This window comes from Paucibacter sp. B2R-40 (assembly GCF_025717555.1).
Classification (GTDB): domain Bacteria; phylum Pseudomonadota; class Gammaproteobacteria; order Burkholderiales; family Burkholderiaceae_C; genus Paucibacter_A.
Map to the genome: position 1 here is coordinate 115,344 of NZ_JAJIRP010000012.1, position 57,671 is coordinate 173,014.

At 63.1% G+C, this 57,671-nt stretch carries 45 protein-coding genes (2 of these 45 cut by a window edge); 15 read left to right on the forward strand and 30 right to left on the reverse strand.

Annotated elements, in window-relative coordinates; genetic code table 11:
- The 3 genes from recC to LNV09_RS21440 form a co-directional block, all read right to left on the reverse strand.
- Window positions 1-855 carry the 5' end (the start) of an exodeoxyribonuclease V subunit gamma gene (gene recC, locus LNV09_RS21430; protein ID WP_263559090.1) on the reverse strand. The gene continues 2,691 nt to the left of window position 1, outside the view, so only the first 855 of its 3,546 coding nucleotides appear in the window; its start codon is at window positions 853-855; the stop codon falls past the left edge of the window.
- Between the two features lie 95 nt (window positions 856-950).
- The gene (locus LNV09_RS21435) at window positions 951-3,506 is read right to left on the reverse strand and encodes a coiled-coil domain-containing protein (protein WP_263559091.1); all 2,556 of its coding nucleotides are present in this window, start codon (window positions 3,504-3,506) and stop codon (window positions 951-953) included.
- A gap of 92 nt (window positions 3,507-3,598) precedes the next feature.
- Window positions 3,599-5,032, reverse strand: a complete 1,434-nt coding sequence (locus tag LNV09_RS21440; RefSeq protein WP_263559092.1) for a hypothetical protein — start codon at window positions 5,030-5,032, stop codon at window positions 3,599-3,601.
- Between the two features lie 61 nt (window positions 5,033-5,093).
- Here LNV09_RS21440 and alkB point away from each other — a divergent pair, with 61 nt between their 5' ends.
- Window positions 5,094-5,732 carry a DNA oxidative demethylase AlkB gene (gene alkB, locus LNV09_RS21445; protein ID WP_263559093.1) on the forward strand — a complete coding sequence of 213 codons (639 nt, stop codon included), beginning with the start codon at window positions 5,094-5,096 and terminating at the stop codon, window positions 5,730-5,732.
- Between the two features lie 23 nt (window positions 5,733-5,755).
- Here alkB and LNV09_RS21450 read toward each other — a convergent pair whose 3' ends face one another.
- Window positions 5,756-6,895: an ABC transporter substrate-binding protein gene (locus tag LNV09_RS21450; RefSeq protein WP_263559094.1), complete on the reverse strand. Its 1,140-nt coding sequence runs from the start codon at window positions 6,893-6,895 to the stop codon at window positions 5,756-5,758.
- A gap of 133 nt (window positions 6,896-7,028) precedes the next feature.
- Here LNV09_RS21450 and LNV09_RS21455 point away from each other — a divergent pair, with 133 nt between their 5' ends.
- A complete protein-coding gene (locus tag LNV09_RS21455; protein ID WP_263559095.1) occupies window positions 7,029-7,760 on the forward strand; it encodes an SDR family NAD(P)-dependent oxidoreductase in 732 nt (243 codons plus the stop codon).
- Window positions 7,761-7,793: 33 nt separating this feature from the next.
- Here the strand turns inward: LNV09_RS21455 and LNV09_RS21460 are convergent, their stop codons facing one another.
- Window positions 7,794-8,792: a 2-hydroxyacid dehydrogenase gene (locus tag LNV09_RS21460; protein WP_263559096.1), complete on the reverse strand. Its 999-nt coding sequence runs from the start codon at window positions 8,790-8,792 to the stop codon at window positions 7,794-7,796.
- 138 nt (window positions 8,793-8,930) lie between these two features.
- On the opposite strand from LNV09_RS21460, the gene LNV09_RS21465 reads away from it, so the two are divergent.
- The 4 genes from LNV09_RS21465 (at window position 8,931) to LNV09_RS21480 (ending at window position 13,048) form a co-directional block, all read left to right on the forward strand.
- Entirely contained in the window at window positions 8,931-9,923 is a 993-nt protein-coding gene (locus tag LNV09_RS21465; protein WP_263559097.1) for an LLM class flavin-dependent oxidoreductase, read from the forward strand.
- Between the two features lie 523 nt (window positions 9,924-10,446).
- The gene (gene ruvC / locus LNV09_RS21470; RefSeq protein ID WP_263559098.1) at window positions 10,447-10,995 is read left to right on the forward strand and encodes a crossover junction endodeoxyribonuclease RuvC; all 549 of its coding nucleotides are present in this window, start codon (window positions 10,447-10,449) and stop codon (window positions 10,993-10,995) included.
- 12 nt (window positions 10,996-11,007) lie between these two features.
- Entirely contained in the window at window positions 11,008-11,514 is a 507-nt protein-coding gene (locus LNV09_RS21475; protein WP_263559099.1) for a PH domain-containing protein, read from the forward strand.
- A complete protein-coding gene (locus tag LNV09_RS21480; protein ID WP_263559100.1) occupies window positions 11,507-13,048 on the forward strand; it encodes a PH domain-containing protein in 1,542 nt (513 codons plus the stop codon). The genes LNV09_RS21475 and LNV09_RS21480 overlap by 8 nt, the downstream gene beginning before the upstream one ends.
- On the opposite strand, the gene LNV09_RS21485 is transcribed toward LNV09_RS21480, so the two are convergent.
- Both LNV09_RS21485 and LNV09_RS21490 read right to left on the reverse strand, forming a co-directional pair.
- Window positions 13,038-13,544: a PEP-CTERM sorting domain-containing protein gene (locus tag LNV09_RS21485; RefSeq protein WP_263559101.1), complete on the reverse strand. Its 507-nt coding sequence runs from the start codon at window positions 13,542-13,544 to the stop codon at window positions 13,038-13,040. The genes LNV09_RS21480 and LNV09_RS21485 overlap by 11 nt on opposite strands.
- Window positions 13,545-13,580: 36 nt before the next feature.
- Complete coding sequence (locus tag LNV09_RS21490; protein WP_263559102.1) at window positions 13,581-16,601, reverse strand: ExeM/NucH family extracellular endonuclease; 3,021 nt, start codon at window positions 16,599-16,601, stop codon at window positions 13,581-13,583.
- A 484-nt stretch (window positions 16,602-17,085) separates the two neighbouring features.
- Between LNV09_RS21490 and LNV09_RS21495 the strand changes: the two genes are divergently transcribed.
- Together LNV09_RS21495 and LNV09_RS21500 are read left to right on the forward strand one after the other, a co-directional pair.
- Window positions 17,086-18,843, forward strand: coding sequence for an ATP-binding cassette domain-containing protein (locus tag LNV09_RS21495; RefSeq protein ID WP_263559103.1), 1,758 nt, complete (start codon window positions 17,086-17,088; stop codon window positions 18,841-18,843).
- Window positions 18,830-20,587, forward strand: a complete 1,758-nt coding sequence (locus tag LNV09_RS21500) for an ABC transporter ATP-binding protein (RefSeq protein WP_263559104.1) — start codon at window positions 18,830-18,832, stop codon at window positions 20,585-20,587. Before LNV09_RS21495 ends, LNV09_RS21500 begins: the two co-directional genes overlap by 14 nt.
- 16 nt (window positions 20,588-20,603) lie before the next feature.
- Here the strand turns inward: LNV09_RS21500 and LNV09_RS21505 are convergent, their stop codons facing one another.
- From LNV09_RS21505 to mraZ, 18 genes are all read right to left on the reverse strand, one after another.
- Entirely contained in the window at window positions 20,604-20,789 is a 186-nt protein-coding gene (locus tag LNV09_RS21505; RefSeq protein ID WP_263559105.1) for a hypothetical protein, read from the reverse strand.
- Between the two features lie 6 nt (window positions 20,790-20,795).
- Window positions 20,796-21,731: a UDP-3-O-acyl-N-acetylglucosamine deacetylase gene (gene lpxC, locus LNV09_RS21510; RefSeq protein ID WP_263559106.1), complete on the reverse strand. Its 936-nt coding sequence runs from the start codon at window positions 21,729-21,731 to the stop codon at window positions 20,796-20,798.
- Window positions 21,732-21,748: 17 nt separating this feature from the next.
- On the reverse strand, window positions 21,749-23,767 hold the full coding sequence (locus LNV09_RS21515) for a sensor histidine kinase (protein WP_263559107.1): 2,019 nt from the start codon (window positions 23,765-23,767) through the stop codon (window positions 21,749-21,751).
- 162 nt (window positions 23,768-23,929) lie between these two features.
- Window positions 23,930-25,162, reverse strand: a complete 1,233-nt coding sequence (ftsZ, locus tag LNV09_RS21520) for a cell division protein FtsZ (protein WP_263559108.1) — start codon at window positions 25,160-25,162, stop codon at window positions 23,930-23,932.
- A 191-nt stretch (window positions 25,163-25,353) separates the two neighbouring features.
- Window positions 25,354-26,583, reverse strand: coding sequence for a cell division protein FtsA (gene ftsA, locus LNV09_RS21525; protein WP_263559109.1), 1,230 nt, complete (start codon window positions 26,581-26,583; stop codon window positions 25,354-25,356).
- A gap of 12 nt (window positions 26,584-26,595) precedes the next feature.
- A complete protein-coding gene (locus tag LNV09_RS21530) occupies window positions 26,596-27,438 on the reverse strand; it encodes a cell division protein FtsQ/DivIB (RefSeq protein ID WP_263559110.1) in 843 nt (280 codons plus the stop codon).
- A gap of 20 nt (window positions 27,439-27,458) precedes the next feature.
- The gene (locus tag LNV09_RS21535; RefSeq protein ID WP_318023315.1) at window positions 27,459-28,436 is read right to left on the reverse strand and encodes a D-alanine--D-alanine ligase; all 978 of its coding nucleotides are present in this window, start codon (window positions 28,434-28,436) and stop codon (window positions 27,459-27,461) included.
- On the reverse strand, window positions 28,433-29,857 hold the full coding sequence (gene murC, locus LNV09_RS21540; RefSeq protein ID WP_263559111.1) for a UDP-N-acetylmuramate--L-alanine ligase: 1,425 nt from the start codon (window positions 29,855-29,857) through the stop codon (window positions 28,433-28,435). The genes LNV09_RS21535 and murC overlap by 4 nt, the downstream gene beginning before the upstream one ends.
- Window positions 29,854-30,933, reverse strand: coding sequence for an undecaprenyldiphospho-muramoylpentapeptide beta-N-acetylglucosaminyltransferase (gene murG, locus LNV09_RS21545; RefSeq protein ID WP_263559112.1), 1,080 nt, complete (start codon window positions 30,931-30,933; stop codon window positions 29,854-29,856). The genes murC and murG overlap by 4 nt, the downstream gene beginning before the upstream one ends.
- A gap of 145 nt (window positions 30,934-31,078) precedes the next feature.
- Entirely contained in the window at window positions 31,079-32,347 is a 1,269-nt protein-coding gene (gene ftsW, locus LNV09_RS21550; protein ID WP_411969334.1) for a putative lipid II flippase FtsW, read from the reverse strand.
- Complete coding sequence (gene murD / locus LNV09_RS21555) at window positions 32,344-34,137, reverse strand: UDP-N-acetylmuramoyl-L-alanine--D-glutamate ligase (protein WP_263559113.1); 1,794 nt, start codon at window positions 34,135-34,137, stop codon at window positions 32,344-32,346. Before murD ends, ftsW begins: the two co-directional genes overlap by 4 nt.
- Window positions 34,138-34,141: 4 nt before the next feature.
- On the reverse strand, window positions 34,142-35,320 hold the full coding sequence (gene mraY / locus LNV09_RS21560) for a phospho-N-acetylmuramoyl-pentapeptide-transferase (RefSeq protein WP_263559114.1): 1,179 nt from the start codon (window positions 35,318-35,320) through the stop codon (window positions 34,142-34,144).
- The gene (locus LNV09_RS21565) at window positions 35,310-36,731 is read right to left on the reverse strand and encodes a UDP-N-acetylmuramoyl-tripeptide--D-alanyl-D-alanine ligase (RefSeq protein WP_411969335.1); all 1,422 of its coding nucleotides are present in this window, start codon (window positions 36,729-36,731) and stop codon (window positions 35,310-35,312) included. Before LNV09_RS21565 ends, mraY begins: the two co-directional genes overlap by 11 nt.
- A gap of 8 nt (window positions 36,732-36,739) precedes the next feature.
- Window positions 36,740-38,230 carry a UDP-N-acetylmuramoyl-L-alanyl-D-glutamate--2,6-diaminopimelate ligase gene (locus LNV09_RS21570; RefSeq protein ID WP_263559116.1) on the reverse strand — a complete coding sequence of 497 codons (1,491 nt, stop codon included), beginning with the start codon at window positions 38,228-38,230 and terminating at the stop codon, window positions 36,740-36,742.
- Window positions 38,231-38,237: 7 nt separating this feature from the next.
- Window positions 38,238-40,001 carry a peptidoglycan D,D-transpeptidase FtsI family protein gene (locus tag LNV09_RS21575; protein ID WP_263559150.1) on the reverse strand — a complete coding sequence of 588 codons (1,764 nt, stop codon included), beginning with the start codon at window positions 39,999-40,001 and terminating at the stop codon, window positions 38,238-38,240.
- A gap of 68 nt (window positions 40,002-40,069) precedes the next feature.
- Window positions 40,070-40,375, reverse strand: a complete 306-nt coding sequence (ftsL, locus tag LNV09_RS21580; protein WP_263559117.1) for a cell division protein FtsL — start codon at window positions 40,373-40,375, stop codon at window positions 40,070-40,072.
- Window positions 40,376-40,378: 3 nt separating this feature from the next.
- Window positions 40,379-41,362, reverse strand: a complete 984-nt coding sequence (rsmH, locus tag LNV09_RS21585) for a 16S rRNA (cytosine(1402)-N(4))-methyltransferase RsmH (RefSeq protein ID WP_263559118.1) — start codon at window positions 41,360-41,362, stop codon at window positions 40,379-40,381.
- Window positions 41,362-41,790, reverse strand: coding sequence for a division/cell wall cluster transcriptional repressor MraZ (gene mraZ, locus LNV09_RS21590; protein WP_263559151.1), 429 nt, complete (start codon window positions 41,788-41,790; stop codon window positions 41,362-41,364). The genes rsmH and mraZ overlap by 1 nt, the downstream gene beginning before the upstream one ends.
- A 277-nt stretch (window positions 41,791-42,067) precedes the next feature.
- Between mraZ and lplT the strand changes: the two genes are divergently transcribed.
- On the forward strand, window positions 42,068-43,321 hold the full coding sequence (gene lplT, locus LNV09_RS21595) for a lysophospholipid transporter LplT (RefSeq protein ID WP_263559119.1): 1,254 nt from the start codon (window positions 42,068-42,070) through the stop codon (window positions 43,319-43,321).
- Here the strand turns inward: lplT and LNV09_RS21600 are convergent.
- Window positions 43,302-44,552 carry a glycosyltransferase family 4 protein gene (locus LNV09_RS21600; protein WP_263559120.1) on the reverse strand — a complete coding sequence of 417 codons (1,251 nt, stop codon included), beginning with the start codon at window positions 44,550-44,552 and terminating at the stop codon, window positions 43,302-43,304. The two genes, lplT and LNV09_RS21600, sit on opposite strands and share 20 nt — an antisense overlap.
- 109 nt (window positions 44,553-44,661) lie before the next feature.
- Here LNV09_RS21600 and LNV09_RS21605 point away from each other — a divergent pair, with 109 nt between their 5' ends.
- Window positions 44,662-45,360, forward strand: a complete 699-nt coding sequence (locus tag LNV09_RS21605) for a hypothetical protein (protein ID WP_263559121.1) — start codon at window positions 44,662-44,664, stop codon at window positions 45,358-45,360.
- Between the two features lie 8 nt (window positions 45,361-45,368).
- Here the strand turns inward: LNV09_RS21605 and LNV09_RS21610 are convergent, their stop codons facing one another.
- On the reverse strand, window positions 45,369-47,042 hold the full coding sequence (locus LNV09_RS21610) for an aminotransferase class III-fold pyridoxal phosphate-dependent enzyme (RefSeq protein ID WP_263559122.1): 1,674 nt from the start codon (window positions 47,040-47,042) through the stop codon (window positions 45,369-45,371).
- A 62-nt stretch (window positions 47,043-47,104) separates the two neighbouring features.
- On the opposite strand from LNV09_RS21610, the gene asd reads away from it, so the two are divergent.
- Window positions 47,105-47,971: an archaetidylserine decarboxylase gene (asd, locus tag LNV09_RS21615; RefSeq protein ID WP_263559123.1), complete on the forward strand. Its 867-nt coding sequence runs from the start codon at window positions 47,105-47,107 to the stop codon at window positions 47,969-47,971.
- A gap of 1 nt (window position 47,972) precedes the next feature.
- Here asd and LNV09_RS21620 read toward each other — a convergent pair whose 3' ends face one another.
- From LNV09_RS21620 to LNV09_RS21630, 3 genes are all read right to left on the reverse strand, one after another.
- Window positions 47,973-48,599, reverse strand: a complete 627-nt coding sequence (locus LNV09_RS21620) for a LysE family translocator (RefSeq protein ID WP_263559124.1) — start codon at window positions 48,597-48,599, stop codon at window positions 47,973-47,975.
- 54 nt (window positions 48,600-48,653) lie between these two features.
- The gene (locus LNV09_RS21625) at window positions 48,654-52,577 is read right to left on the reverse strand and encodes a two-component regulator propeller domain-containing protein (RefSeq protein WP_263559125.1); all 3,924 of its coding nucleotides are present in this window, start codon (window positions 52,575-52,577) and stop codon (window positions 48,654-48,656) included.
- A gap of 189 nt (window positions 52,578-52,766) precedes the next feature.
- Window positions 52,767-53,657, reverse strand: coding sequence for a LysR family transcriptional regulator (locus LNV09_RS21630; RefSeq protein WP_263559126.1), 891 nt, complete (start codon window positions 53,655-53,657; stop codon window positions 52,767-52,769).
- A 147-nt stretch (window positions 53,658-53,804) separates the two neighbouring features.
- On the opposite strand from LNV09_RS21630, the gene LNV09_RS21635 reads away from it, so the two are divergent.
- The 4 genes from LNV09_RS21635 to groL all read left to right on the forward strand — a co-directional run.
- A complete protein-coding gene (locus LNV09_RS21635; RefSeq protein WP_263559127.1) occupies window positions 53,805-54,350 on the forward strand; it encodes a cupin domain-containing protein in 546 nt (181 codons plus the stop codon).
- On the forward strand, window positions 54,347-55,723 hold the full coding sequence (locus LNV09_RS21640) for an MFS transporter (RefSeq protein WP_263559128.1): 1,377 nt from the start codon (window positions 54,347-54,349) through the stop codon (window positions 55,721-55,723). The genes LNV09_RS21635 and LNV09_RS21640 overlap by 4 nt, the downstream gene beginning before the upstream one ends.
- Before the next feature lie 182 nt (window positions 55,724-55,905).
- The gene (gene groES, locus LNV09_RS21645; protein WP_263534656.1) at window positions 55,906-56,196 is read left to right on the forward strand and encodes a co-chaperone GroES; all 291 of its coding nucleotides are present in this window, start codon (window positions 55,906-55,908) and stop codon (window positions 56,194-56,196) included.
- Window positions 56,197-56,375: 179 nt separating this feature from the next.
- A protein-coding gene (groL, locus tag LNV09_RS21650; protein ID WP_263559129.1) for a chaperonin GroEL crosses the window boundary here: on the forward strand, window positions 56,376-57,671 show its 5' portion. Its footprint extends 360 nt past the window's final position; the window shows 1,296 of its 1,656 coding nt (coding positions 1-1,296); its start codon is at window positions 56,376-56,378; its stop codon lies off the right edge, out of view.

Here is a 57,671-nt window from a genome sequence, read left to right on the forward strand (position 1 = left end):
GCGCCGCTTTGACGCCAGCAACTCGCGCCCATCCATGATGTCGGCCCAGTGATAGCGGCAGGGATTGGGGATCGCCAGCACCACCTGGCAATGCTCGGACAGGGCGGCCAGCGCCTGCAGCGTTTGCATGGGCACATGGCTCATGCCGAACAGAATAACGCGCCGCGCCAGCGGGCTTTCCGTTGCCGCGAGCGGCCCTTGGCCGGCTTGCAGCGCCGCGACAAAGCGCTGGTGCAGTTGCGGCCGTGAGCTGGCCCGCTCGGCGTCACTCAGCGGCGCCTGCAACTCGCGCCAAAGTGCGGCCTGCCACGCCTGATCGGGCGGCAAGGCCTGCGCGCTGCGGGCATCTTCGCCGAGCAAGCGCGGCAACACATCCAGCCCCGCGCCCCAGGCATCCAGCCAGTCGCTGCGATAGACCTGGTATTGGTCAAACAGGTCGGCCAGCGCCGAGGCCAGCTGCAGCCGCCGCTCCATGCCGCCCAGCCGCAAAAAGCCGGCCAAGGGCTCAAACCCGGGTCGGGCCATCAACTCGGGCAAGAGCCGCATCAGCCCCCAGGTCATTGGTAATTTATCCAGCCTGGAGAGCGCCGGCACCGCATCAAAACCCAACAATTGGCGGTAGGAGCGCCAGAGAAAGCGCCCCGGCAACTCGACCCGGGTGGCGGCGCAAATGCCGTTTTGCTCGGCCAGCGTCATCTTCAACCACTCGGCCACGCCATTGCTTTGCACCAGGAAGATCTCTTCCTCCAGCGGGTCCAAAGCTTGGCGGCGCAGCCACTCGAACACGGCTTCGCCGAGCAACTCAGCGCGGTTGCCATGCAGGACCAGCAGCCCCGGGGTGATTGTTGTTGTCATCTATCGAGAAATCCCTGATCGGTCGCTGTAGCGCGAGTGGCCGGCCATGCTTTTGGTCTTGGCTTGGCATTGTGGGGCCAAGCTCGGCCTGAGCTTTAGCCTTTGCGAGGCTTGAGCTTGGCCGGGTCGACTGTCAAGGCACCCAGATCCAGATCCTCGTGGCCGCGCGGCCGGCGCTGCTCGTCAAGCGCCTCTCGCAAGGCCGCGCCCGGCTGCCATGCCGGCTCCGCCGGCGCCGCTTGGCGGGCCGTGCCCGCGACCTGCGCCAACAAGCCCCCCAGATCCAAATTGGCATCGGCCCGGCTGCTTGTCGGCACGGCCATCTTGGGCAGGCTGATGCTGGATAAATCCAAATCGGCGCGCGCAGCGCTGCGCGGCAAATCGACCCGCAAAAAGGGCGCTGCATCGAGCTTGGCCTGCGCCTCAAGTTTGGCTTTGGCCTCGGCTCGGGCTTGTTGCGCCTGGGCCTGGGCTTCAGCTTGAGCTTGAGCCTGCTCTGCCGCTGCTTCCGCTTGAGCCTGCGCGGCAAAGCGAGCCTGCGCCTGGGCGGCGGCTTCGGCGAGATCATGTTGCGCTTGTTGCTCGGCCCTGGCCTGCTGCAATGCGGCCTCGCGCTGCTGCTCAGCTTGGCGCTCCATGGCCAACTGATCAGCCGCTTGTTCGGCCAACTTGGCCCGCAAAGCCTGCATGGCTTGGGCCTCGGCCAAGGCCAGCGCACACGCCTGGGCCTCGGCCTGCTCGCGCCGAGCTTGCTCAGCACGGGCCAGTTCTGCGTCAAGGCATCGCTGCGCTTCACGCTGCTGCTCGACTTGCCTTTGCAGCGCCAATGCCTGCTGCGCCTCTTCGGCTGCCCTGGCCTCGTTGGCCTCGCGCGCTTTTTGCTGCTCGATTTGCTGCTCGAGCTTGGCCTGCGCCTGCGCCAGCGCTTGGGCTTGGGCTTGCGCTTGGGCTTGAGCTTGGGCCTGAGCCAAGGCTTGGGCTTCAGCCAGGGCTTGGGCCCGCAACTCAGCCTCGGCCCGTTCACGCAGCGCTTGCTGCTCGGCCAACAGCTTTTCCGCGTCGCGCCGCTGCGCGGCCAAGCGCTCGCGCTCCAGTTTTTCCGCCGCCTGGCGGGCCGCCTGCTCGGCCTGCCGGGCTTGTGCGGCAGCCTCAGCCCGTGCTTGCGCCTCGGCCTCGGCTGCGGCTTTCTGGCGAGCCGCCGCTTGCTCTGCAAGCAAGCGTTCGGCCTGCTGTTCGGCCTGTTGTTTGGCCTGTTGTTCCGCCAACTGCTGCTCGGCCCGCTCGCGCTTGACTTGCTCTGCGGCCTCGAGAGCGGCTCGCTCGGCGGCGATTTCAGCAGCCTTTTTAGCGGCTTGATTGGCGGCTTGATCGGCAGCTTGATCGGCAGCCTTGAGGGCAGATTGTTCCTTGGCTTTTTCCTGCGCCAACTGCGCAGCCGCACGGGTCGCAGCTACTGCTGCAGCCGCTGCCTTCTTTTGCTCAAGCGCCAGTTTGCTGGCTTGATCTTTCTGGAGAGCTGCCGCCGCACGGGCGGCGGCCTTTTGCGCCGTCAACTGCTGCTTCTCGGCAGCCAGCTGTGCCTGGCGCGCCGCTTTGGCGTCCAGCTCCGCCTGCTTCTTGACTGCCTTGGCTTGAGCCGCCTGCTGCGCGAGCAATTTGGCCCGCTCCTGGGCCGCTTGCCGCGCAGCTGCAGCCTGGGCAGCAGCTTCAGCGGCCTGCTTGATCTTGGCCTCCTTGACTGCCTCCTTGGCGGCCAACTGGGCGGCGGCTTGAGCGGCGGCTTGAGCGGCGGCTTGAGCGGCGAGTTCTGCGGCAGCTCGGGCAGCCTGCTCGCGAGCCTCGCGTTCGGCCGCCGCGACCCGGGCCTGCTCCGCCAGCAGCCGCTGCTGCTGCTGGGCCAATTTCTCTTGCTCGGCAGCCAACTGCTGCGCAGCGGCCTTTGCCGCCTGAAGTTCAGCCACCGCGCGCTCGGCCGCCAGGCGTTGTTCCAGCATGCGAGCGGCAGCGGCTCGCTCCTGTTCGGCAAGCTCGACCGCCTGACGGGCCTGCTCGGCCTGCTCGGCGGCCAAGCGCTCTTTTTCTGCTCGCTCTATTTCGGCGCGCTCTATTTCAGCGCGCTCGGCGGCCGCTCTTGCTGCTGCTTCTCTTGCAGCCTCCATTGCAGCCTCCGCTGCGGCTTCTTTTGCTTCAGCTTCTCGAGCCGCAGCTTCTTGCGCTGCCGCGAGCGCTTGGCGGCGCTCGGCGAGTCGCTCGGCGGCCAATGTGGCCTGCAGGGCAGCCGCTGCAGCTTGGCGTTCCAATTCAAGCAGTTCGTCCGCTTCGCTTGCGGGCCCGGCTTCGATCACGACTTCTTCAAGCAGCTCCGGCCGAACAGGTGCGTTCAGGGCCGGACGGCGTTCGAGCAGGTCTTCGACATCGGTGACGTCATGCATATCCCAGCGTCCCGCGCCGGGCCGCTCGCCGGCGCGCTGAGTGGGGCGCGCCGCTTGGCCGGCGAACGCCTTGTGCGCGGCCGCACCCGACTTGGGCGCGCTGTTGGCGTTCAGCGTCGCCTGCGAGATCGACAGGTCCACCGGCTTGTCGCGCTCGCGCAGCATTTCGGTGAAATCCTGAAGTATCGAATTGGGGTCAAAGCCATCATGCGCCGTCATGCCCGCATTGTGCCCGCCCGGCTCACGCCAATCGCCGCGTAGAAGCCCCTACAAACCCGTGCTGTGGGCCTGCGCCCGATGGTTCGGTACTTTTACCAGCGGCAGCCCTTGTTGGACTTCGCCGCATCCAGCGCCAGCGGCACCACAGCCAACAGACCCAGGGACTCGCCGTAGGCCTTGCGGCAATCTTCCTTGGCGGCCTTCTCCATGTCTTCACTCAGCTTGGACTTGCGCTCGGGCGGCGCCGGCAGCAGTTGCAAGACCCCGCTCGAACCCCGGCTGGACAACTCGCCGCCACGCGGGCGCGGCAGGTTGAGATTCAAAGGCGGCGGTTTCGCCGCCGCGGAGGCCGGCGTCGCCACATCTTGACCCAGGCGCGGCCCGGCTTCAGGTGAGCCCGGGCTGGTCACGGCCGGCAACAGGCTGGGCGCGGCGGCATTGGACATGTGGGAGGAAGATGGCGTGGCCGCCGACACAGCGCCGGGCACTGTGACCGCCGCATCGGCCTTTGCCGGAAGCGGCGCCAGCGCTGTGGCCTGGGCCGGCGGCGTAGGCGCCAAAGCTCTGACTTCATTGGCCACCTGGCGGCTCAATTCCGAGGGTGCGGTCAACTGCTTGCTGCTGGGCTCAGCCACCTGGGCGGGACTTGCGTCAAGCACAGGCGCGGGTGTCACAACAGGCAGGGGTGAAGCAACAGGCGCAGGCAAACTGTCCGGTTTGAATTGTGGCAATGGCGACACTGGCGGCAGCGGGCTGGGCGCGAGCTGCGCTGGGTTCAGCCGGCTCGCTTGGCGTGGCTGCTGCGGCTGCTTGGGCTGATCGGGCTGCTCGGGGGTTGGCACAACGCGTCCTATCGCCTCGGCCTTGGCGCGCGCGATCGCGCTAGCCGGCGCCGCCTCCATCACCATCACCCGCGCCTGCGGCAAGGGCAATGGCTCCAATGGCAACGGCGCGAGCGCCCTTGATGGGCTCAAGCCGGTCATAGGCGCTGGCCTGGCTCGCGTCACGGCATTCTGAGCGGCCGGCGCGGCCATCATCAGCGGCGGGGGGCTGGCTTCGACCTGAGCTTGAGCCGGCACAGCTGTCGTTGCCGCAGCCGCCGTGGGCGCCTCGGCTCGATCGACTGGCGCGACCGACTCGACCCGCTCGGCCCGCCAGTTGCCAAGTTCGGCAGCACCCGGCGTCGTCGGCCGTGGCGTCTTGCGGGCCGGATCTTCCATCGGCCTGACGCTGCCGCCGAAGCGCTGCTGCTTGGCCTGGCCGACCGGTCCACCGCTGAGTTCCGGCAAAGGCGGCCTGAGCTGCGGGGCTGCGCTGCCGGTTTCGTCCCTGTTGCCCACCAAAGTGACGTTGAGCCGGCCCCACACGCCGTCGCCGGGCCGCGCGGTGCCGGTCGCATTGCCAAACATCAGCACCAACCAGATATGCAGCAAGACCGCCAAGGCCAAGCATTGACGCAGCAGGCGGTCGCCTGCCGCGGACGGCGGCCCATGCGGTGCTGGTGGGATGTTGTGCTTGAGGAACAATGTAAGCCGAGCTAAATCCTGAATTAGGCGCAGTCTACTTGGCGGCCACCCACCTGCATCCATGAACGCCGATCTCTTCCCCCTCGACACCGACCTCGCCATTGCCCCCGGCGCTTGGCTGCTGCCGGGCTTTGCCTTGGGCGCAGCGGCGGCGCTGCTGGAGGCCGTGGGCGAGGTGCTGGCCGAGGCGCCGCTGCGCCAACTGCACACGCCGGGCGGCCAGTTGATGCAAGTGGCGATGAGCAATTGCGGCGAACTGGGCTGGGTCTCGGATGCGCGCGGCTATCGCTATCAGGCGCTGGACCCACGCTCCGACCGGTGTTGGCCCTCGATGCCGGCAATGATCAAGCAGTTGGCGACGGAGGCTGCGCAGCGCGCCGGCTTTGCCGATTTCAGACCCGACGCCTGCTTGATCAATCGCTATCTGCCGGGCAATCGCCTGAGCCTGCACCAGGACCGCGACGAGCGTGACTTCAGCCAGCCGATTGTGTCGATCTCGCTCGGTCTGCCCGCCACCTTCTTGTTCGGCGGCCTCACGAGGGCCGACAAGCCCGCCCGGCTGACGCTGCGCCACGGTGATGCGCTGGTCTGGGGCGGGCCGTCGCGGCTGCGCTTTCATGGCGTGCTGCCCTTGGCCGATGGCGAACACCCAGTGTTGGGGCGCCAGCGCATCAACCTGACGCTGCGGCGCGCCGATTGAGTGGACGCGCTGGCCCGGCAGTTTCAGGGCTTGACCTTCAGCGCCACAAAGGACGAGCCGCCGCGCTTGCCTGGCCCGTATTCAAGCACGAAGCCATCCAGGTCGAGCCGCCCCAAAGCGGCCATGCCGTCCCTGATTGATTCACGCGTCAGCGGCGGCTTGCTGCGGCGCAGACCTTCGGTCAGCACGGTGGCGGCGATATAGCCCTCCAGGCTGATCGAGTCAAAGTGCATGTCACCGGTCTCACGCATCGCCTTTTGATAGGCCGCCACCAAGGGAATGGACGCGTCCTGTGCATCGGGCACGACCTGCGCAATCGTCACGCCGCCCAGTTGCTTGCCCAAGGCCCGCCACAAAGGCTCCCGGCCCGCAAACGACAGAGTGTAGAAATGCCCGCTGTAGCCGGTCTGGCGCGCAGCCTTGATAAAGGCCGCGCAAGTCGCATAGCTGCTGACCATGAAGACCGCATCGCTGTGACTGTCCTGGATCAGCTGCCGGACCTCAGACGCGACCTCGGCACTATTGCGCTTCACACTGGCCACGGCCCTGACTTGAATGCCCAGCGGGCTTGTCGCGGCCTTGATCGCCTCCAGACCACTGCGCCCAAACACATCGGCTTGGTAAAGCACGTTGATGCTTTTGACGCCGGCCGCCTGCATCGCACCGGCCAACTTGTTCGCCTCGTCCACATAACTGGCTCTGACATTGAACACATAGGGGTTGGCGGGTTCGCGCAGCATCTCGGCCCCGGTATAGGCGCCGACAAAGGCGATATGGCTGCGTTTGACATAGGGCAGCGCCGCCCAACTGGTGGGTGTGCCGATATAGCCAAACAAGGCCAGCACACGCGCGTCTTCGACAAGCCTGCGCGTATGGGTCTCGGCTCGGCCTTGCTCATAGGCATCATCAAGCAGATCGACGACCAGTTTGGCGCCATGCACGCCGCCGTGGGCATTGGCATGCATCAGGGCGGCCCCGGCACCCGCATGAAAGCGCGCGCCAAGAAAAGCCGCCGGGCCACTCAAGGCCGCCGAGCTGCCGATCCGAATCTCGGCTGAGCCGGGCTCGCTGGGCGCGTTCGGCTCGCGTGCCGCTGCACAAATGGTCCCGCCGCCGATCAAGGCCAGACCTATCGTCAAACACAGGGCAAGGATTTTGAACATCGGGGCTTGTATATTGACGACCGCTAACACCAGTGTCCAGCAGACTTGGACTAGTCTACGACGATTGTGCGCTGTTGACTGCCGGGCCAGGGCGGCTGGAAGACCTAAGACTTTGTCCCTGAACGGAGACGCCATGGACCTCAAACTTGCCGGCTTGCGAGCCGTCGTGACCGGCGGCTCATCCGGCATCGGTGCCGCCATCGTGCGCGTGCTGGCCGAGGAAGGCTGCGACGTCTACTTCTGTGCGCGCGGCCAGGCTAGCGTGCATGCAGCGCAGGCCGATTGCGCGACCTTGCCTGGGCGCGTGCAAGGCGTTTCGCTTGATGTCAGCGATGCCGGCCGGGTTCAGCAATGGTTCTCGGCGCTGGGCGCGTTTGATATCTTCATCCCCAATGTGAGCGCGTTGTCCGCCAACTGGGACGATGCGATCGCGACCGATATACGCGCCACCGTTGCGACGACCGAGGCGGCCATTCCGTTTCTGGCAAGCTCTGCCAACGCCGCCATCACCTATATCGGCTCCAAGGCCGGCTCGCTGGCGGCGCCCAACTCCGCCGCCTATGGCGCCGCCAAGGCCGCAATGGCGCATTACATGAAGTCGCTGGCCTTGCGGCTGCTGCCCTCAATTCGCGTCAACACCGTTTCGCCCGGCGATACCTTGGTCGAAGGCGGGTTTTGGGACAAGGTCCGCGCGCAAGAGCCGGCCACCTATCAACAGGTGCAGCAGAGAAATCCGCTCGGCAGACTGGCCAGCCCGCAAGAGATTGCCCGCGTCGTCGCCTTTGTATCGAGCCCGGCTGCCAGCTTTGTGGCCGGCGCCAATTGGTATGTCGACGGCGGCTCGGTGGCGCATGTGCAGATCTAGGCAAGTCGAAAACACTCGCATGCGGCTCGACGTTCAAATCTTGATTTCGTCGCTCAAGGTCTGGCCGGTGGCGAACTGCGTCACGCTGTGGATGGTGGTTTCGCAAATGGTGCTGATGGCCTCTTCGGTGAAGAAGGCCTGGTGGCCGGTGACGATCACGTTAGGGAATGAAAGCAGGCGCTGGAACACATCGTCCGAGATGATGGTGCTGGACAGGTCGCGGAAGAACAAATCGGCCTCCTGCTCGTACACGTCCAGCCCCAGGCCGCCGAGCCGGCCGCTTTTGAGCGCCTCGATCGCGGCCTCGGTATCGATCAAACCGCCCCGACTGGTGTTGATCAACAAGGCGCCGCGCTTCATGCCAGCCAGTGTTTGCGCATTGATGATGTGCTGCGTTTCCGGGGTCAAAGGGCAGTGCAGCGAAATGATGTCGGCCCGGGCGCCGATTTCACTGGCCGCGACGTAATGCGCGCCCAGATCCAAAAATGCCTGCGAAGGGAATTTGTCATAGCCGATCACCTCGCAGCCAAAGCCCCGCATGATGCCTGCGAACACCAGGCCAATCTTGCCGGTGCCGACCACGGCGACCGTCTTGCCGTGCAGATCAAAACCCATCAGGCCGTCGAGCGCAAAGTTCGAATCGCGGGTGCGGGCGTAGGCACGGTGCACCTTGCGGTTGATCGCCAGCAGCAGCGCCACGGCATGCTCGGCCACCGAGTAAGGCGAATAAGTCACCACCCGCACGACCTTGAGCCCCAAGGCGGCGGCCGCTTTCAAATCGACATTGTTGAAGCCGGTGCAGCGCAGCGCCACCAGCCTGGTGCCTCCGCCGGCGAGCGCCTTGAGCACCTCGGCGTCGGCCTTGTCATTGACGAAGATGCAAACGGCCTCGTGACCCGCCGCCACCGCGACGCAGTCCAAATCCAGCGGCGCATCGAAAAAGTGCAGCTGGTGGCCGGCCTGCGCCATGGTATTGGCCGCGCTCAGAAACTCACGGTCATAGCGCTTGGCGCTGAACACGGCAATCTTCATTTTTTCGCTCTCCAAAGCGGGGCCAACAAGCTTGCCGCAGCGAGCGATCATGGCCTCGACGACCTCGCCACTATGGCATAGCCCAGCCAAGCCGCAGCGGAATCGTGGATTGATTGAAGTCTGCGTAAGATGCAAGTCATGCCACTGCTATCCATACTTGATCTCGCCCCAATCGTCGAAGGCAGCAACGCTGGGGCAGCGCTTGCCAACAGCATCGCCCTGGTCCGCCATGCCGAGCAGTTAGGCTACCGACGCTTTTGGGTCGCCGAACACCACAATATGGACGGCATCGCCAGCTCGGCCACGGCCGTGGTGATCGGCCAGCTGGCGGCCGCGACGCAAACCATTCGGGTCGGCTCCGGCGGCATCATGTTGCCCAACCATGCGCCGCTGGTGATTGCCGAGCAGTTCGGCACGCTGGCCACCTTCTTCCCTGGCCGCATCGACCTGGGCCTGGGCCGCGCGCCCGGCACCGACGGGCCGACCATGCGCGCGCTGCGCCGCCATCTGGACCGCGCGGGCGAAGACCGCTTCCCCGAGGACGTCATCGAACTACAGAGTTATCTAGCCCCGGAGCGCGAAGGTCAAGTCGTACGGGCAGTGCCCGGCCAGGGCACCGAGGTGCCGATCTGGCTGCTCGGCTCCAGCCTCTACAGCGCGCAGCTGGCCGCCTATCTGGGCCTGCCCTTTGCTTTTGCCTCGCACTTCGCGCCGGAGCAGTTGATGCAGGCCTTGGAGCTCTACCGCAGCCATTACCGGCCCAGCGCGCAGCACCCCAAGCCTTACTCGATGATGGGCATCAACATCATCGTTGCCGACACCGACGCCGAGGCCAACTATCTCTTCACCTCGCTGCAGCAGCGCTTTTTGGGCATGCAGCGCGGCAAGCGCGAGCTGTTGCCGCGCCCGGTGGACAGCATGGCGGGTTTGTGGACGGCGCAAGAACAAGCCGGCGTTGAGCGCATGCTGGCCGAGTCGCTGGTCGGCTCGGCCGCCACGGTGGCCGCTGGCCTGCGGGCAACGCAAGCACGCACGGGCGTGGAGGAATTCATCGTCGCCTGCGCGGTGCATGATGCGCAGGCCAGATTGCGTTCTTATCAACTGCTGGCGGAACTGAAGCTCGGCGAATAAGCCAAGAGCCAAACCCATCACACCTTGCCCGCGCCGCCCTGTGGAGCTTGTCCGCGCACCCAGCGTCCGGATTGCTTCGCAGCCAGCAGCGGCCATGCGCGCCACCGGCAAAGCATTGCGCACGAGGGCATACCGAGGGGCGTGTTCCGTTCAATCGAGCCATTTGTTCCGATTCAAATCAAGCACCCATTTCAACGCAGCCAAGGCAGCCGGAGCCGCTTGGCCGCAAGGCTGCGTGAATGAAATTTGCTCCTGGCCCGGCTGCGCGAGAACCTCAGCCATCGTATTTATCCCTTCCAGGCTTTCGCTTCACCCAATGCGCTACCGCCTCAATGGCTCGCCTCGATCCAAGGCCTCCTCGTGAACTGCGACACTCCGAGCTATGAGAATTTTTGGCGTCGACCCTGGATTGCGAACACCTGGTTTTGGCGCGGGCCGGCACTGGCGCAGCTTCACCTTCGCTGCGTGAACATGAGCCTGCACCGAAACCCTTTCCAAACTCAAACCTTGTTGGATCTGAACCTTGCGTATTCTTGGTATTGACCCCGGTCTGCAAACGACGGGTTTTGGCGTGATCGACGCTGACGGCCCGCGCCTGAGCTATGTCGCCAGCGGCACCATCAAGACCAGTGCGGTGGCGACCGGCGATTTGCCGGCGCGGCTCAAAATCATCTTCGACGGCGTGCGCGAGGTGACATCACGCTATCAGCCCCATTGCGCGGCCGTCGAGATCGTCTTCGTCAACGTCAACCCGCAGTCGACCTTGCTGCTCGGCCAGGCACGCGGCGCGGCCATCACGGCCTTGGTTTCAAACGATTTGCCGGTGTCCGAATACACGGCGCTGCAAATGAAGAAAGCCGTGGTCGGCCATGGTCACGCGGCCAAGGAGCAGGTGCAGGCGATGGTGCAGCGGCTCTTGAGCTTGCCCAGCGAGCCCGGCAAGGACGCGGCCGATGCGCTGGGCCTGGCCATCATGCATGCCCATGCTGCGGTGTCCTTCGAAGCGATGAGCCGCAGCACGACCTTGCAGCGCCGTCAGCATGCGCAGTTCAAAGGCGGGCGCACTTACTGAGCATCAACTGTTATGAACAAAGAATCCGTCCAGCCGATCGAGTGCCTACCCGCCTTGCTGCGCTATTGGCGCTGGCGCTATGGCGTGACTGCTGCCGTACCTGGACTTGCTTTGGGTGGCCTGCTGTTGCTGGTCTCGGTCCGGAGCATGGCGTCCGAGTCGGAGCTGCGCATCTGGCTAGGGCCTGCCTGCGCTGGCCTTGTCTTGCTGGGGTTCGTGCTGGGTTGGCGTTATGCCGAGCGGCGCTTTGCGCATTACCGCGCCGCGCTGCATATGGGCGAGGGCATGGTGCTGCGCAGCGGCGTTTGGTGGCGCAGCGAGGTGTGGGTACCTACAGCAAGGCTGCAACATCTGGACGTCAGCCAAGGGCCGCTGGATAGGCGCTGGGGCATGGCGACTTTGAGCCTGCACACGGCCGGCAGCCATGACCAGCACACCCGCATCCAAGGCCTGCCGCTGGCCCAGGCCCATGCCTTGCGGGAGCACTTGATGCCGCGCCAGGCGCTACAGCATGAATGAACCCACGCAGTTGCAGCGCTTGCACCCTTCCTCTTGGTTGTTCGGCATCGCCGGCCTGCTCAAGCAATTGCTGGCGCCCTTGGTTGCGGTGCTGATTCTGGGTCACAAGGACTCGCAATGGGTGCTGTGGGCGCTGCCCGCGATGCTGGCCCTGACCTTGCGTTCGGTGCTGCGCGCGCGGGCCTTTCGCTATGAAGTGACGGCGACCGAGTTGCTGGTGCGCGAAGGCGTGCTGGATCGCTCGCTGCGCCACATTCCGCTGGCGCGTATTCAAAACGTGACGCAGCGGCGCGTCTTTCTGCACCGCTTGTTCGGCGTGACGGAATTGCGCCTGGAGTCGGCCGCTGGGGGCAAACCGGAGGCGGTGATGAAGGTACTGAGCATGGCCGCGGCAACGCAGTTGGAGGCCTTGCTGCGCGGTGCGCCCGACGCCACCCGGACTGCTACGGCTGAAGACGCACCCCGCGTCCTATTCACCATGCCGCTGCGCGAAGTCTTGGCGCTGGGCTTGACCAGTAACCGGGGCAAGCTGATGGTGGCAGCCCTGTTTGGCGCCGTGATGCCGAGTCAAAATCTGCGCTCGATGGCAAATCGCTGGTCCGAGGTGCCAATGACCGCGCTGGCGCGGACCCTCAGCGACGATCTGCATACCCAGCGCTGGCTGCATTTGGCTGTGCTGACAGTGGGTTTGCTGCTGCTCGGTGTGGTGGTCCTGCAGCTCTTTTCCGCGGCCATGGCTTTGCTCAAGTTTTACAACTTCCGCCTTGAGCAGCAAGGCGAGCGTCTATTGAGTTCCTCGGGCCTCACGACCAAAACGCGCGCTGCGGTGCGACTACCCAGACTGCAGCGATGGGAGCTGAGCGCCTCTTGGCTGCAACGCCGCTTGAAACGCTGCCAGCTCAGTGTGACGGTGGCCGGCGTCAATCACGACAAGGGCGAGGACGAGAAGTTCGGCAGCTTCAAAGAGTTGGCGCCACTGGCGACGCCCGAGCAAGCTCAGCAGCTGTTGCGCTGGTGCCTGCCCCAGTTGGACTGGCAGGGCCTGGCTTGGCGGCCTTTGGCCGATGCCGGCTTCAAGCGCCGGCTGCTCGGGCAAGCGCGCTGGCTAGCGCTGCTGTGCTTGGCACTGATGACGGGCAATCTGGTCTTGGCCGCACCCTTGGCTTGGAGCCTGCTGCTGGGCGCCGGCGCTCTCGGCGCGATCGCGCTGACCCTGCATGCACGCGCCTGGCTGCGCTTTGCCGCCTATGCTGTGGCTGGTGATATTTTGGTCTACCGCAGCGGCGTGTTCACCCGGCGTTGGGTCATCGTGTCACTCACCAAGCTGCAAAGCTTGCGCTTGTACAGCTCGGGGCTGGATCGCCACTTCGGCCTGCAAGGTCTGCAGGCCGACACCCAAGGCGGCAGCAAGCTCGCTCGCGCCTTGGACATGCCCTATTTGAATGCGGCCGAGGCCGAGGCCCTCAGGGCCGCGCTCTGGCAAGGTTTGACGATTGCCGCAAACCCGCCGCCGCAAGCAACACTTAGGCCTTGATGGCGCGGCGGCGCACCAAGGCGCCAATGGCCAAAATCCCGACCAGGCTCAAGGCCCAGCTGGAGGGCTCGGGCACAGCGCTGATGCTCAAATCGCCCGTGCTGTCCGCGCCATTGAGGCTGTAGGCGAAACCGCTGCTGCTCCAGAAAGACTGCAGCTGCAGATCACCGCCGGCCACATTGGCGAAACCCGCATTGGGGCCAATCAGCAAGCCGCCTTCAAACTGGGCGTAAGCGTCGATGGCTTGCGGCAAATGGTAGGTTTGGCCCAGGAAGCTGACATCCAGACTCAGCAGATCAACGGTCCCATTCGGGCCCGCCAGGGCGGCCGCCGCATCGTCGTAGCTGAACTGCACGGCAATGGCTTGACCGAACAAGCTAGGCGATCCGGCGCTGAAATCGACCACACCGGTGAAGTTAAAGCTGGCCGCCGAGGAGGCCTGCGATGCCAAGGCCAAAGCGGCAGCAAGAGCGAGAGTTTTGAGATTGAAGTTCATCGTGAATTTCTCTGTAAATTTTGATGGTCAGCAGGCTTAGAACTTGTAATTGGCCGAGCTCAGCTTGTCGCAGCTCAAGCCCTTCAGTTGGACCAGCGGCCGGCTGCGTGTCAAGGTGCCGCCGCCGGCATTGATGCCGATCACCGCCGCGCCAATGGCATTGCTGCAGACCACATGGCCGGAAGCCAAGGGGTCGGCGCTGCTGATGCCCAGGGAGCGCATCAGCTGACCCAAGTCGAGTAAGTCATCTGCCGGTGTGAAGTCGGTGATGGAGTCGCCGGCATCGATCATGCTGGTGTAGACGAACTGGTCGCGGCCCTTGCCGCCGGTCAGCGTGTCGGCGCCTGCGCCGCCTTCGATGATGTCGTCACCGTCGGTCCCGACAATCACATCACGACCCGTCGTACCCTTGAACTTCTTGTACAGATTCAAGCCCAGCACCATCGGGTCATGGTCGGAAGACTTGAAGGCGGTGGGCGCGTAGTAGCCGGCCGGGTTGAACTCGGTGTTGTAGTCCAGCACGGTCGGCTCATCGGCATTGATATGCCATGAGGTGGCGTAGCTGACCTTGGGCGCGATGGTCGCGGTACCGAAACCATGGTCCAGGCGGCCGGCAAAGCCGTCGAACACATAGGAATAGTCGGCCGCATCAAACTGACCCACCAAATCAACGATGGCACCGCTCGAGGTCAACTCATGCACTGGATCTTCTTGCGCATAGGCATTGAAGTCGCCGAGCAGGATCACGTCTTGCGTGCCGGCAGCCGCCTGCACCTGGCCAACAAAGCTGCGCAACTGCGTTGCTTGCTGGATGCGGTGGGCGTTGAAGCAGCCCTGCAAATCGCCTTGATCCGCATCGACACCGGCCGCGCCGGAGCAACTCTTGGACTTCAAGTGGTTGACCACCACCGCAAAGCGTTCACCATTGGCAGCCTGGAAGCCTTGTGCATAGGTCGGCCGGTTGTTGATGGCGTTGTTGTCGGACAGCGTCGTGCCGACCAGCTTCAGCTTGGTGGGCTTGTAAATCATGGCCACGCGAATCGCGTCATCTCCGGTGTCCGCCGGCAGCGGTGCAGCAGCGTAGGTGCCCGCACCCAGCACGGCATTGAGGCCATCGACCAGATTCAACAGCGCCACATTGCCGTTGTTCTGGATCTCCATCAGACCCACCACATCGGCGTTCAACGTGCTCAGCGAAGCGACGATCTTGGCGCGCTGGCGCGTGAACTCGTTCAGGTTGTCGGCGCCCCGGCAGTTGGCGGCCGACGACACGCCGCCCAAGCTGCAACCCTGACCGGTCTGGCCAGCGGCCGTTTGGCCATTGGTGAAGGTGGTGAAGTAATTCAATACGTTGGCGCTGGCAATGCGGACATTGCCGCCCACCACTGGCGCCGCGGCGCTGCGCGGATTGCTGCGTGCAAAGACCGGTTTGCCGACTGGCTGCAGGCGATACATCGAAGCGCCGGTGGCGCTGCTGGTGGCCAGACCATAGTCGATCACGCCGGTCAGCGATTCAATCGTGTCACCGGCGCGCACCGTCAGGTCTTCCCCCATGAAGGGCACGGGGTTCGGGTTTTGCACCGAGCTGTTGTCATCCAGAATGATGGCGCGGTCCAGATTGCTCTTGGCCATGGCCTGTGCATCGGGGCCGGGGCGCAACACATTGGTCGGGTTGAGCAGACGACCTCCCGCGGCCAGCGTCAGCTGACCGTAGCGGCCAAGGAAGTAGTTCTGCTGCACCATCACCGGGCCGGCCAGTGTCACCAACATGCCCTCGTAGGCCTCCAGGCCGCCCGTTGGCAGGCTGGCCAGATCGACCACGCTAGGCGTAATCGCATTGCCGCTGCTGAGCGTGGTCAAGCCGCTGATGTTCTTCAGTTGCGTGATCGTGCTGTTGCCGGACACAAACTCGGCCACCAGCCCGCTCAACTTGACCTCTTGCCCGACCGACACTGTGGGCGGCGTGGCCGTGTAGACAAAGATACCGTCCGAAGTGGCCGGGTTGCCGTCGCCCAGTCGGTCTTGCATGTAGAAGCCGGTCGACGTCAGATAGGTAACGATGCCGCCGGTGCTGACCGTGGCATTGGCCATCGGGCTGCTGGCGCCGCTGCCCTGGATGGCATAGATAGGCGTGAAGCCGGCGGCCATGACCTTGATCGTGCAGCTGGCGCTTTGCGCTTCGTTATTGGCCCAAGCCAGATTCAAGCTATAGCTGCCGCCTGCGACGCTGGCGCTGACTTCGATCTCTTGAGTGGCGACGCCGCCGTCGACGGTGGCTGCAGTAAAGCTGCCAAGCGTGAACGCAGCGGGCCAGCTGCCGCTGATGGCGGCGGCGTTGACGACGCTGTCGGCGTCACTGGCCGTCACGCTGAAGCGCGCAGCGCTGCCGGCGGTAACGGTCGCGTCGGGGCAGACCGGCACGATGGGCTTGTCAAGCGGAGGCGGCGTCACGCCGCCGCAGACATTGAAGGTCGATGCGGTGTTGCGCGGCGCTGCAGTTGCGGCGGCAAAGTCGCTCTGGTTTTGGTCGCTATCAGTGCAGCCACCCAGCGCTCGGAATACCGCATTGGCATTCGAAGGCGCGGGTGTTGGGCCGGCGCCTTCAAACGGCGTTGCGCCGCTGCCGTAGGCCACCAAGTCCAGCACCGTTGCCGCTGTCGCGCTGGCCACCGGGCTGGCGATACTGGCCAACACCACCTTGCCGGCGGCGCCGCCCATGGCCAAAGTGCCGATCTTGTCGGGCGTGGGCAAATTGACCGTGCCGCCGGTGCCGGCGGCTTGCTGCACCAAGAAGTACTGCCCCGGCTGCAGCGTCACATTGGGCAAGGCCGTGGCTTGGAAACTGGTGCCGCCTGCGCTCGCATATTGCACGCTCCAGCCATTGAGGCTGACGGCTGATGCACCGCGATTGAATAACTCGATGAAATCGTTTTTGAGCGTAGCACCGGTATTGCCGCCGCCGCCATACACCTGGCTGATAACAACATCGCTTGCCGCCATCACGGCCGGGGCGGCAAACGCGACAGCCAACAGGCTGACAAGAGTTTTCAATTTCATACGGACTCCATGAGGGGGTATAGAAAAACCAATCGACAAAACCATTCCGAATCGGCGCGGGGATGCAGGGCTGCAGTAAGCGGGACTGCCAAACGTTTGCCACCACCGGATTCAGCCCGCGCTTTGTCTCGGTCGCCGCCATGCTAGCGCCTAAATATGACAAACCGAGACACCGTATTCACGGGGTTGCGTGAAATAAATATGGCCCTTTTTTGCCTAAATAGAGGGTTTACCCATGATCCAAACAGACTATTTATCAATTAAGAGCCAACCCTCAAAAAATAGTACAGCTCCGTTCTTTACCAAGGGTATTCATCAGCTCGGCCAAATATCGCCGCATGAATTCATCGGCACAAATTTGACTCGGCAAATCGCCTCGGCCAAGGCCCGTGCTCAAACTAGAATCACTCTCCTGCTGGCACATCCCATCCCGCCTCCACCGCCTACACCGCCTCCAAGAGGCCCGCCCTGTCGCCCCGACCCCATGACCCTGAAACAGATGCTCGCCGGCTTTGTGCGCCGGCATTGGGCCGCTTACGCGGCGTCAGCCTTCATGTTGCTGTGCATCGCCTTGCTGACCGTCTGGATACCGCGTCAGGTCGGCCATGTCGTCGACGGCTTGGTCGCCGGCAGCCTGCATGGCGACGCGCTGCTGCGGCAACTGGCGCTCTTGGTCGGCTGCGGTGTGTTGATCTATTTGCTGCGGGTCGGTTGGCGCCTGGCTTTGTTCGCCGCCGCCTACCGCTTGGGCCGGGAGCTACGGACCCGGCTCTATCAAGTCTTGACCCTGCAGGGCCCGGTGTTCTTCCAAGCCAAGCGCACCGGTGACTTGATGGCGCTGGCCACCAACGACATCGACGCGGTCGAGATGGCCGCCGGCGAGGCGCTGTTGGCCGCTTTTGACGGCTCGCTGACCTTGACTTTGGTGCTGTCCATGATGACCTTGGGCGTGGATTGGCGTCTGGGCCTGGCTGCGCTGATCCCCTTCCCCTTCATGGCCTACGCGTTTTGGCGCATCTCCGAGAAGGTGCATCAGGCCTGGCAAAGCTCGCTGGGCCGCTTCTCCGGCCTGAATCAACATGTGCAAGAGGGCTTGGCCGGCGTGCGCACCTTGCGCGCCCTGGGGCTGACCGAGCGCAACGCGGCGCAGTTCAGCGAGCTGGCCGACAGCGCGGGCGAGGCCAGCTACCGGGCGCAGCGCTGGGAGGCCGCGTTCGAGCCGGCCGTGGGCATGACGCTGGGCGCGGCCTTGACCATTGCGCTGGGCCTGGGCGGCTATTTTGTGGCCAAGCAGGAGTTGACGATTGGCCAGCTGACCTCCTTCACCATGTATTTGGGTCAGCTGATTTGGCCGATGTTTGCAGCCGGCTGGGTCTTGTCTTTGCTGGAGCGCGGTCGCGCCGCCTGGGACCGCTTGCTGCCGGTGCTGGAGGCGCCCATCACACTCGATGACAGCGGATCTGCCACCCTCGCCTCAACGGCAACGCTGCGTTTTGAGCAGGTCAGTTTCGGCTATCCAATGGCCGAGCGAGCCGCGCTATCCGATGTCAGCTTGACGCTGAACCCCGGCCAAACCCTGGGCCTAGTCGGCCCGACCGGGGCCGGCAAGTCCACCTTGCTGCACTTGCTATTGCGCCAGTTCGAGCCCAGCAGCGGCAGCATTTTTCTGGGTCCCCATGCCTTGCCCGAGCTGAGCCTGCAAGCACTGAGGCAAGGCCTAGCTTGGGTCCCGCAGGAGCCCTTTTTGTTCTCCGCCAGCATCGCCGAGAACATTGCTTTGGCCAAGCCCGAGGCGACAGCCGCTGAGATCGAGGCCGCCGCCCGCATGGCGGCGGTGCATGAAGACATCCTGCGCCTACCGCAGGCTTATGCGACCGAGATCGGCGAGCGCGGCGTGACGCTGTCGGGCGGCCAGCGTCAGCGCGTGGCTATGGCCCGCGCTTTGTTGTCCGACGCTCCCCTGTTATTGCTGGACGACGCGCTGTCGGCAGTGGACACCGGCACCGAAACACAAATTCTTGCCCATCTGCGCGAGCTGAAAAGCTCGCGTTCAGAGCGCGGCAGCCTGATCGTCAGCCACCGGCTCAGCGCGGTGGTGGATGCCGACCACATCGTCGTGCTGCAACAGGGCCGCATCACCGAGCAAGGCAGCCACGCTGAGCTGCTGGCCATTGAAGGCGGCTGGTACGCGGCCCAATGGCGTTATCAACAACTGGAGGCCAGCATTGATGCGCAAGACTGACACCGAGCAAGGGCGCCCATGGGCCGCCGTCGGCCTGTTGATGGAGGCCGCAGAGCCGGAGAAGGCGACGCTCTGGCGTGGCCTGCTTTGGCTGCTACTGGCAGCCGGCCTGGAGGCACTGGGCCCCATCATCAGCAAACATTTCATCGACGCCTATCTGCAGCCGCGCCACTTCGACGCCGAGGCGATGGCCTTGCTCTTGATCGGCCTGCTCTTGACCGGCTGGGCCAGCAGTTGGATACGCTTTGGCCAGCTCTCGCGCATGGCCGGCGTGGCGCGCCGCTCGGTGCTGCGTCTGCGTGAGAAGGTCTATGCCCATGTATTGGCCCTGCCGATGAGCTATTTCGACCGCGCCATCACCGGTCAAATGGTCAGCCGCGTCACCAATGACAGCGAAGCAGTCAACACCCTTTATCGGCAGGTGCTGTATGTGATGCTGGACTCCAGCATCGTGGTGATCGGCTCTTTGATCGCGATGGCCTGGCTGGACTGGCGGCTGATGCTGATCGTAGCGATGTTGGTGCCGGCCATGTGCCTGATCATTGCGCTCTACCAGCGTTTGAGTGCGCCGGCCGTGGCGCGAGCGCGCCAGCTGCGCAGCGACATCAATGCGCAAATGGCCGAGAGCATGGCCGGCATGGCGATGCTGCAAGCGGCGGGCGCTGCGCCGCGCTTTGCTCAGCGTTTCGGGCGCACCAACCAAGCCCATTTGAAAGCCCGGGTGGCCGAGCTCAGCGCCAATGCCTGGCTGCTGCGCCCCGCTCTGGACCTGCTCAATGTGCTGCTCTTGGTGACGGTGATTTACGGCTTCGGGCGGCGTGAGGTGAGCGGGCTGGAGGTCGGCTTGCTGTTTGCGTTTTTGAGCTATATCGCCCGCGTGGTCGAGCCGCTGATACAGATCACCATGCAGTTCGGGCAACTGCAGCAGTCGATGATTGCCGCCTCCCGCGTGCGCAGCCTGCTGCAGGAGAACGTGGCCGCAAGCCAGGCCGTGGCCGGCCGCCGGATCAGCGCCGGCGCCATCAAGCTGGAGCATTTGAGCTTCGGCTACGACGCACAACGCCCAGTCCTGCGTGAGCTCAATCTCGAGTTTGCCGCCGGCAGCTTCATCGGCATCGTCGGCCACACCGGCAGCGGCAAGTCAACGCTGCTGTCCCTGCTCCTGCGCTTCTACGAGGCGCAAAGTGGGCAGATCACGATCGACGGCCAGGCCTTGGCCAGTTTTCCCGACGAAGCCTTTCGTGCTGCCGTCGGCCTGGTGCCGCAAGAGCCCTATTTGATGGCCGCCAGCGCCCGTGAAAACATCGCGATGGGGCGCCAGATCGGCGAGGAGGCTTTGATCGAAGCGGCCAAGGCGGCGCGCATCCATGACTTCCTCAGCAGCCTGCCGCAGGGTTATGACACGGTCTTGGGCGAAGGCGGGGCGCGAGTCTCCACCGGCCAAAAGCAGCTGATCGCAATGGCCCGCGCCTTGGCCGGCGCGCCGCGCATCCTCTTCCTCGACGAAGCCACTTCGAATATCGACAGTGCGACCGAACAGATCGTTAGCGAGGCGCTGACTGCGCTGCGCGGTCGCGTCACCGTGGTGGCGATTGCGCACCGCCTGTCGACCATCCGCGAAGCAGATCAGATCATCGTGCTGAATCACGGGCATTTGGTCGAACGTGGCACGCATCCGCAGTTGATGGCGCATCAGGGCGGCATCTATCAGCGCTTGGTGCAATTGCAAGCGCTGGAGGAGTGACGGCGACGCCAGCGCCCTAGAGCATCATCGCCAGCCGCTCCAGAATCAGCACCGCAAAAAAGCCCAAACCGGCCAGCACCGTCCACTTGATGATGATGATGCCGCGCCGGCGCCAAATGACTTGGCCCGTGCCGATATAGAGGGCAAAACACAGCACGCCAGCGAACAGCAGCAGCCCAACGACCAAGCGAAAAATCAACATAGTCAATCACCAGGCCGGGGCCAGCTCCGCGAAACCCTTAGGCGCATCGGCAGCGCCCTCAAAGCTGACGAATTCATAGGCCGACTCATCGGCGAACAAGGCGCGCAGCAGCTTGTTATTGAGTGCGTGCCCGCCCTTGAATGAGGTGTAAGCCGCCAGCAGCGGATAACCTGCTACTTGCATATCACCGATCGCATCAAGGATTTTGTGCTTGACGAACTCATCGTCGTAACGCAGACCTTCAGCGTTGAGCACCTTGTAGTCGTCAACGACGATGGCGTTGTCCATCGACCCGCCGAGCGTCAGCCCGCGCGAACGCATCAGCTCGATATCGCTGGTCATGCCGAAAGTGCGGGCGCGCGCAATCTCGCGCTTGTACTGGCCCGAGCCCATATCGAACACATATTGCTGGCCGGTGGCCGAGACGGCCGGGTTGTCGAACTCGATCTCGAAAGTCAGCGTGTAGCCATGGTGCGGCGTCAGCTTGGCCCACATCAAGCGCTTGCCCTCGCCCTGGCGCACTTCAACTTCCTTTTTGACGCGCAGAAATTTCTTAGCCGCTTTTTGCAACTCGATGCCGGCACTCTGCAGCAGGTAGACAAAGCTCGCCGCTGAGCCGTCGAGGATGGGCACTTCGTCGGCGTTGATGTCAACATAGAGATTGTCCAGCCCCAAACCCGCGCAGGCCGACAGCAGATGTTCGATAGTTTGCACCTTGGGTGCACCGGGGTCACCGCCGGGGCTGACCGTGGTCGCCATGCGGGTGTCGCAGACGGTATCGACGCGCACCGGGATATCGACCGGCGTATTCAGATCGACACGGCGGAACACGATGCCGGTGTCGCAAGGTGCCGGGCGCAGCGTCAGCTCAACCCTTTGACCGCTGTGGATACCGACACCGACCGCTTTGGTCAAGGATTTAAGTGTTCTTTGTTGCAGCATGCGGCAAGTGTCGGTGATCAAGGCTGCGTCTGCTGGGCCGAGGGCATTCTATCGACGGGCAGACGCAGACTCAGACGGGTGCCATGGCCGACGCTCGAGTCGACGCGCAATGAACCACCGAGTCGTTGCGCGCGGCGCTGCTGGCTCTTCAGGCCGCGCCCCATCTGGGCGGTGGCGATATCGAAGCCGTCGCCGTCGTCCTCGACCCGGATTTCGACATAGCGCCCATGGTTGCGCGTCACCATGCGCACGCGCGTGGCACGGGCATGTTTGAGCACATTGCTGAGCGCCTCTTGCATCAGACGCAACACATGCAAGGCGTCGGGCGGCTCCAGCCATTCAAGCAGGGGCAGGTCTTGCACATCCCATTCCAGCATCAAGCCGCCGGCCTGCAGGCGTTTGCCCAGGCGGTAGCGCATGGTGGCGAGCAAGGCGACCAGATCATGCGCAACCGGCTCCAGCGAATCAATCACCAAACGCAAATCATCGACGCACTCGCGCAGCACCTCCACCACCTTGTCCTGCTCCATGCTGCCCTGCTCCACGGCCACCATGGCCGAAAGCAATGACGAACCCAGGCCATCGTGCATGTCCTGCATCAGGCGCTGACGCTCCAGCAACAAGGCCTGTTGGCGCTCGATTTCACGCACGCGCTCGTGCTGGGCATTCAACTCCTTGCTCTGCAGTTGCAGGCGCGCTTCAAGTTGCTGATTCAACATCTCAACTTCGCTCAAAGCGCCTGTATAGCGGCGTTGCACCGCATACAAAAAGCTGGCCAGCGTCAGCAAGGTGGCGTAGGGCATCAAATAGATATGCTCCGGCCAAGCCCAGCCGGCCAAGAGGCTCAAGTCGTGCAGACCCAGCGCCAAGCTAAACAACAAACTCAACGCAATCATGCGCAGCTCGCGACTGCCATCACGCCAGGCCAAACGCATCACCAAAGTGACCGCCATGACACCAACCAAGGCATTGGCACCATGTTGCAGCAAGGGGCTCGCCAGCACCTCATTCCACCAAGGCAAAGTGAGCAATGCGCTGAGCAAGACAAAGCCCAACATCGCCCGTTCCAGCGACTCGAAACGGCGGTGCGCAAAGCGCAAGGCGAACAGGAAGATCAACAACATCACCCATGACATCGAGGCATTGGTGAGCCACCAAAACCACTCCAGCCCCAAGGGCGTGCGCGGCAACTCCAGGTGGTAATGCAAATTGCGAATCAGCCAAGCAACCGACAGCAATGCAAACAAAAGATAGGCCGGCTCCTCGCGTCTGCGCGCCCACAAGGACAGCGAGAACAAGCCCAGGACGATCAGCGTCAGGCCGGTCGCTTGAGGCATGCCAATCTGCAGCCACCAGCGCCGTTGGAAGCGCATTTCAAGATCCTCGCGCGCGCCCAGCCAGACCCGGGACACCGAGAACGGCGCATCGATCAACACCGGCACCGCCACGACGACATCCATCACCTGTTGCTGGTGTAGCTCGGTCAACGCGGCCGGAATCACGGCCCAAAGCGGCCGCACCCATTGCTCACGCGCGCCGGCCTGATTGTCGAAAACAGGCTGCCAGCCCTCATCGGTTCGCACCAAGACCGCCGCCGCCAGCGTGACCAGACGCGGCATGTACAACGCCACCGAGGTTGGCCAGCGCCCCTCTTGCGGCGCATAGCGAAAACGATACCAGCGCATTTGAAAAGCCGGCTCGGCCGAGGGGCTGGCCGTCAATGCTGTGCGCCCGCGCAGATCGGGCAAGTTGACTCTTGTCCACGCACTCGGATCACTGGGCGGCTGCAGGGCGATCGGCAGGCCAGCGCTCTTCGTAGCCACGCCATCCATCGCGCGCAGGGCCGACCACCAAGCATCCAACTCCGCTCGGCTCCAAGTTGTCAGCGCCAACTCTGCCGTCACGGCCGGCTCACCCGCGTGGCGCGCAATGGCCTCTGGCAGCGGCATCGTTTGGGCACTGCCGCCGGCATGCAAAACCAGGCCACAGATGAACAGGCAAGTGAGCCGCAGCGCCGCCAAACTACGCGTCAACATCGAGCTGCCTGATTCAATGAGCGCCAAGATAGCCTATTCGGTGTGGTGTTCAACCGCCGCAATTGCGAGCAAAAAAAGGCCCGGTTCGGTGAAACGCTTCCACCGAACCGGGCCTTCATTCTGCGTCAAAACCCAGCCGGGTTTTAGACTTTGGGCTTTAGATCAATCGGCTTGCTTACGCAGGAACGCCGGAATCTCGATCTCGTCCATGCCGTTCTGTGACAGAGCCTCGACCTTGGCCGACGCGGTACGGCCGCGCCCCTGCCAGACGCTAGGGCTGCTGGCGCCGGCAGCGAAATCAGCGCTGCCGCTCATGCCAAAGCCCATCGTCGACGCAGCGGCACCGCCACGGCTCATCACCGTCTCGGTCAGAACCGGAATGTCATGAGTGCCAGTGCGCAGGCTTTGCTGCACCACCGTCAGTGGCGCAGCTGCACGGGCACGCTGCGACAGGCCGGTGGCGATCACTGTCACGCGCAGTGCGTCGCCGAGACTTTCGTCATAGGCGGTACCGTAGATCACATGCGCTTCTTCCGAGGCATAGCGCTTGATCGCATTCATCGCATTGCGCGACTCGCTCAGCTTGAAAGTGAGCTTGCTGGCGGCAATCAAGACCAGCACGCCGCGCGCGCCGGACAGATCGATACCTTCCAGCAGCGGACAAGCGACGGCCGCTTCGGCCGCTTTGGCCGCACGGTCAGGTCCAGTGGCTTGCGCCGTGCCCATCATCGCCTTGCCCGGCTCGCTCATCACCGTCTTGACGTCTTCAAAGTCGACGTTCACCAAGCCGGGGATGTGAATGATGTCGGAAATGCCGCCAACGGCATTCTTCAACACATCATTGGCATGCGCGAAGGCCTGATCTTGCGTGACATCGTCACCCAAAACATCCAACAACTTGTCGTTCAGCACCACGATCAGCGAGTCGACATTGGCTTCCAACTCGGTCAGGCCAGCGTCGGCGGCCTTGAGACGACGTCCACCTTCAAATTCGAAGGGCTTGGTCACCACGCCGACCGTCAAGATGCCCATTTCACGGGCGATCTTGGCAATCACCGGCGCCGCACCGGTACCTGTGCCACCGCCCATGCCGGCCGTGATGAACAACATATGTGCACCCTGGATCGATTCGCGGATGCGCGCATCGGCCTCTTCGGCGGCAGATTTACCCATCTCGGGCTTGGCGCCAGCGCCCAGACCGGACGTTCCCAGTTGCAGGAGCTGATCGGCCTTGGAACGATTGAGCGCCTGCGCATCGGTGTTCGCGCAGATGAACTCCACGCCTTGCACCCCTTGCGCAATCATGTGCTCGACAGCATTGCCGCCGCCGCCGCCGACGCCAATCACCTTGATTTGGGTGCCTTGGTCAAACTCTTCGATCATCTCGATCGCCATACAAATTCTCCTTCAGCCGTTGTGCCGCTGCCTAGCGTGAAAAACTCCAGGGAAAACCCTCTTTTTTCACTCGCCGCCGTTGTTTCCCAGCAGCTATGCGTGTTAGAAACATTATCCAAGATAAAGCCCATACATTTCAAAAAACTTGTGAGAAAACATCTCAAAATTTTCGGTGGGCCGCCCTTTTTGTCTTAAAAATTCCCCAGAAACCAATCTTTGGCGCGCCCGAACATGGTTTTCATCGAACCCGCTTGTTGCGCCGCCTTCAAACCCCGCGTGCGCGACAGCCTGGCCTCCTCCAGCAAACCCATCACGGCCGCCGAACGCGGGTTGGCCACCATATCGAACAGGCCGCCGCTATAGGTCGGGTTACCGCGCCGAACCGGCTTCAAGAATATGTCTTCGGCCAACTCGACCATACCCGGCATCACTGCCGAGCCGCCGGTCAAAACAATTCCTGAAGAAAGCAACTCTTCGTAACCACTTTCTCGAATTACCTGTTGCACTAAAGAGAATATCTCCTCGATGCGCGGCTCAATCACGCCTGCCAGCGCTTGTTTTGACAACATTCGTGGCGCCCGGTCACCCAAGCCCGGTACTTCAACTTGCGCGGCGGGGTCGGCCAGCATTTGTTTGGCCACACCATGCTCGACCTTGATTTCTTCTGCGTCTTTGGTGGGTGTGCGCAGTGCCATCGCAATATCGCTGGTAATCAAATCTCCGGCGATTGGTATTACTGCGGTATGACGAATCGAGCCGCCGGTGAATATCGCCACATCGGTCGTGCCGGCACCAATATCGACCAAAGCGACCCCCAAATCACGCTCATCGGCGGTCAAGGCCGCCAAGCTGGAGGCGCTCGAATTCAAGACCAATTGCTCGACCTCAAGCCCGCAGCGACGCACACATTTGACAATGTTCTCGGCCGCACTTTGTGCGCCGGTGACGATATGCACCTTGACTTCGAGGCGGCCGCCACTCATGCCAATCGGCTCTTTGACTTCATGCCCGTCGATCACAAACTCTTGCGGCTCAACCAATAACAGGCGTTGATCATTCGGAATATTGATCGCCTTGGCGGTTTCGACCACCCGCGCCACATCGATGGGCGTGACTTCCTTATCGCGCACGATCACCATGCCGGTGGAGTTTTGGCCACGAATATGACTACCCGTGATGCCGGTATAAACCTTGCTGATTTTGCAGTCGGCCATCATCTCGGCCTCTTTCAAGGCTTGTTGAATCGACTGCACGGTCGCATCAATATTGACCACCACACCGCGCTTGAGGCCGGTTGAGCTGGCAACCCCGAGACCGGCAATGCGCAATTCGCCATTACCCAACACCTCGGCCACCACCGCCATGATTTTGGCCGTGCCGATATCCAGCCCGACGACCAAATCCTTGTATTCCTTGGCCATGCTTTTTATCCTTCAGTTTTTCTTCGGTCGGCCATTCAATCCGGGTTTAACCGGACTGGGCGTTGTTGATATTCCGCTCAAACGCACCGCATACCCTTCTGCATGACGCAGATCGGCTGACAACAATGGGGCATGATTGAGCGAAGTAATTTGAGTAATCGAGCGGGTAAATTGCCCGAAGCGGACCAGTATCTCGGCTTCGCTGCCGCGCCCGAGTTCCACCACGGCGCCTTTTTCAAAGCTCAGCCGCCAAGAGCCCCGCCCGGACAGATCAAGCCGCTCGACCTGCTCGCCAATGGAGGCGCTGACGGTCTGCAAGCGTTGCCACATATGCAGCATTGCGGCGCTGGAGCCGGCTGGTCCGGCCAAGACCGGCAGATCTTCGTCCTCGACATCGCCCAAATTGGCCTGGAAGACTTCGCCGTAACTGTTCACCAGCAAGCGCTCGACGTTGGCATCACTTTGCGCGTCGGCGCCCTCGGCCTTGGTTTCCCAATAGGCGCTGGGCTTGTGTTCTTCCAGTTTGACCAATAGGCGGCTGGGCCAAACTCGCTGCACTACCGCGCGGCGCACCCAGGGCACGGACTCGAAGGCGTCCCGACCGTCTTGCAGGTTCATGCTCAAAAAGGAGCCCGACAAGCGCGGCAAGGCGTTCGCCCGCAAGGAAGCCTCGCTATTGCGCGTCACGTCGCCGTCCACCTGGATCGCGCGTATGGCAAACACCGGCAAGCGCACCACCCAGCGCAAGCCCAAGCCGGCCGCGCCCACCACCACGACCGCCAACAGCAGCGCCGTCACCGCATTCATCAGGCGGATATCGGGCGGCACAGAAATGGGCGGGCTGTTGCTGCGCATGACTTTTGCTCAGGCGACGCTCAGGCTTTGCCGTCCAGGCGCGCTTGCGAGAGCAACCAAAGACACAGCTGCTCATAGGAAATGCCGGCCGCTTTTGCCGACATGGGCACCAGCGAATGCGAGGTCATACCGGGCGAGGTATTCATTTCCAGCAAGAAGGGCTTGTTGTCGCTCTTGCGCAGCATCACGTCGCCGCGACCCCAGCCTCGGCAACCCAAAGACTTGTAGGCCGCCAGCACCAGGGCACGAACCTCGGCCTCGAGCGAATCTGTCAAGGCGCCAGTCAGATAGCGGGTGGTGTTGGTGAAATACTTGTTCTGATAGTCGTAGTTGCCACCCTCGGCCTCAATCTGCATCACCGGCAGCGCAAACGCGCTATCGCCTTCACCCAAGATCGGGCAGGTCAACTCGGGACCATCGATGAATTCCTCGCAAAGAATTTCATCGTCGTATTGCGCCGCCAATTGCACCGCGTCCAACATCTGCGAGTAGCCCATCACCTTGCTGATGCCGATGGTCGAGCCCTCATGCGGCGGCTTGACGAAGATCGGCAGACCCAACTCATCGGGGATCGCCATGCAGCGCTCGCGACTGATGTGCTCTTTCTTCAACTTCATATATCGCGGCGTGGCCAGGCCGTCGGCCAGCCACAGTCGCTTGGTCATGATCTTGTCCATGGCGATGCTGGAGGCCATCACGCCGGAGCCGGTGTAGGGAATACCAAGCAATTCCAACGCCCCTTGGACCGTACCGTCTTCGCCGTGGCGGCCATGTAGCGCGATGAAGCAGCGCTGGAAGCCCTCGGCCTTCAACTCATGCAGACCGCGTTCGGCCGGATTGAAGGCCTGCGCTTCGACACCGCCCTGCAGCAGCGCCGCCAGCACGCCCGGCCCCGACATCGTCAGCGAGACCTCGCGTTCGGACGAGTCACCACCCATCAACACGGCCACTTTGCCCAATGCCTTGGGGTCGATATTCAGGTTCAGCTTCATGGTCATGGCTGCGCTCCCTTGTTCTTCGTCAAAAAGTCCACCGTCTGTGCCGGCACCGCGCCAATCGTGCCCGCGCCCATCACGATCACCACATCACCAGCGCGTGCGTGCGCAGCGATTTGCTCGGGCAAGGCCGACACCTCCGCCACAAACACTGGCCCCGCCCTGCCCGTTGCCTTGGCCGCCAATTGCAAGGCCTGCTCCAGCGCGCGCCCATTGGCGGCCTCGATCGGCGCCTCACCGGCGGCGTAGACCTCGGTCAGCAAGACCGCGTCCGCTGTGGAAATCACCTGCACAAAGTCCTCAAAGCAGTCGCGCGTGCGGGTGTAGCGATGCGGCTGAAAAGCCAGCACCAAGCGCCGGCCCGGGAAGGCGCCGCGTGCGGCCGCCAACACGGCGGCCATCTCGACGGGGTGGTGGCCGTAATCGTCGATCAGCGTGAACTCACCGCCACCGTGGGCAGGCAGTTCGCCAAAGCGCTGGAAGCGCCGCCCGACGCCGCCAAACTGAGACAAGGCCACGGCGATTGGCGCGTCCGGCAGTTCCAACTCGGTCGCCACCGCAATCGCCGCCAGCGCGTTCAAGACATTGTGCGAGCCGGCCAAATTGAGCGTGATGGGCAGATCGACCATGCCTTGGCGCTGCACGGTGAAGCTCATCTGGCCGCCGCTCAAGGCCTGCACTTCGACGGCGCGCACATCGTTGTCGGCATTGAAGCCGTAGCTGATCACCGGCCTGGACAGCAGCGGCATGATGGAGCGCACGCCGGCATCGTCTCCACACAGTACAGCCGCGCCATAGAAGGGCATGCGGTGCAGGAACTCGACAAACGCAGCCTTCAGGCGCGCGAAGTCATGTCCATAGGTTTCCATATGGTCGGCGTCGATGTTGGTGACGACCGCCAACATCGGCAGCAGATTCAAGAAGGACGCATCCGACTCGTCCGCCTCGACGACGATGAATTCACCGGAGCCCAGGCGCGAGTTCGCTCCGGCGCTCATCAACTTGCCGCCGATCACAAAGGTCGGGTCGATGCCGGCCTCGGTCAGTACCGCCGTCACCAAGGACGTGGTCGTCGTCTTGCCATGCGTGCCGGCGATCGCGATGCCTTTTTTCAAGCGCATCAGCTCGGCCAACATCACCGCACGTGGCACCACCGGGATGCGCTGAGCGCGCGCCGCGATTACTTCGGGGTTGTCCGGTTTGACCGCCGTGGAAGTGACCACGGCCTGCGCGCCGGCGATGTGGCCAGCGGCGTGGCCGATGTGGATTTGCAGACCCAGGCTGGCGAGCCGCTGCGCGGTCGCGCTGTCCGATTGATCGGAGCCCGAGACGATGTAGCCCAGGTTGTGCAGAATCTCGGCGATGCCGCTCATGCCGGCGCCGCCGACACCGACGAAGTGGATGTGTTTGACGGCGTGCTTCATTTTGTATTTACCAAACCCTCAATTTCATCGGCGACCCGCGAAGCCGCGCGTGGCCGCGCCAAAGCGCGGGCTTTCTCGGCCATTTCCAACAGCGCCTCGCGGTCCATGCTCCTGAGCAACTGGTACGCACCCTCGGCCGACAAATCCTCTTGCGGCAGATGCACGGCCGCGCCATGCTGGGCCATGAAACGGGCGTTGTCGCGCTGGTGCGAGGTGGTGCTGACGACCAAGGGAATCAGCACCGAGGGCAAACCTGCCGCGCAAATTTCACTGACTGTGACCGCGCCGGCGCGGCACAAAATCAGATCGGCTTGCGCCAACTGCTGCGCCATATCGTCGATGAACGGCAGGATCTCGGCCTGCATGCCGGCTTCCCGGTAGGCAGCCTGAACCGCAGCAAAATTGGCCTGGCCTGTTTGATGCACGACGATGGGCCGCTCGGCCTGCGGCCACATTGCCAGCATTTTGGGCAGCATGTCGTTGATGGCGCGCGCGCCCAGCGAGCCGCCCACCACCAACAAGCGCAAGGGTCCGCTGCGGCCGGCATAACGCTCGGCCGGTGGGGCCAAAGCCTCGATTTCGGCCCGGACCGGGTTGCCGGTGACGACCGCCTTGCTCGTCGACGCGGCAGCCACGCCGTCGAAGCCAAAGCCGATTCGGCTCGCGAAGGGCTTGAGACTTTGGTTGCTCAAGAGCATGGCCGCGTCGGCGTTGATCAGCATCAGTGGGCGGCGCATCAGCCAGGCCATCAGCCCGCCGGGGAAGCAGACATACCCGCCCATGCCCAGCACCGCGTCGGCGCTGCGGTTGCCAAACACCGAACGGCTCTGCACAAAGGCCTGCACCAGCTTGAACACACCCTTGACCGTATGCAGCAGCCCCTTGCCACGCAGACCGGCAAAGGCGAGACGGTCAAGCGGAATGCCGGTCGGCGGCACCAGCTTGTTTTCCAGGCCCAGTTCGGTGCCCATCCAGCTGACGCTCCAGCCGCGCCGAATCATCTCTTCGGCCACGGCCAGACCGGGAATGATGTGGCCGCCGGTGCCGGCGGCCATGATGACCAAATGTTTGCTCATGCGCGGCCTCCGCGCATGAATTGGCGGTTCTGGTGCCGGCCGGCCGCCAGTGCGGCCTTCACGTCGCTGCGCGACATGAGCCGGCCCCGGAACAGAGCACCGGCGTGTGTCCCACACGCCGAGGCCAGGTGCGTACACATGGCCTTCATGCGCGGCCTCCGCGCATGAGCGCCCTGTTCTCAATATCAATTCTCAGCACGATCGCCAGCGCCACACAGTTCATCAGAATCGCCGAGCCGCCAAAGCTCATCAGCGGCAAGGTCAGGCCCTTGGTCGGCAAAGCACCCAGGTTCACGCCCATATTGATGAAGGCCTGGCCGCCCATCCAGATGCCTATGCCTTGCGCATAGAGGCCGGCAAACACGCGGTCCAAGGCCACCGCTTGGCGACCGATGTGGAACAGGCGGCGCGACAGCCAGAAAAAGCCAATGATCACGACGGCCACGCCGACGAAGCCGAGTTCCTCGCCGATCACTGCCAGCAAGAAGTCGGTGTGTGCCTCGGGCAAATAGTGCAGTTTCTCGACGCTCGAACCCAGGCCCTGACCGAACCATTCGCCGCGCCCGAAGGCAATCAGGGAATGTGTCAGCTGATAGGCCTTGCCCTGCGCGTACTTCTCATCCCAGGGGTTCAGATAGGCAAAGATGCGCTCGCGGCGAAAGTCGCTGAAGGCAATCATCAACACAAATGCACCGACCAGGACCGCCACGATCAGGAAGAACATCCGGCCATTGACGCCGCCCAGGAACAGAATGCCCATCGCGATCGCGGCGATCACCATAAAGGCACCCATGTCCGGCTCGGCCAACAAGAGCACGCCAACAACGCCCAAGGCCATCGCCATCGGCCAGACCGCTTTGAAGAAGTTCTCACGCGCGTCCATCTTGCGCATCATGTAGCTGGCCGCATACATCGCGATCGCCATCTTGGCCAACTCGGAGGGCTGAAAATTCATCACCCCCAGCGGTAACCAACGGCGCGCGCCGTAGACCACCTTGCCCACGCCGGGGATCAAGACCGCCACCAGCAAGACCAACGAGACCACAAACATCCAGGGCGCCAAACGCTCCCAGGTCGACACCGGGATCTGTACCGTGATCAGCGCTGCGATCAAGCCGAACACCAAGGCGAAGATATGGCGCGTCAAAAAATGCGTGGGTAAATACTTGGCAAAGCGCGGGTTGTCGGGCATCGCAATCGACGCCGAATAAACCATCAGCAGCCCCAAACCCATGAGGCCCAGGGTCACCCAGATCAAGGTCAAGTCCAGCCCTTGAATGCGCGTGGGCTGACCCGCCGTTGGCGACACCCACTCGCGCACCGGCACATCCACGGACGCATCTTTGGCGCCGGGCAGCATCGACTTCAAGCGCGCGGCGAAGCTACTCAATGACAGACCCGCAGCAGCACTCATAAGCCCTGCCCCAGATCTTGCGCCAAGGCCTGCACGGCGCCAACAAAGACTTCGGCGCGGTGCGCGTAATTGCGGAACATGTCGAGGCTGGCACAGGCCGGGCTCAAGAGCACACTGTCACCGCTGTGCGCCTGCGCCAAACACCATTGCGTGGCGGCCTCCAAGCTGGCGTGGTTTTGCATTGGCACGCCGCTATCGGCCAAGGCGGCGCGAATCTGCTCGGCGTCACGGCCGATCAGCGCCACCGCACGCGCATGGCGCGCCACACCTGCGGCCAAGGGGCTGAAATCCTGCCCCTTGCCGTCGCCGCCCAGAATCAGCACCAACTTGGCCGGCGCATGATCGGCGCCCAGGCCATTGATTGCAGCAACCGTCGCGCCGACATTGGTGCCCTTGGAATCGTCGTAAAAATCAACACCGTTCAAAGTGGCGACATGCTCGACCCGGTGCGGCTCGCCACGGTATTCGCGCAGGCCATGCAGCATAGGCGCCAGGGCACAGTCAGCGGCCGTTGCAAGCGCCAAAGCAGCCAAGGCATTGGCGGCGTTGTGCCGCCCGCGCACACGCAGAGCGTCGGCGGGCATGAGGCGCTGCAGCGTGATTTCTTCTTCCTCTTCGCCCTTTTTCCGGCGCAGAGTTTCATCTTGTTCGCGTGCCCGCACCAACCAGGCCATGCCACCTTCGGTGACCAAGCCAAAGTCGCCTGGCCGGTCAGGTGAATCCAAGCCGAAACGAGCGACACGGCGCCCCACCGATTTGGCCGCCCGACCGCGCCCTTGTTTGACCATCACGGCGGACGGCACCATCGCCTCAACGGCCGGGTCGTCCCGATTGATGACCATCAAGGCAGCTTCACCGAACACCCGCGCCTTGGCCTGCGCATATGCCTTCATATCGCCATGCCAGTCCAGATGATCTTGGCTGAGATTGAGCACAGCGGCCGCTGTGGGCTCGAAGCCGCGCACCTCGTCGAGCTGAAAACTGGACAACTCCAAGACCCAGACCTCGGGCAAAAACTCGAACACCGGGCCCTTGGGGCGCGGCGGATCAATCGGCAGCGGTGCTTCGTTCAAGAGCGCGTCGACCATTTCCATCGTGGTCTGGGTGGCTTCGATTTCCGCCTCGGGCTCGACCACTGGCTCGGGAGCAAACTCAGGCGCCAACTCCAGCGCCTGATCAACAGCGACCGAGTCGGCTGCGGCCAACGATGGCTGCAATGCACCCTCAGGCAATGGCTGTTCAGGCGCGGATTGATCTTGCTCAGGCACTTGGTCCGGCTCCTGATCGAGCGCCTGCGACAGCGTCGTCAACATACTGGGTCCGATATTGCCGGCCATTACCACCCGCTTGCCGGCCCGCTCGACCAGCAAGGCCGTCATGCAAGTGGTGGTGGTTTTGCCATTGGTGCCGGTGATGGCCAGCACAGCCGGCGCGTAGCGCCGACTCTGCTTCAGGTCGGCCAAGGCCTGTGCGAACAGACCCAACTCACCTTGCACCGGCACGCCGGTCTGCACTGCTTGCGTCAACAGCGGTGCAATGCGTGCATCCAGAGGTGACAGACCGGGGCTCTTGAGGACCATCTGGACGCCGTTCAAGGCCGTCAGCGGCAAATCGCCATGGCAGAACTCGGCGGCCGGCAGCTCGGCGCGCAGCTTTTCCAACTGCGGTGGATTGGCGCGCGAGTCCCAGACCTGAACGCTGGCGCCATAACGCGTCATCCAGGCGGCCATGGCCAAGCCAGAGTCGCCCAGACCCAAGACCAATACGCGAATACCTTCGTAGCTGCGCATCACCTTACCTGAGCTTCAAGCTGGCCAAGCCGACCAAGCACAGCAGCATGGTGATGATCCAGAAGCGCACCACCACTTGCGTTTCTTTCCAGCCAGACTTCTCGAAATGGTGGTGAAGCGGCGCCATCTTGAAGATACGCCGTCCGGTTCCGAACTTCTTCTTGGTGTATTTGAACCAGCTCACCTGCAACATCACCGACAAGACCTCGGCCACAAAAATACCGCCCATGATGCCGAGCAGCATTTCCTGTCGCGTGATCACCGCCATCGTGCCGAGCGCGCCGCCCAGCGAGAGCGCACCGACGTCGCCCATGAAGACCTGCGCCGGGTGGGCGTTGAACCACAAGAAGGCAAGACCTGCCCCCGCCATTGCGGCACAGAAAATCAGCAACTCGCCGGCACCGGGGATGTAGGGCAGGAGCAGGTATTTGGAGAACACCGAGGAGCCGGTGAAATAGGCGAACAGGCCCAGCACCGAGCCCACCATCACCACCGGCATGATGGCCAGGCCGTCCAGCCCGTCGGTGATGTTGACCGCATTGCTGCAGCCCACAATGACGAAGTAAGACAAGCCGATAAAGCCGAACACGCCCAGCGGATAGCTGACCGTCTTGAAGAAGGGCACGATCAAGTCGGCCTTGGGCGGCAACTCGGTCGAGAAGCCGCTGCTGATCCAGCGGAAGAACAACTCAATGACACCAAAGATCGAGGTCTCCGAGACGCTGAAGGCCAGGTACAGCGCGGCGATCAGACCGATCAATGATTGCCAGAAGAACTTCTCGCGGCTGGCCATGCCCTCAGGGTCTTTATCGACCACCTTGCGCCAGTCATCGACCCAGCCGATCGCACCGAAGCCCATGGTCACCAACATCACGACCCAGACAAAGCGGTTGCTCCAATCGAACCACAAGAGCGTGGACACGCCGATGCCGATCAGAATCAGCACGCCGCCCATGGTCGGTGTGCCGCTTTTGACCAAATGCTGCTGAATGCCGTACTCGCGGATAGGTTGGCCGATCTTCATCTCGGTCAGTTTGCGGATCACCCAGGGGCCAAAGGCCAGGCCGATCAACAAGGCGGTCAGCGCCGCCATCACCGCACGGAAGGTGATGTATTGAAAGACGCGCAGGAATCCGAGTTCGGGATAAAGGCTCTGCAACCATTGAGCCAGACTAAGCAGCATGGTTTGCTCCTGCACCTTGTGCCTGCAAGGCGCTCACGACCCGTTCCATCTGCATGAATCTCGAACCCTTGACCAAAACCTGTTTGACGATAGGCTGCGCGTCCGCAGCGGCGAGCGCCTCGGCCATCTCTGCGCTGCTCTTGAAATGCTTGGCCGCCGCGCCGTAGGCGGCGGCGGCGTCTGCCGCCGCGTTGCCGGCTGTCCACAAATGCGTGATGCCGCGCGCGGCCGCGTAGGCACCGACCTCGCGGTGAAAGGCCTCGCCTTGTTCGCCCACTTCACCCATATCTCCGAGCAGCATCCATGAGCTGCCACCCAGGTCAGCCAGCACATCAATGGCTGCGCGTACGCTGTCGGGGTTGGCGTTGTAGCTGTCGTCGATCAGGGTGACGCGCCGCTCGCCCTGCATGAAGCTCTTCAGCTGCGAGCGGCCCTTGACCGGCTGAAAGCTTTCCAGTCCGCGCACAATCGCCGTCAGCGGCGCGCCGGCAGCCAGCGTACAAGCGGCCGCTGCCAAGGCATTGCGCACATTGTGCAAACCCGCCACGGCCAGCGCGACCGGCGCGTCGCCGGCGGGCGTGTGCAATTCCAGCGCCCAATGGCCTGCTTGCGCCGCATCCACCCAGATGGCGGTCCCGGTCACATCGGCTTCACCTTGCAAGGCAAAACTCAGATGCGGGCGCGTGCCGGCCATCGCGTGCCAGATCGGCGCGCAAGCATCTTCGGCCGGGAACACGGCCACGCCGCTGCTGCCCAGCGCTTCAATCACGGCGCCGTTCTCGCGCGCGGCGGCTTCTACCGTTTGCAGAAACTCCTGGTGCTCACGTTGCGCGTTATTGACCAAGGCCACCGTCGGCGCGCTCATCTGGGCCAGCGGGGCGATCTCACCCGGATGGTTCATGCCCAACTCGACCACCGCGGCGCGCATCCAATGCGACTCGTCCTGGCGCAAGCGCAGCAGGGTCAAGGGCACGCCGATGTCGTTATTGAAGTTACCAGCCGTGGCAAGCGAGTCCTCTCCCAACCAGGCCTTGAAGATGCTGGCAATCATCTGTGTCACCGTGGTCTTGCCGTTGCTGCCGGTGACTGCGATCAGAGGCAGCTGACATTGGGCACGCCAAGCGGCCGCCAAATGACCCAAGGCCGCCTTCGCATCGGGCACCAGGATGCCGGGCATGGCCGCTTCGTTCAAGCTCCGCTCTGCCAGCGCCGCCACCGCACCGGCTCCCGCTGCCTGGGGCAAAAACTCATGCGCATCAAAGCGCTCGCCGCGCAAGGCAACGAACAGATCGCCCGCCGTCAAGCTGCGACTGTCGCTGTGGACGCGGGCAATCTCAGTCGAGGGGTCACCGATCAGCTGCGCTTGCGGCACGGCGCTCAACAGCAACCGATGAGCTTGCCCCAAGGTCATCAACGCGCTCACAGCCCGGCCCTCGTGATCAAGGCCAGCCTTGCTTCGTCAACATCGGAGAAGGGCCAACGCTGACCCTTGATTTCTTGATAGTCCTCATGCCCTTTGCCGGCCACCAACAGCACGTCGCGTGGACCGGCCTCCAGCACCGCCGCTTGAATTGCGGCCTTGCGGTCGACCAGTGTCACGGCCGCAGTCCCCGCACCGGCAGCAATATCGGCCAGGATTTGCGCCGGATCTTCGTCGCGCGGGTTATCGCTGGTGATGATGGCTTTGTCTGCCTTGGCCGCGGCAATCGCGCCCATGAGCGGGCGCTTGGCGCGGTCGCGGTTGCCGCCGCAGCCAAACACGCAAACCAGCTTGCCGCCGCGCGCCGCAGCGAGTGGCTGCAAAGCCGTCAAGGCCTTGTCCAAGGCATCCGGCGTATGCGCATAGTCAACCACCAACTGTGGCAATTCCAAGCCATTGCCGACCCGCTGCATGCGGCCGGGTACCGGTGTGACTTGGCCCGCCACCGCGGCGATCTCGACCAGGCCATGGCCCAGTGCGCGCAGACAGCCGATCACGCCGAGCAGATTGGCGACGTTGTATTCGCCGATCAAACCGGTCTCTACCAGCAGCGCTTGCTCGCTCTCACGCAGCGTGAAAGCCAGGCCGCCGGCGCGGTAATGCAGATCGGTCGCCTGCAAACGCGCAGGACCCATCAAGGAACAGGTCCAGACGTCCAGCTTCGGCTGCAGTTCAAGCGCCAGCTCAGCGCCCTTGGCATCGTCGACGTTCAAGACGGCGGCGCGCAGGCCGGGCGCATCGAACAACTCGCGCTTGGCCGCCCAGTAGGCGTCCATCGTGCCGTGATAGTCGAGGTGATCCTGGGTGAAGTTGGTGAACAGGGCGACACTGATTTCGCTGCCGCTGAGGCGGAATTCCTTCAGGCCGATCGACGAGGCCTCGATCGCGCAAGCCGCATAGTTCTGGTCAAGCATGCGCCTGAAGTTCGCCTGCAGCAGCACGGGGTCAGGTGTTGTCAGCCCGGTGTATTCGATCGCAGCGGCCTGCCGACCAGGAATAGGCGGCTCGCCCACGCCTAAAGTGCCCACCACGCCGCAGCGCTGGCCCAGCAAGCTCAGCGCCTGCGCGCACCACCAGGCGGTCGAGGTCTTGCCATTGGTGCCGGTGGTGGCGATCACGCTCAAGGCCTTGGAGGGTGCACCGTAGTAGGCGGCGGCGATCAAGCCGGTCTTGGATTTCAGGTCCGGCAGCGAGGCGACGCGAGCGTCGACAAAGCCATAACTTTCAACCCCAGCGTCCTCGACCAGGCAGGTGGAAGCGCCGGCCGCCAAGGCTTGCGCGACAAACTCGCGGCCGTCGCGCGCATAGCCGGGCCAGGCGATGAAGGCGTCACCCGGCTGCACCGCGCGGCTGTCGGTGCGCAGCACGCCGGTGGTCCATTCCTGCAACCAACGGGCACAGGCTTCGGGGGATTTGAGGCGGGTCAACATGATCTTTTTAGAAACTTTCCTCGACGGCCTGCACTTTTTGGCTGGCGATGATCTGCGGCTTGACCTCAAGGTCGGTCGGCACATTGAGCAGGCGCAGGCTCTGCGCCACGACCTGGCTGAATACCGGACCGGCCACTGCGCCGCCGAAATAGACGCCATTGCTCGGCTCGTCCACCATCACCGCGACGATGATGCGCGGCTTGCCGATCGGCGCCATGCCGACAAACCAGGAGCGGTATTTATGGCCGGCATAGCCCTTGCCTTCTTGCTTGTGCGCGGTGCCTGATTTGCCGCCGACGCTGTAGCCACTGACCATGGCCTGCGGTGCGGTGCCGCCGGGTCCGGCCGCCATTTGCAGCATGCCGCGCATGGTTTCGGCCGTCTTGGGCGAAAACACCCGGATGCCCGTGACCACTTCGTCGGGCGGCTTGCGCATCATGGTGATCGGAATCACCTCGCCGTCATGGGCGAACACGGTGTAGGCACGCGCCAGTTGCAGTAGCGAGGCGGACAGGCCGTAGCCATAGGCCATCGTCGCCTGCTCGATCGGCCGCCAGCTCTTGTAGGGCCGTAGCTTGCCGGTGATGGCGCCGGGGAAGTCGATCTGCGGCCGCTGGCCCAGGCCGATGGCGGTGAACAGCTCATGCATCTCGCGCGGCTGCATGGATAGCGCCAGCTTGGCCGCGCCGACGTTGCTGGACTTTTGAATGATCTGCGTGACGGTCAGCGTGTCGCGCGGTGTGTGGTCGGTGGGCGACCAGCCGGCGATGCTGACGCTGCCGCGCCCGGTGTTGATGACGGTATCGGGCGTGACCCGGCCGGTCTCCAAGGCCAGACCGACGATCATCGGCTTCATGGTCGAGCCGGGCTCGAAGATATCGGTCAGCGCGCGGTTGCGCAGTTGCGCGCCACTGAGGTTTTTGCGCTCGTCGGGCTTGTAGCTGGGAAAGTTGGCAAGCGCCAGAATTTCGCCGGTCTGCGCATCAAGCACGACCACGCTGCCGGCCTTGGCCTTGTGCTCGGCGACCGCGTCGCGGATGCGCTGATAGGCAAAGAACTGCACCTTGGAGTCGATCGACAGGTCGATATCGCGGCCATTGGCGGCCGGCACGCGCTCGCCAATGTCCTCGACCACGCGGCCCAGGCGGTCGCGCACGACCGAGCGGCTGCCGTCACGCCCTTGCAGGTCTTTTTGGCGTGCCAGCTCGATGCCTTCCTGGCCCTTGTCCTCGACATTGGTGAAGCCCACCACATGGGCGGCAGCCTCGCCTTCCGGATACTTACGCTTGTATTCGCGGTCTTGGAACACGCCTTTCAGGCCCAAGGCCTTGATCTGCGCGGCGACCTGATCGTCGGCCTGGCGCTGCAGCCAGACAAAGCGCGTGGCAGGATCGAGCTTGCGCTCTAAATCGGCGTTAGAGATGCCAAGGATCTTGGCCAAGGCCTTGCGCTTTTCGGGGTCGGCATCGACCTCTTTGGGAATCGCCCAGACCGAGGGCACGGCCACGCTGGCGGCCAGCACCTGGTTGTTGCGATCATTGATGCGGCCGCGGCTGGCCGGCAGTTCCAGCTGATGCACATAGCGCGCCTCGCCCTGCTTTTGATAAAACTGCGTACCAATCACCTGCACATAGAGGGCGCGGGCCAGCAAGCCGGTGAAAGCGATGCCGACCAAGGCAACCAGAAAGCGCGAACGCCAGACCGGCGTTTTGGAGGCCAGCAATGGGCTGCTGGAATAGGTGACGCTGCGCGTGCCCTGGTTGGCCACCATGGCTTTGGCGCTGCGCGCCGAGCGCTTGTTCGGCTCGGCACCGCTGGAGCGAGCGCGCTTAAACCATTTCATCGCGAGGCTCCGGCTTTGCTGGCGGCCGCAGCGGCGGCGTGATCCTCGGCAGTTTGAATCACATTCGGACTGATCGCACGCATCTTCAAGCGCTCACGGGCAACCTGCTCCACGCGCAAATTGGTCGCTTGCGCATGACGCTCGGCCTGTAGGCGCTGGCTGTCGGCCTCCAGGCGGCGGCCTTCGGCCTGCGCCCGGTCCACCTCGGTAAAAAGGCGGCGGGCCTCATAGGCGCTGCGCACCAAGACCATGCCGGACCCCAGCACGATCAGCAGCAAAACAAAATTCAGCCGCCCCAACATGGCCTACTCGCCCCGCCGGCGCTTGTGATGCTCAACAGGCAGCGGCACGTCGGTGCGCTGCGCAATGCGCAGGACGGCCGAGCGTGAACGGGGATTGGCCTGCACCTCGGCCTCGCTGGGCTTGATGCGGGCAATCGCCTCCAAGGCCAAGGGCTTGGGCTCGGCAAACAGCGCGCGGCGGTCGACCACCTGCTTGCTGTGGCCGCCGATGAAGTTCTTGACGATGCGATCTTCAAGCGAATGGAAGCTGATGATGGCCATGCGCCCGCCGGGTGCGAGCAGCGCCAGCGCCGCGTTCAGCCCTTGCTCAAGCTCCTCAAGCTCGCCATTGACGTGAATCCGAAGAGCTTGAAATGTGCGCGTGGCGGGGTTTTGGCCCGGCTCGCGTGTCTTGACCGCACGAGCCACGACTTCGGACAAGTCATCCGTGGTTCGGACGGCTCGGCCCTCGACGCGGCGAGCAACAAGCGCCTTTGCAATTTGCACAGCAAACCGTTCTTCCCCATAGTTGCGCACGACCTCCGCAATCTGGCGCTCATCGGCGCGGGCCAGGAAATCCGCGGCACTTTCGCCGCGGGTGGTATCCATGCGCATATCCAGCGGCCCGCTGAAGCGGAAGCTGAACCCACGCTCGGGGTTATCAATCTGCGGGCTCGACACGCCCAGGTCCAAGAGCACACCCTGCACCTGCTCGATGCCGATGGCGCGCAGCTGCGCGCGCATATCGGCAAAGGCCGAGTGAACAATCGTGAAGCGCGGGTCGCTGATGCGATCCGGCCCTTCGGTGGCGGCGGCAATCGCCTCCAAATCGCGGTCAATCGCGATCAAACGGCCCTGTGGGCTGAGCTTATTCAACAACAGGCGGGAATGCCCGCCACGCCCAAAAGTGCCGTCAACATAAATACCGTCGGGTGAGGTCAGGACGCTCTCGACGGCTTCATTCAAGAGCACGGTGGTGTGCGAGAACTGTGGTGCTTGCGTATCCATCAGAAGCTGAAGTCCTTCAAGGCGTCCGGCATCTCGGACTGCATGACCTGGGCTTCATGTGCGGCATAGGCGGCCGCATCCCAGAGTTCGAAATGACTGCCCATGCCCATCAAGATCACATCTTTTTGCAAGCCGGCGGCGGCACGCAGCTCGGGCGAAATCAGCACGCGCGCAGCACCGTCGATTTCGACATCCATCGCATTACCCAGAAACACTCGCTTCCAGCCGGAGGCCGACATCGGCAGGGCCGCCACACGCTCCCGAAAACCCTCCCACACCGAACGCGGAAACACCACCAAGCAGCCATCGGGATGCTTGGTGATCGTCAACTGACCGGCGCACAGCGCCTGCAAGACCTCGCGGTGGCGTGTAGGGACGGCCAAACGCCCCTTGGCATCCATTGCCAAGGCTGAAGCCCCTTGAAACACAAAATTCGCCACGGCGACCCACCAATCTGCACTTATTCCCACTTTACTCGATGCGAGGTCAAAGATCAAGGCAGGTCAAATATTTTTCAATTAAATCAAGTACTTAGCGGAGAGTTGCAAACCAGGCAAGAAGTAAAAATCGTTCAAAAATAAGGACTTGCGGCCTGATCTGCATGTTGAAGATGAAGTGACTAAATCGAGTTCAGCCTCCTGTCACCAGCGTTTCACGCGCTGCTGTCACGCTCTTGCCTTCAAATCGACCAGCAGACCTCAGCTCATGCCCACTGGATTCTTTCTGCTGCTTGCGGCGCAGTTCGCTTCAGCTCTGGCCGACAACGCCCTGCTGATCGTCATCATTGCCCGGCTGGTGGAGCTGGATCTGCCCGGCTGGTGGGCGCCGATGCTGAAGTTCGGCTTCACGATCTCCTATGTCGTGCTGGCCCCCTTTGTCGGCCCCCTGGCAGACGCCATACCGAAGGCGCGCTTGATGGCCTGGATGAACGGGGTCAAGCTGCTGGGCATCTTCGGGCTGGCGCTAGGCCTGCATCCGTTCGCCGCCTTTGCCATCGTCGGCTTCGGAGCCAGCGCCTATGCACCGGCCAAATACGGTCTGGTCACCGAACTGGTCGGCCCACAACGATTGGTGCAAGCGAATGGTTGGCTGGAAGTCAGCGTGGTCTGCGCAGCGCTGTTCGGCACGGTGCTGGGTGGCTTGCTGGTCAGCCCCTGGTTGCTCGGCTTGAGCGGCTTCGGCGCGGCGCAACAAGCGCTGCAAGCCTTGGATTGGCTCACACCCAGCCGGCTGAGCCTGTCCATCCTCTTGTTGATGCTGGTTTACGGTCTGGCGGCGGCACTCAACCTGGGTGTGCCCGACAGTGGCGCTCGCTATCCCGCTTGCGGCCTGCACCCCCGGCGCCTGTGCGCAGATTTTTGGCAATCCAATCGGCGGCTATGGGCCGACGCCGATGGCGGTCTCTCCCTCGCCGTCACCACGCTGTTTTGGGGCGTTGGTGCGACGCTGCAATTTGCCGTCTTGCGCTGGGCGGCCGATGTCTTGCACCTGCCCTTGTCTCAGGCGGCCTATTTGCAAGCGGCCGTGGCGGTCGGTGTGATCGCCGGCGCGGCCATCGCCGGGCGCTGGGTGCCCTTGCACGCGGCCAAACGGATGCTGGTGTTCGGCGTGCTCTTGGGCTTGTTCATCCCGGCCATTGCCAGCGCCGACTCGCTGCTGGTCGCCATTCCCTTGCTCGCCTTGGTCGGCGCGGTCGGTGGCCTGATGGTGGTGCCACTGAATGCGCTGCTGCAGCACCGGGGCTACAAGCTGCTCAGCGCCGGCCGCTCGATCGCCGTACAAGGCTTCAACGAGAACGCCAGCGTGCTGGTGATGCTGGCGGTCTACGCCAGCCTTTTGGCGTTGGATGTGTCGATCGTCGGCCTGATGTGGGGCTTTGGTCTTTGCATCGCCAGCTTGATGGGCTTGCTGATCTGGCGGGCTCGCCGCCAGGCCGAAATCAAACCATGCGCTGTTTAGGCGCCACGATAGGCGAACGATAGGGCTCCTCGCCCCGGTGAATCACCGAGTCGAGCACGCCCTCGAAGCGCGCCACGATGCTGCTCCAATCCAGCGCTTGAGCCGTCACCGCTGCTGCCTCGCCCATGCGCCGGCGGCCCGCTGCATCGCCGGCCAAGTCGACGGCGGCCTGTACAAAGCCGGCCGCGTCGTCAATCTCCACCACCTGGCCATTGACACCGCTGCGGATCAGCTGCGCGGCGGCGGCGTAATTGAAGGCCAGCACGGCCAAACCGCTGGCCATCGCTTCGGTCGTGACGTTGCCGAAAGTCTCGGTCAGGCTGGGGAACAAGAACAGATCACCGCTGGCGTAATGAGCGGCCAAATCTTCACCCTTGCGCTGCCCCGCAAATATCGCGTTAGGCAGCTGCTGCTGCAACTCAGCCTGCTGCGGGCCGCTGCCAACGATCACCAATTTAGCGCGTGGATCGTTTTTGCTGATGGCCTCGAAAGCGGCCATCAACGCCGGCAAGTTTTTCTCCGGTGCAATCCGGCCCACATACACCACAACCAAATCGCCGGGTGCCGCGCCCCATTGTTCGCGCAAGGCCTGGCTGCGCCGCAGCGGCGAAAACTGCTGAACATCGACACCGCGCGACACCACGCTGAGCTTTTTGAAACCACCCGCTTCGAGATCACGACGCAGTGCCTCGGTCGGCACCATGGTCGCCTGGGTGCGGTTATGGAACTTGCGCAAATAGGCCATGATGGGCTTGTAGAGCCAGCCGATGCCGTAATGCCGGCTGTAGGCGTGGAAATTGGTGCGGAAGTCCGAGCACACCGGCAACTTCAGATGCGTGGCAGCCTGCAGGGCCGACCAGCCCAACGCCCCCTCGGTGGCGATATGCACCACGTCCGGGCGGTGCAGCGACCAGAGCTGTACCAAGGCCTTCTTGGACGGCAAACCCATGCGCAGATTCGGATAGCGCGGAATTGGCAGGCCGCGCATCAAGACCTCATGAAAACGCACGCCGGTTTCGGCCGCATCGCTGGCATCCTGACGTGGCCGTATCAACTGCACATCGTGATTGCGCGCATGCAAGCCTTCGACGACGCGGGCAATCGTCATCGCCACCCCATTGACCTCGGGCGGGTAGGTCTCGGTCACGAACGCAATCCGCAAGGAGCGCTGCGCCGCCGGATAGTTATCCACCAGGATGCCGTTGGAGCTTGCGGTCGTAACGTTTTTCATGTGCGCATGGTGCACGGCGCGCATAACAGTTCGATGACAGATGCAAAAGATTACGGCGCCGCATCGTCACGGAATTTTCACGCAGCGAAGTCACCATTGCGCTCGCAGCATGCCGGCCCATCCCGGGCGGCGGCTCTTGCAAATGACGAACGAGGACGCGCGCGTGAACGACAAGCCTTTTCTTCAAACTCTTGCCCACACTTTGCGAGTGCAGCGCTGGGACGACCACCGCTACTACCACCACAGCCGCATCAATCAAAGCCTGCACTTGCTGAGCGCGATCTTCTTTCTGATCTCGTATGCGATGCTGTTCTTCAACCCGGCCATGGCCGCGCTACTGGCCTGGTGTGTGTCGATGACCAGCCGCCAAGCCGGGCATTTCTTCTTCGAGCCGCGCGGCTATGACCATATCAATCAGGCCACCGATGAGCACAAGGAAGAAATCAAGATCGGCTACAACATCCAGCGCAAAATCGTGCTGCTGGCGATCTGGGTCGCCATCCCTGCCGCGCTGTGGTTGCAGCCTTCGCTGTTTGGCCTGATCCAGCCGGCCACCGATGTGCAGGGCTGGCTGCATGACGTGGGCATCGCCTGGTTGGCGCTGGGCGCGGCGGGTTTGATCTTCCGCGTTTTGCAGCTGTGGATTCAGCAAGACCTGATGACCGGCGTGGCCTGGATGACCAAGATCCTGACCGACCCCTTCCACGACATCATGCTGTATCACAAGGCGCCGCTGTATCTGCTGCGCGGCGAGTTGATCGACCCGATGAACCATGTTGCGCATGACCTGAATGCGAAACACGGTTAAATAACGCTTTAGGATTTGCTGCCGCCAGCCCACCAGTGGCTCAGCATTTCCTTCAGCAGGCCGCGCTTGATGGCCTTGTTCGTCAGCGCGGCATCTGCCTCCCACCAGCCCTCGGCCCGCATTGTTTGAGCCGCCTTGACGAAGCGCTGCGTGACTTGATCAAAGTCCGCATCGCTGTAGTTGAGGCTGAAGATCAGGCGCCCGGTACCGACCCAACTCAAGGCCAAACCCTGCTCGCGCAGATAGAACTGCAGCATCCAGTTGTAGCGCGAGGGCTCGGTGTAGTACACCGTCCAGATTGACTGCATATGAGCAACCCGCACCGGCAGACCGGCGCTCTGCAGCGCCGCATTGAAGCGTTCGGCGCGTGCGTTCCAGCGCTCATCCAGGCCCGCATAGACATCCTTGATGGCCGGACTCTCCAGCCTATCCAAAAACACCTTCATAGCACCCATCACATAGGGGTGCGAGTTGAAAGTGCCACGAGCGAAGCAGATATCGGCCGGACGCTCTTCGCGAAAGCGCTTCATCAACGCACGTTTGCCACAGACCACGCCGACCGGCAAGCCGCCGCCCAGGGTCTTGCCGTAGGTGACCATGTCGGCGCGCACGCCAAAGTATTCCTGCGCGCCGCCCGGTGCGAGCCGGAAACCCAGGAACACCTCGTCGAAGATCAGCACAATGCCACGCTCGCTGCAGACCTGACGCAGCGCCTTCAGCCAAGCGGTATAGGCCGCGCGGTCGTACCCGGCGCGCCGGGCGCTGTCGAGCAGCTGCGAGTCACCCGGCGCGCCCTTGTTCGGATGCAGCGCCTGCAGCGGATTGATCAAGACGCAAGCGATGTCCTTGCGGGTGCGCAGCACTTGCAGACTGCGCTCGTCCAACTCCTGCAACGTGTAGGTTTCGCGCGGCGGCAGCGGGTTGCCGATGCCGGGCTGCACATCCTCCCACCAGCCGTGATAGGCGCCGCAAAAGCGCACCAGGTGCTTGCGCTTGGTGTGATAACGCGCCAAGCGCACGGCCTGCATCACCGCCTCGGTGCCCGACATATGGAAGGACACTTCGTCCAGCCCCGAGATGCTTTTCAGGCGATCGACGTTGTCGGCCACGCAGGGGTGGTAGGCACCCAAGACCGGCCCGAGCTGGTGCGTCAAAGAGATGCCCTCGTCCACGCAGTCTCGGTAGAAGTCGTAGCCGAAGACATTGACGCCGTAACTGCCGGTCAGGTCGTAAAAGCGGTTGCCATCCAAATCCACCACCTCAACGCCCGACGAGGCCTGCAAGAAGCTGCCGGTCTTCAGGTGTTCGCGCAAATAGGGGCTGTACTGAAACGGCACCCGGTAGCTGCCGGTGAATTGCAGATCGGAAATCCCCTCGCGGGCGCGCGCCGTCATCGCGATGCTCTTGGCATAGCGCTGCGCAAAGGTCTCGCTCAGCCGCTTGAATCCAATGCGGCGGCGGTTCACGACCTGTTCGGGCGCGGCGTCGGAGTTGAAGAAACGCACTTCGTCATAGGTATAGCCGGGAATCCAGCCGGCCAGGCGCTTGGCCATGCGAGAGTGGCCGGCAAGCGAGCGGTGCTTGGCGCGCGACAGCTCCAGCCGCCGCTTGGCGCGGGGCAGCGTCCAGGCCAAGGCCGCCAGGGCCAAGGCGGAAAGCGCAAAAGTCGATGTTTGTTCCATGACGCAATCAGAAGAAGTCCAGTCCCTCTATCTAATCAGCGCTGCTTGACAGCCTCGTGAATATGACAATTTCCCTGCGAAAGATGCTCCAACAGGAGGATCTGAACTTCTTGCTGACGAACCGGATTCCGCGCATCGCCCTGACCCGGCTGATGGGCAAATTCAGCCAAATCCGCAATCCGCTGCTGGCCCGCGCTTCGATCGCGGTCTGGCGCCTGTTCACCGATCTCGATCTGAGTGACGCCAAGAAACAAAAGTTCGACAGCCTGCACGACTGCTTCACGCGTGAATTGGTGGCGGGCGCACGCCAGGTCGACATGAGCGCCGAGGTGCTGAGCAGCCCCTGCGACGCCATCGTCGGCGCTTGCGGCTCAGTCGAAGGGCGCCAGATCTTTCAGGCCAAGGGCTTCCCGTACTCGATGCAAGATCTATTCGGGCCGACGCAAGATACGTCCGCATTCCAAGACGGCATGTTCGTCACGCTGCGCCTGACCTCGGCGATGTACCACCGCTTCCATGCGCCGCAAGACTGCACGGTCGAGCATGTGACACACATCGCCGGCGACACCTGGAACGTCAACCCGATCGCGCTCAAGCGGGTCGAGCGCCTGTTCTGCCGCAATGAGCGTGCGGTGCTGAGATCAAAGCTGAAGACCGGCGAGCCGATCACGATTGTGCCGGTGGCGGCGATCCTGGTGGCCAGCCTGCGCTTGCATTTCCTCGACCTGCTGCTGCATGTCGACTACCGGGGCGCCAACGAATTACCCTGCCAGGCCAGTTTCAAAAAGGGCGAAGAGATGGGCTGGTTCCAGCACGGCTCGACCATCATCGTGTTCGCGCCCAAGGGTTTCAGCTTGAGTCCGGGGATAGAAAACGGGGCAAAGATTCAGATGGGGCAGGCGCTGATGCAGCGACCCGGCTCCGCATGAATCAACGCTCGGCCAGCGCCAGCCGCAGCGCCAAGCCGATGAAGACCGTGCCGGCCAGCCAGTTCAGGCCGCGCTGCGCGGCGACTGAACGCTTCAAGACGCGGCTGACCGCGCCGGCAAAAAAGGTGATGGAGCCAAACGAGATCAGCGTGGCAACGATGAAAATCAGCCCCAGCTGCGCGATCTGCCAAGCTACTGCGCCTTGAGCCGCGTTGACGAACTGCGGCAGCAGCGCCAGAAAGAAGAACACCACCTTGGGGTTGCTCAGATTCATCACGACGCCGCGCGCGTACATCTTCAAAGGGCTCATGCTGGCCTGCTCCTGCGCAGCCAATGGGCCGACCGGCGCGCGCAGCACCTGATAGGCCAGATAAGCCAAGTAAGCCGCGCCGGCCAGTTTCAACACGGTGAAGGCGGTGGCCGAGGCGGCAAACACCGCCGCCAGCCCCAGGGCAATTGCCAGCGTATGCACCATCAGCCCGGTGCACAGGCCCAGCACCACATAAAAGCCGGCGCGCCGGCCATGCGTGGCCGACTGAATCAGCACAAACAGATTGTCCGGCCCCGGCGTGTAACCCAAGAGCAGGGCCAAGGTGAAAAAGGTCAGTGCGGTTTGAAGAGTCAGCATGGGTCGCTCGGCAGAAATTGGCCGCGATTATCGTCGGCCGGCCGGGCGCGCCTGCTACGGAGCCACTTTGGGAATGAGGATCTCGAACTGCGCGCCCGCGCCAGGCTCGCTGTTGACCGTGATGCTGCCGCCCAGCACCGAGTGCACGATGTTGTAGCTGATGTGCAGGCCCAAGCCACTGCCGCCCTGCCCCAGCTTGGTGGTGAAAAAGGGCTCGAACACATGGGCAAGGTTGGCGGCGCTGATGCCTTGGCCGTTGTCGCTGAAGTTGATCTGGATGGTGTCGGCGTCGCGCTCGCGGGCGTGCAGCACCAACTGGCCGTTGCGTTGCCCGTCCAGGCCATGAACCATGGCGTTGATGATCAAATTGCTCAGCACCTGGCCGAGCGGCCCGGGGAAGCTGTCCAACTCCAACTCCGGGGGGACATCCAGGCGTAACTCATGGCCGTCACGGCGTAAGCGGTTACCCAGCGTTTGCGCGATTTCTCGGCACAAGGTCTGCAACTGAAACGGCCGGCGCTGCTCCGAGGTTTGATCCACCGCCAGTTGCTTGAAACTGGTGATCAAGCCAGCCGCACTCTGCAAGCTGCGCACCAGCAATTCGCCCGACTCTTGATTGGCTTGGCAATACTGATCCAACTCCGAACGCCGCAAGCCGCCCTCGCTCAGGTGCCGGGAGAACTCGCGGCCCCGGTCCAGCAAGGTGCTGGCCATCAGCAAGCTATTGCCGATCGGCGTGTTCAACTCATGCGCGACACCGGCCACCAAGGCCCCCAACGCTGCCATCTTCTCCTGCTCGACCAGTTGAGTCTGGGTCAGTTGCAATTGACGGTAAGCATCGGCATTGTCAAGCGCCACCGCCGCATAGGCACCCAGGGTGCTCAAAATAGCCAGGTCATTGGCCGTGAAGGCATGGCTGCGCTCACTCAGCATGAAGAGCAGGCCAACTACCTGACCCTTGAGCTGCATCGGCGCGTAGATGCCCGAATGCACCGCCGCGGGGTCGGCCCCAGTCTGCAGCTGGATTCGGCTGGGACCTTCCTGGTTGTACAGCACGCGGCTATCGCGCTCGATCTGATCCACCAGCATCTCCTTGCCCGTCAGCACGGTTTGCACCGCAGGCATCTCGACGGCAGCCAGACTGCGCACATAGGGCTTGCAAGCCTCACCGCTGTGCATGACGAAGTCAAACGCCAAGGTGCCGGCCTTCCAATTGACCAGGCCGAGCCCGAACACCGAGGCCTCGATCAACTCGCCCACCTGCTGATAGAGCGTGCGCTGAATCGATTCGACATCCAGCGAGGAAGTGATCTGGCGGCCGATTTCACTCAGCAGCGTGATGTCGTGGCGCGCCCTTTCGGCCGCCTCCCTGGACTGCACAGCCAGCCCTGTTTGCGTCAAGGCGATTTGTTTCTCCTGCGCCAATTGCTGTGTGCGCGCCGCCACCTCTTGCTCCAATTGGCTGCGGGCCCGGTGAAGTGTGCGCACGCGCAAGCGGTAGGCCGTCCCCAGCGTCAGCAGGGCCAGCAAGGCCAGGCCGCTGTTCCACCACCAGCTGCGCCAAAACGGCGGCAGCACCTCGACCTCCAGCAATTGCCTGGCTTCGCCCCAGACGCCGTCGGGATTGGCCGCCTTGGCCAACAAGCGGTAGTTGCCGGCGTCCAAATTTGTGTAAGTGGCCAGACCCACATTGTCTTGGCCATAGATCCAATCGCGATCAAAGCCTTCCAGCTTCCAGGCATGCTTGAGGAGCGGATTTTTGTCGAAATGTAGTGCCGACAACTCAAAGCTCACCATCGCCTCACGGTGACTCAGCCGCACCTTGCCGGCCCTGTGCAGCGGCCCTGTGATGCCAAGATCGGCCAGGCTCAGGGGCGGGCCGCTGGCACCGGCTTGTCCTGCGCCCGCCGGCGCCGATGCTGCCTCGGGCGCCAAAGACTGATTGAAGACGCGCAAGTCGCTGAGCACGACTTGGGGTGCATGGGTATTGTCACGCAAGGCCTCGGGCCTGAAACGCAGCAAGCCCTTGCCGCCGAAGTAAAGCGTTCCGTCAGCGGCGCGCGCGCTGGCGCCAAAGTTGAAACCGCCGCCGAAATGGCTGGCGCTAGGATAGAACTGCGCACGCCCCGTTTCGGGTTGAAACTCGGTCAAGCCATGCTCGCTGCCCATCCAAATGCTGCCAAATTGCGCGTCTTGAATGGACTCGAAGGCGCCGCTGGGCATGCCGGGCATGCTCGCGTAGGATTTGAGCTGCCAAGCCCCGGCTCCTTTGTTCAGCAATTCAAACAAACCCAACTCACTGGCGACCCAGATGCGCCCGCTCCCGTCTTGGCGCAGACCGTAAACCTGCAGCGCAGATGGGTTGAGCAGATCGGCATTGCCCTGCACAGGCCGCAAAAACGTTTCGGTAAGCGGATCCCAAAGGTGCAGGCCGCCCTTGGTGCCTACCCAGAGGCGCCCATCGCGATCTTGCATCAAGGCATCAACGATGGCGTGATTCAAAGCCCCGGCGCGGCTCGCATCGGCCTGAAAACTACGCACTTGGCCCTGGCGGTCGATGCGGTAGAGGCCGCCCGAACTGCCGGCCCAAATTTCTCCATTTTCCAGCCTCAAGAGCGAGCTGATCGAGTCCGCTGCCGCCGAGCTCGGCTGCAATTCGATCGTGCGGCTGCGCTGACTCTTAGGGTCGAAGAGTTGCAGGCCGCGCTCGCCGCCGACCCACAATCGCCCATCCGGCTCGCGCAACAAGGCCTTGATATGGGTCAGCGGCATCGCCTGCGGCGCAATACGCTGGGTTTCGCCGCTGGGCAGGTGCAAGCGGTTCAGGCCACCGCCATAGGTGCCCACCCACAGATGCTCGGAACCGTCAAAGGCGGTCGCCATCACCACATCGCTGGAAAGGCTCCTTGGGTCACCGGGCAGACTCAAATAGGCGGCAAATCGGCGCCCCCCAAAATCCGCCAAGCTGACCCCCGACAACAGGGTGCCAACCCAGAGAATGCCGCTGCGGTCTTGCATCAGCGCGCCGATCGAGTCCGCAGCCAAGCTGCTCTCCACTGACGGCAAGTGCTGAAAACTCTCAAGCTGCTCGCTACCCTCGCGCCAACGGTGCAGCGCCGGACGGCTGCCTTGTCCGACCCACATCGCCCGGTCCCGGTCCAGCAGCAAGGCAAAAACGCGCTCACGTGGCAACTGCAACTTGTCCGCCAAGTGGTCAGGGCGTGGCGGACCGCCGTCCGGCGGGATCAGCCAGGTTTGCAAGCCAGCGGCCATGCCAACCCACATGCGATCTTGGCCATCAATCGCCAGGCGATTGACCATCAGATCAAGGGGTTTGAATGACGCCGCCGAAAGCCCCTCAAGGGTGCTGAATTGCCGACCCACGCGACCCAAGGCATCAATATGCAAAACTTGGTGACCCCGACTCAACCAGACGCCGCCCTGGCCGTCGGCCAAGAGGGCGCGCGCGGGCGTTTTGTCCGGCAAGGTCTGCTGCGAACCCGCTTGCCAGGGTATGAAGCGCCGGCTCGCCTTGTCAAACAAAAGCAGGCCGCCGACACTGGCCACCCACAAACGTCCGGGCGCAGCGGGAGCCAAAGCCAGGATCCGGCGCTCGGCCAGCCCCATACCCTCGGGCATGGGCTGGCGCTGAATCTTCTCGCTCGCCAAGTCCATGCGATCCAAACCGGCGCGCGTGCCGATCCAGAGTTGGCCTTGTTCATCCTCCAACAAGGCGTCGATCAAAGAATGGCTGAGCGTGTCGGCCTGATCCGGGCGCGCATAAAAAGACTTGATGCGGCGCCCGTCATAGCGCGCCAAGCCTGCCGTGGTGCCCAGCCAGACCAAGCCTTGGCTGTCTTGTCGCATGCTGAGGACGGCGCCGCCAGGCAAACCATTCTCCACCCCCAACTGCGAAAAGCGCAGACTGTGCAAAGAGTTGGCCACCGCAGACGGCGCGGCGACCAGCAGCGGGAGCAAGCATATTGCCAAGCGCAACACGCGCAGCGGCAATAGCAGCAAGCACAAAGGCGACAACAGCTTTGGCGGTCGCTCAAAAAGAGCCAAGTTCAGCCTCCCGGATTGTTTGCGCAAGCATAAGCCTCGACTTGGCTTTCTGCAGTTCGGGGCTCTACCGATAAGGCTAACGAATCAAGGGCTTGCTTTTCGCTATTCAGCGCAGGCGTCCCGAACGCAGCCCCGCAACCAGCGATGAGTCAGATCTGCGTCCAAGCGCGGATGCCAGAGCATGGAGACCGTGAACGGCGCCAGCATCAGCGGCAGCGCGAAGCTGTGCATGCCCGCATATAGAACACCGGTGTGGCGCTCGTGCACACAGGTCACCAAGTCAGTGGCCCGCACCAAGGCCAGCGCAGCCGCGAAGCCCCCAACCGTCGTGGCAATCTGCCGCTGCAGCCCCAGGCCCGCCAAGGCGGCGTCGATGGGGCCTTTGTCGCTGTCCCGGCGCGATACATGAACGTGAGCAGCGGCGGCAAAGCGGGCGGGCGTGATTTCTCCATCGCTCAACGGGTGGCCCGCCCGTACGACGCCGATATAACGGTCACGGAACAAGCGCTGGGCGCGCACTTCCGGGCCAATGGCTCGGTCCACCACGCCGGTTTCCAGATCGACCGAGCCATCGCGCAGCGGCCCACTGTCTTTGTCCAGCTTGTGCAGAAAATGCAGGCGCACGCCGGGGGCCTCGCCGGCAATACGCGCCAGCAATTTAGCCCCGAAGTTCTCCACAAAGCCCTCGCTGGCCCGCAGCGTGAAGGTTCTTTCGACTTGCCCAAGATCGAGTTTGCCGGCCGGCCGCAGCGCGCTTTCAGCGTCTTGAACAAGTTGGCCGATGGCATCGCGCAGCTCCAGCGCACGAGGCGACGCCACCATGCCGCGACCCGCGCGCACCAAGAGCGGATCGCCGGTCGCCTCGCGCAGCCGCGCCAGCGCGCGGCTCATCGCCGACGGGCTCAGGCGCAGGCGCCGGGCAGCGCCCGCCACGCTGCCTTCGGCGAGCAGCACGTCCAGCGTGAAAAGCAAATTGAGGTCGGGTCTGGCCAAGCTGAGGCTCCGCGTTGTTGGTTCTGACATGGCGTTTGGTGCATGTGTCGAGTGTGAATCATGCGCCTTCCGCCAGTACTGGTGATTGACTATCTTCAGGCCATGCGTTTGAGCGACGGTCGCTCGAGCGCAACTGAAGGAGAAATCATGGACAGCAATACGCTTGAAACATCGATGGCGGGGATCAAGTCGGCCTGGGGGCCGCTGAGCACCGAGGTGGTCGCCGCTTGTCGCGGGCATTTGGAGGCCTTGCTCAAAGCCCCCTCCAGCGAGCCCTGGTTGGCGGCGCTGCACCGGGAGGGCCCGGCCAACCAGGAGTTGTACCGCGACCCCGAGCACGGCTTTGTGCTTTTGGCGCACACGGAAGCAACAGGGCTGTACAGGCCACCCCACGACCATGGCCGGGCTTGGGTCATCTACGCAGTGCAGCAAGGTGAAATCGAGATGGGTACCTATGCCCGCCTGGAGCAGCCGGACGGCAAGGTCCGTTTGGTGAAACGGGGCGCAACGCTGCTGCGGCCCGGCCAGGTGCAGGCCTATCTGCCCGGAGACATCCACGACACAAGCTGCGTGAGCGGGCCCGCCTTGCTGTTTCGCTTCACGGAGCGCGACCTGAAGAAGGAGGACCAACTAGCAAAGCAGGTGACGCGCTACGTCGAGCATGACGGCGCCTGGACCGAGGGACTGCTGTGATCAGCGAGCCGCGGACTGAAGCTGCAAGCGCTGGCCTGCAGGGGCCAAGGCGCAAGGCGGCCATTGCCGCCGTGTTGGCGGCCATGGTGCTGGCGGTGCTTGACGCGGCCATCGCCAACGTCGCGCTGCCCAGCATGGCGCGGGCCCTGCAGGTGACACCCGGCATCTCGGTCTGGATCATCACCGCTTACCAAACCGCTTTGGTGATGGGCCTTTTGCCCTGCGCCGCACTCGGCGAAAGCCTGGGCTATAGGCGGGTGTTCACGGGCGGCGTCGCGCTGTTCACGGTCGCGTCCGCCTTGTGCGCTCTTGCCCCGTCCTTGCCCTGGCTGGTCGCGGCGCGCTTCCTTCAAGGGCTCGGCGGGGCCGCCATCATGGCGCTGGGGATTGCGCTGCTGCGCCTGGCGGTTCCCCCGCACTTACTCGGCTCGGCCATAGGCTGGAACGCGCTCGCCGTTGCGCTGTCCTCGGCGGCCGGCCCCACGGTCGGCGCCATGCTGCTGGCCTTGACGAGTTGGCCCTGGCTATTCGCCTTGAACCTACCCCTGGGTGGCCTGGTGCTGCTCGCGAGCCGCGCCTTGCCAGACCTCGCCGGCACCGCGCGGCCGCTGGACCGCGTCAGTGTGGCGCTGAATGGCGCGGTCTTTGCGGCACTGGTGATAGGCGCGGAATTATTGGTGGAGCGGCCGGCGCTGGCCATCGCCCTCTTTGCTGCGGCAGCGCTCAGCCTGGCGGCACTGATCTGCCGAGAAGAACCCAAGCTCGCGCCCTTGATTCCGCTCGACCTGCTGCGCGCGGGCCCATTCCGCATTTCGGTGCTGGCCTCGGTCTTTTGCTTCGCGGGCATGACCATGGGCTTGCTGGCACTCCCTTTCTATTTGCAACACAGTCTTGGGCAGGACACCCTAATGACCGGGCTTTACATGACGCCCTGGCCATTGACCGTGGCAATCGCAGCCCCAGTGGCCGGCCATCTCGCCAATCGCATCTCGACCGCATGGCTTTGCGCCGCAGGCGGCGCTCTCCTTGCGCTGGGGCTCGCCGCTGCCGCGCTGTGGCCGCTGCAAGGCAGCGCCTTGACCTTGCTGCCCTTCACCATCATTTGCGGTCTGGGCTTTGGCCTTTTTCAAGTGCCGAACAACCGCAATATGTTGCTCGCGGCGCCGCGCGAAAGAGCCGGCGCCGCTGGCGGCATGCAGGCGACCGCCCGGCTGACCGGTCAAACCGCAGGTGGGGTGTTCATGACGCTGCTATTTACCGTCGCGTCGGTCGATTCCGCACCCAGACTCGGCCTCGGGATCGGGGCGGTGCTGACCTTGGTGGCGGGTTTCGTGAGCCTGCTGCGGGCGAAACCTGTGCTTATCGCGGCATAAGGGGGCTTGAAAGCTTGCCGCTCGCCCATATAATTCGATTGCTAGCACTCAACTCAAGCGAGTGCTAACGATTCAGCAGATCCGGCCCAGCCGGTCTGCGCGAATCTCGAATTGTCCCCATCGGGGTAGCCGGCTTAGCCGAACGCCCCGAATCAAAGTGTCGAAACTCTCTAGGAGAAGTGATGAATTTGCGTCCTCTGCACGATCGTGTGATCGTTAAACGTCTCGAGCAAGAAACCAAGACTGCCTCGGGCATCTTCATCCCTGACGCAGCGGCCGAAAAGCCCGATCAAGGCGAAGTGCTGGCCGTCGGTAACGGCAAGCGCAATGACCGTGGCGACCTGATCGCCCTGAACGTCAAGGTCGGCGACCGCGTTTTGTTCGGCAAGTACAGCGGCCAGACCGTCAAGATCGACGGCAACGAGTTGCTCGTGATGCGCGAAGAAGACCTCTTCGCCGTTGTTGAGAAATAAAGCTACTGCGCGACGCGCTGGCGTCGTTGGGCGAATGCTCGGAATCCTCACGTACAGGTAGTACGTTCCGGTTCCTGCGCTTCGTCCGCCTAGCCAGCACGCCGCTCGCTACGCTTTCTTTCTCAACAATTGGTTGTTAAAGACAGCGTGGTCCTCATTCAAGATTTGGAGATATTTTCATGGCAGCAAAAGACGTAATTTTCGGCGGCGAAGCACGTGCCCGCATGGTTGAAGGCGTGAACATCTTGGCCAATGCGGTCAAGGTGACCCTGGGTCCTAAGGGCCGCAATGTGGTGTTGGAGCGCTCGTACGGCGCCCCTACCGTGACCAAGGACGGTGTGTCCGTGGCCAAGGAAGTGGAACTGAAAGACAAGCTGCAGAACATGGGCGCGCAGATGGTCAAGGAAGTTGCTTCCAAGACCTCCGACAACGCCGGTGACGGCACCACGACAGCGACCGTGTTGGCACAAGCCATCGTGCGCGAAGGCATGAAGTATGTGGCCGCCGGCATGAACCCGATGGACCTGAAGCGCGGCATCGACAAGGCAGTGACTGCCCTGGTCGCCGAGCTGAAGAAGGCTTCGAAGGCCACCACGACTTCCAAGGAAATCGCTCAAGTCGGTTCGATCTCGGCCAATAGCGACGAGTCGATCGGCAAGATCATCGCTGACGCGATGGACAAGGTCGGCAAGGAAGGCGTCATCACCGTCGAAGACGGCAAGTCGCTGGACAACGAGCTGGACGTCGTCGAAGGCATGCAATTCGATCGCGGCTACCTGAGCCCTTACTTCATCAACAACCCAGAGAAGCAAGCTGCTCTGTTGGACAACCCTTTCGTGCTGCTGTACGACAAGAAGATCTCCAACATCCGTGACCTGCTGCCCACACTGGAGCAAGTCGCCAAGTCGGGCCGTCCGCTGCTGATCATTGCAGAAGACGTCGAAGGCGAAGCGCTGGCAACGCTGGTGGTCAACACCATCCGTGGCATCCTGAAGGTTGTGGCCGTCAAGGCTCCAGGCTTCGGCGACCGCCGCAAGGCCATGTTGGAAGACATCGCCATCCTGACCGGTGGCAAGGTCATCGCCGAAGAAGTCGGCCTGACACTGGAGAAGGTCACTTTGGCCGATCTGGGCCAAGCCAAGCGCGTCGAAGTGGGCAAGGAAAACACCACCATCATCGACGGCCTGGGCGCTGCAGCCGACATCGAAGCACGTGTCAAGCAAGTGCGTATCCAGATCGAAGAAGCGACCAGCGACTACGACCGTGAAAAGCTGCAAGAGCGCGTGGCCAAGTTGGCCGGCGGTGTTGCACTGATCAAGGTTGGCGCTGCCACCGAAGTCGAAATGAAGGAAAAGAAGGCCCGCGTTGAAGACGCCCTGCACGCGACCCGCGCTGCTGTGGAAGAAGGCATCGTGGCCGGTGGTGGCGTGGCTCTGCTGCGCGCCAAGCAAGCTGCTGGCAAGATCGAAGGCGCC

Coding starts and splice junctions, on each gene's coding strand:
- ftsW (WP_411969334.1), bottom strand. CDS start 32,347: ATGAGTGCTGCTGCGGGTCTGTCATTGAGTAGCTTCGCCGCGCGCTTG.
- LNV09_RS21570 (WP_263559116.1), bottom strand. CDS start 38,230: ATGTTGACCCGCCTCAAATCCCCCGAAGCCTGTGCCCGTTGGTTGCAG.
- LNV09_RS21635 (WP_263559127.1), top strand. CDS start 53,805: ATGGACAGCAATACGCTTGAAACATCGATGGCGGGGATCAAGTCGGCC.
- LNV09_RS21575 (WP_263559150.1), bottom strand. CDS start 40,001: ATGGTGGCCAACCAGGGCACGCGCAGCGTCACCTATTCCAGCAGCCCA.
- LNV09_RS21465 (WP_263559097.1), top strand. CDS start 8,931: ATGCCACTGCTATCCATACTTGATCTCGCCCCAATCGTCGAAGGCAGC.
- mraY (WP_263559114.1), bottom strand. CDS start 35,320: ATGCTGCTTAGTCTGGCTCAATGGTTGCAGAGCCTTTATCCCGAACTC.
- LNV09_RS21450 (WP_263559094.1), bottom strand. CDS start 6,895: ATGTTCAAAATCCTTGCCCTGTGTTTGACGATAGGTCTGGCCTTGATC.
- alkB (WP_263559093.1), top strand. CDS start 5,094: ATGAACGCCGATCTCTTCCCCCTCGACACCGACCTCGCCATTGCCCCC.
- lplT (WP_263559119.1), top strand. CDS start 42,068: ATGCCCACTGGATTCTTTCTGCTGCTTGCGGCGCAGTTCGCTTCAGCT.
- groES (WP_263534656.1), top strand. CDS start 55,906: ATGAATTTGCGTCCTCTGCACGATCGTGTGATCGTTAAACGTCTCGAG.
- LNV09_RS21515 (WP_263559107.1), bottom strand. CDS start 23,767: ATGTTGACGCGTAGTTTGGCGGCGCTGCGGCTCACTTGCCTGTTCATC.
- ftsA (WP_263559109.1), bottom strand. CDS start 26,583: ATGGCCAAGGAATACAAGGATTTGGTCGTCGGGCTGGATATCGGCACG.
- LNV09_RS21500 (WP_263559104.1), top strand. CDS start 18,830: ATGCGCAAGACTGACACCGAGCAAGGGCGCCCATGGGCCGCCGTCGGC.
- LNV09_RS21605 (WP_263559121.1), top strand. CDS start 44,662: ATGCCGGCCCATCCCGGGCGGCGGCTCTTGCAAATGACGAACGAGGAC.
- LNV09_RS21485 (WP_263559101.1), bottom strand. CDS start 13,544: ATGAACTTCAATCTCAAAACTCTCGCTCTTGCTGCCGCTTTGGCCTTG.
- LNV09_RS21505 (WP_263559105.1), bottom strand. CDS start 20,789: ATGTTGATTTTTCGCTTGGTCGTTGGGCTGCTGCTGTTCGCTGGCGTG.
- LNV09_RS21490 (WP_263559102.1), bottom strand. CDS start 16,601: ATGAAATTGAAAACTCTTGTCAGCCTGTTGGCTGTCGCGTTTGCCGCC.
- murG (WP_263559112.1), bottom strand. CDS start 30,933: ATGAGCAAACATTTGGTCATCATGGCCGCCGGCACCGGCGGCCACATC.
- LNV09_RS21480 (WP_263559100.1), top strand. CDS start 11,507: ATGAATGAACCCACGCAGTTGCAGCGCTTGCACCCTTCCTCTTGGTTG.
- ftsL (WP_263559117.1), bottom strand. CDS start 40,375: ATGTTGGGGCGGCTGAATTTTGTTTTGCTGCTGATCGTGCTGGGGTCC.
- asd (WP_263559123.1), top strand. CDS start 47,105: ATGACAATTTCCCTGCGAAAGATGCTCCAACAGGAGGATCTGAACTTC.
- LNV09_RS21435 (WP_263559091.1), bottom strand. CDS start 3,506: ATGACGGCGCATGATGGCTTTGACCCCAATTCGATACTTCAGGATTTC.
- rsmH (WP_263559118.1), bottom strand. CDS start 41,362: ATGGATACGCAAGCACCACAGTTCTCGCACACCACCGTGCTCTTGAAT.
- LNV09_RS21475 (WP_263559099.1), top strand. CDS start 11,008: ATGAACAAAGAATCCGTCCAGCCGATCGAGTGCCTACCCGCCTTGCTG.
- murD (WP_263559113.1), bottom strand. CDS start 34,137: ATGCGCAGCTACGAAGGTATTCGCGTATTGGTCTTGGGTCTGGGCGAC.
- LNV09_RS21600 (WP_263559120.1), bottom strand. CDS start 44,552: ATGAAAAACGTTACGACCGCAAGCTCCAACGGCATCCTGGTGGATAAC.
- LNV09_RS21610 (WP_263559122.1), bottom strand. CDS start 47,042: ATGGAACAAACATCGACTTTTGCGCTTTCCGCCTTGGCCCTGGCGGCC.
- LNV09_RS21455 (WP_263559095.1), top strand. CDS start 7,029: ATGGACCTCAAACTTGCCGGCTTGCGAGCCGTCGTGACCGGCGGCTCA.
- murC (WP_263559111.1), bottom strand. CDS start 29,857: ATGAAGCACGCCGTCAAACACATCCACTTCGTCGGTGTCGGCGGCGCC.
- LNV09_RS21565 (WP_411969335.1), bottom strand. CDS start 36,731: ATGACCTTGGGGCAAGCTCATCGGTTGCTGTTGAGCGCCGTGCCGCAA.
- LNV09_RS21495 (WP_263559103.1), top strand. CDS start 17,086: ATGACCCTGAAACAGATGCTCGCCGGCTTTGTGCGCCGGCATTGGGCC.
- LNV09_RS21460 (WP_263559096.1), bottom strand. CDS start 8,792: ATGAAGATTGCCGTGTTCAGCGCCAAGCGCTATGACCGTGAGTTTCTG.
- LNV09_RS21530 (WP_263559110.1), bottom strand. CDS start 27,438: ATGCGCAGCAACAGCCCGCCCATTTCTGTGCCGCCCGATATCCGCCTG.
- LNV09_RS21620 (WP_263559124.1), bottom strand. CDS start 48,599: ATGCTGACTCTTCAAACCGCACTGACCTTTTTCACCTTGGCCCTGCTC.
- ftsZ (WP_263559108.1), bottom strand. CDS start 25,162: ATGGCGATCGAGATGATCGAAGAGTTTGACCAAGGCACCCAAATCAAG.
- lpxC (WP_263559106.1), bottom strand. CDS start 21,731: ATGCTGCAACAAAGAACACTTAAATCCTTGACCAAAGCGGTCGGTGTC.
- LNV09_RS21535 (WP_318023315.1), bottom strand. CDS start 28,436: ATGACCATGAAGCTGAACCTGAATATCGACCCCAAGGCATTGGGCAAA.